Source organism: Pseudomonas sp. GW821-FHT07G06 (genome assembly GCF_058986625.1).
Genome location: NZ_JBYSVW010000007.1, coordinates 229,496 through 285,699 on the forward strand (window position 1 = coordinate 229,496; position 56,204 = coordinate 285,699).

At 61.9% G+C, this 56,204-nt stretch carries 44 protein-coding genes and 2 pseudogenes (1 of these 46 cut by a window edge); 22 read left to right on the forward strand and 24 right to left on the reverse strand.

Features of this window, described 5'->3' with window-relative positions:
• The 7 genes and pseudogenes from AC3WJW_RS14340 to acs all read left to right on the forward strand — a co-directional run.
• Positions 1-910: the 3' portion of a 2-aminoethylphosphonate--pyruvate transaminase gene (locus AC3WJW_RS14340; protein ID WP_218486302.1), read on the forward strand. The gene continues 257 nt to the left of window position 1, outside the view; the window shows 910 of its 1,167 coding nt (coding positions 258-1,167); its start codon lies beyond the left edge, outside the window; its stop codon occupies positions 908-910.
• Positions 911-1,182: 272 nt separating this feature from the next.
• On the forward strand, positions 1,183-2,523 hold the full coding sequence (locus AC3WJW_RS14345; protein WP_493726456.1) for an MFS transporter: 1,341 nt from the start codon (positions 1,183-1,185) through the stop codon (positions 2,521-2,523).
• A gap of 39 nt (positions 2,524-2,562) precedes the next feature.
• Complete coding sequence (gene phnX, locus AC3WJW_RS14350; protein WP_015095080.1) at positions 2,563-3,390, forward strand: phosphonoacetaldehyde hydrolase; 828 nt, start codon at positions 2,563-2,565, stop codon at positions 3,388-3,390.
• A 75-nt stretch (positions 3,391-3,465) separates the two neighbouring features.
• Complete coding sequence (exaC, locus tag AC3WJW_RS14355) at positions 3,466-4,986, forward strand: acetaldehyde dehydrogenase ExaC (RefSeq protein WP_493726457.1); 1,521 nt, start codon at positions 3,466-3,468, stop codon at positions 4,984-4,986.
• A 195-nt stretch (positions 4,987-5,181) separates the two neighbouring features.
• Positions 5,182-6,207: pseudogene (locus AC3WJW_RS14360) on the forward strand (HAMP domain-containing protein); the annotation flags it as partial.
• A gap of 108 nt (positions 6,208-6,315) precedes the next feature.
• Positions 6,316-7,065 carry a methyl-accepting chemotaxis protein gene (locus AC3WJW_RS14365; RefSeq protein ID WP_493726515.1) on the forward strand — a complete coding sequence of 250 codons (750 nt, stop codon included), beginning with the start codon at positions 6,316-6,318 and terminating at the stop codon, positions 7,063-7,065.
• A gap of 78 nt (positions 7,066-7,143) precedes the next feature.
• The gene (acs, locus tag AC3WJW_RS14370) at positions 7,144-9,099 is read left to right on the forward strand and encodes an acetate--CoA ligase (protein WP_008004234.1); all 1,956 of its coding nucleotides are present in this window, start codon (positions 7,144-7,146) and stop codon (positions 9,097-9,099) included.
• 109 nt (positions 9,100-9,208) lie between these two features.
• Here acs and AC3WJW_RS14375 read toward each other — a convergent pair whose 3' ends face one another.
• From AC3WJW_RS14375 to AC3WJW_RS14390, 4 genes are all read right to left on the reverse strand, one after another.
• A complete protein-coding gene (locus AC3WJW_RS14375) occupies positions 9,209-11,653 on the reverse strand; it encodes an efflux RND transporter permease subunit (protein WP_493726516.1) in 2,445 nt (814 codons plus the stop codon).
• 27 nt (positions 11,654-11,680) lie between these two features.
• The gene (locus AC3WJW_RS14380; RefSeq protein ID WP_493726458.1) at positions 11,681-12,757 is read right to left on the reverse strand and encodes a WD40/YVTN/BNR-like repeat-containing protein; all 1,077 of its coding nucleotides are present in this window, start codon (positions 12,755-12,757) and stop codon (positions 11,681-11,683) included.
• A 126-nt stretch (positions 12,758-12,883) separates the two neighbouring features.
• Positions 12,884-14,248 carry a DUF1329 domain-containing protein gene (locus tag AC3WJW_RS14385; protein ID WP_493726459.1) on the reverse strand — a complete coding sequence of 455 codons (1,365 nt, stop codon included), beginning with the start codon at positions 14,246-14,248 and terminating at the stop codon, positions 12,884-12,886.
• Between the two features lie 31 nt (positions 14,249-14,279).
• The gene (locus AC3WJW_RS14390; RefSeq protein WP_493726460.1) at positions 14,280-16,109 is read right to left on the reverse strand and encodes a DUF1302 domain-containing protein; all 1,830 of its coding nucleotides are present in this window, start codon (positions 16,107-16,109) and stop codon (positions 14,280-14,282) included.
• Between the two features lie 373 nt (positions 16,110-16,482).
• Between AC3WJW_RS14390 and AC3WJW_RS14395 the strand changes: the two genes are divergently transcribed.
• Positions 16,483-16,926: an REP-associated tyrosine transposase gene (locus tag AC3WJW_RS14395; protein ID WP_493726461.1), complete on the forward strand. Its 444-nt coding sequence runs from the start codon at positions 16,483-16,485 to the stop codon at positions 16,924-16,926.
• A gap of 90 nt (positions 16,927-17,016) precedes the next feature.
• Here AC3WJW_RS14395 and AC3WJW_RS14400 read toward each other — a convergent pair whose 3' ends face one another.
• On the reverse strand, positions 17,017-18,066 hold the full coding sequence (locus AC3WJW_RS14400; RefSeq protein WP_493726462.1) for an AraC family transcriptional regulator: 1,050 nt from the start codon (positions 18,064-18,066) through the stop codon (positions 17,017-17,019).
• Positions 18,067-18,277: 211 nt separating this feature from the next.
• On the opposite strand from AC3WJW_RS14400, the gene AC3WJW_RS14405 reads away from it, so the two are divergent.
• From AC3WJW_RS14405 to AC3WJW_RS14415, 3 genes are all read left to right on the forward strand, one after another.
• The gene (locus AC3WJW_RS14405; protein ID WP_493726463.1) at positions 18,278-19,939 is read left to right on the forward strand and encodes a GMC family oxidoreductase; all 1,662 of its coding nucleotides are present in this window, start codon (positions 18,278-18,280) and stop codon (positions 19,937-19,939) included.
• On the forward strand, positions 19,908-20,267 hold the full coding sequence (locus AC3WJW_RS14410; protein ID WP_493726464.1) for a hypothetical protein: 360 nt from the start codon (positions 19,908-19,910) through the stop codon (positions 20,265-20,267). The genes AC3WJW_RS14405 and AC3WJW_RS14410 overlap by 32 nt, the downstream gene beginning before the upstream one ends.
• Positions 20,268-20,399: 132 nt before the next feature.
• Positions 20,400-21,527, forward strand: a complete 1,128-nt coding sequence (locus tag AC3WJW_RS14415) for a CaiB/BaiF CoA transferase family protein (protein WP_493726465.1) — start codon at positions 20,400-20,402, stop codon at positions 21,525-21,527.
• A gap of 173 nt (positions 21,528-21,700) precedes the next feature.
• On the opposite strand, the gene AC3WJW_RS14420 is transcribed toward AC3WJW_RS14415, so the two are convergent.
• From AC3WJW_RS14420 to AC3WJW_RS14435, 4 genes are all read right to left on the reverse strand, one after another.
• Positions 21,701-22,252: a DUF2889 domain-containing protein gene (locus AC3WJW_RS14420; RefSeq protein WP_493726466.1), complete on the reverse strand. Its 552-nt coding sequence runs from the start codon at positions 22,250-22,252 to the stop codon at positions 21,701-21,703.
• 3 nt (positions 22,253-22,255) lie between these two features.
• Positions 22,256-24,028 (reverse strand): arylsulfatase, encoded by a 1,773-nt coding sequence (locus AC3WJW_RS14425; protein WP_493726467.1) that lies wholly within the window; start codon positions 24,026-24,028, stop codon positions 22,256-22,258.
• 109 nt (positions 24,029-24,137) lie between these two features.
• Complete coding sequence (locus AC3WJW_RS14430; protein WP_493726468.1) at positions 24,138-25,601, reverse strand: coniferyl aldehyde dehydrogenase; 1,464 nt, start codon at positions 25,599-25,601, stop codon at positions 24,138-24,140.
• Between the two features lie 10 nt (positions 25,602-25,611).
• Positions 25,612-27,663, reverse strand: coding sequence for an alkyl/aryl-sulfatase (locus AC3WJW_RS14435; RefSeq protein WP_493726469.1), 2,052 nt, complete (start codon positions 27,661-27,663; stop codon positions 25,612-25,614).
• Positions 27,664-27,980: 317 nt separating this feature from the next.
• Between AC3WJW_RS14435 and AC3WJW_RS14440 the strand changes: the two genes are divergently transcribed.
• The 5 genes from AC3WJW_RS14440 (at position 27,981) to AC3WJW_RS14460 (ending at position 33,688) form a co-directional block, all read left to right on the forward strand.
• Entirely contained in the window at positions 27,981-28,766 is a 786-nt protein-coding gene (locus AC3WJW_RS14440) for an enoyl-CoA hydratase/isomerase family protein (protein WP_116583356.1), read from the forward strand.
• A gap of 30 nt (positions 28,767-28,796) precedes the next feature.
• Positions 28,797-30,044 (forward strand): thiolase family protein, encoded by a 1,248-nt coding sequence (locus tag AC3WJW_RS14445; RefSeq protein WP_493726470.1) that lies wholly within the window; start codon positions 28,797-28,799, stop codon positions 30,042-30,044.
• 11 nt (positions 30,045-30,055) lie between these two features.
• A complete protein-coding gene (locus AC3WJW_RS14450) occupies positions 30,056-31,213 on the forward strand; it encodes an acyl-CoA dehydrogenase family protein (RefSeq protein WP_116583354.1) in 1,158 nt (385 codons plus the stop codon).
• 72 nt (positions 31,214-31,285) lie between these two features.
• A complete protein-coding gene (locus AC3WJW_RS14455) occupies positions 31,286-32,062 on the forward strand; it encodes an SDR family NAD(P)-dependent oxidoreductase (RefSeq protein WP_116583353.1) in 777 nt (258 codons plus the stop codon).
• A gap of 39 nt (positions 32,063-32,101) precedes the next feature.
• Positions 32,102-33,688 (forward strand): class I adenylate-forming enzyme family protein, encoded by a 1,587-nt coding sequence (locus AC3WJW_RS14460; protein ID WP_493726471.1) that lies wholly within the window; start codon positions 32,102-32,104, stop codon positions 33,686-33,688.
• Positions 33,689-34,078: 390 nt separating this feature from the next.
• Here the strand turns inward: AC3WJW_RS14460 and AC3WJW_RS14465 are convergent, their stop codons facing one another.
• From AC3WJW_RS14465 to AC3WJW_RS14490, 6 genes are all read right to left on the reverse strand, one after another.
• Positions 34,079-34,852 carry a hypothetical protein gene (locus tag AC3WJW_RS14465; RefSeq protein WP_493726472.1) on the reverse strand — a complete coding sequence of 258 codons (774 nt, stop codon included), beginning with the start codon at positions 34,850-34,852 and terminating at the stop codon, positions 34,079-34,081.
• Positions 34,853-34,868: 16 nt separating this feature from the next.
• On the reverse strand, positions 34,869-35,738 hold the full coding sequence (locus AC3WJW_RS14470; RefSeq protein ID WP_493726473.1) for a DUF2092 domain-containing protein: 870 nt from the start codon (positions 35,736-35,738) through the stop codon (positions 34,869-34,871).
• Between the two features lie 140 nt (positions 35,739-35,878).
• Complete coding sequence (locus AC3WJW_RS14475; RefSeq protein ID WP_493726474.1) at positions 35,879-36,853, reverse strand: acetyltransferase; 975 nt, start codon at positions 36,851-36,853, stop codon at positions 35,879-35,881.
• Positions 36,854-36,865: 12 nt separating this feature from the next.
• Positions 36,866-37,654 carry an SDR family oxidoreductase gene (locus tag AC3WJW_RS14480; protein ID WP_493726475.1) on the reverse strand — a complete coding sequence of 263 codons (789 nt, stop codon included), beginning with the start codon at positions 37,652-37,654 and terminating at the stop codon, positions 36,866-36,868.
• Positions 37,655-37,690: 36 nt separating this feature from the next.
• Positions 37,691-38,860 carry a sulfotransferase family protein gene (locus tag AC3WJW_RS14485; RefSeq protein WP_493726476.1) on the reverse strand — a complete coding sequence of 390 codons (1,170 nt, stop codon included), beginning with the start codon at positions 38,858-38,860 and terminating at the stop codon, positions 37,691-37,693.
• Positions 38,857-39,984, reverse strand: a complete 1,128-nt coding sequence (locus AC3WJW_RS14490; protein ID WP_493726477.1) for a hypothetical protein — start codon at positions 39,982-39,984, stop codon at positions 38,857-38,859. Before AC3WJW_RS14490 ends, AC3WJW_RS14485 begins: the two co-directional genes overlap by 4 nt.
• A 208-nt stretch (positions 39,985-40,192) precedes the next feature.
• On the opposite strand from AC3WJW_RS14490, the gene AC3WJW_RS14495 reads away from it, so the two are divergent.
• The 4 genes from AC3WJW_RS14495 to AC3WJW_RS14510 all read left to right on the forward strand — a co-directional run bounded on the left by AC3WJW_RS14495 (position 40,193) and on the right by AC3WJW_RS14510 (position 44,890).
• Positions 40,193-40,663 (forward strand): SRPBCC domain-containing protein, encoded by a 471-nt coding sequence (locus tag AC3WJW_RS14495; RefSeq protein WP_428609492.1) that lies wholly within the window; start codon positions 40,193-40,195, stop codon positions 40,661-40,663.
• A 65-nt stretch (positions 40,664-40,728) separates the two neighbouring features.
• Positions 40,729-41,673 carry a sulfate adenylyltransferase subunit CysD gene (cysD, locus tag AC3WJW_RS14500; protein ID WP_493726478.1) on the forward strand — a complete coding sequence of 315 codons (945 nt, stop codon included), beginning with the start codon at positions 40,729-40,731 and terminating at the stop codon, positions 41,671-41,673.
• Entirely contained in the window at positions 41,673-43,565 is a 1,893-nt protein-coding gene (cysN, locus tag AC3WJW_RS14505) for a sulfate adenylyltransferase subunit CysN (protein ID WP_493726479.1), read from the forward strand. The genes cysD and cysN overlap by 1 nt, the downstream gene beginning before the upstream one ends.
• A 152-nt stretch (positions 43,566-43,717) precedes the next feature.
• Entirely contained in the window at positions 43,718-44,890 is a 1,173-nt protein-coding gene (locus AC3WJW_RS14510) for a helix-turn-helix transcriptional regulator (RefSeq protein ID WP_493726480.1), read from the forward strand.
• Positions 44,891-45,029: 139 nt separating this feature from the next.
• Here the strand turns inward: AC3WJW_RS14510 and AC3WJW_RS14515 are convergent.
• The 8 genes and pseudogenes from AC3WJW_RS14515 to AC3WJW_RS14550 all read right to left on the reverse strand — a co-directional run.
• Positions 45,030-45,136, reverse strand: a pseudogene (locus AC3WJW_RS14515) (hypothetical protein); the annotation flags it as partial.
• A 150-nt stretch (positions 45,137-45,286) separates the two neighbouring features.
• Entirely contained in the window at positions 45,287-46,762 is a 1,476-nt protein-coding gene (locus AC3WJW_RS14520) for an amidohydrolase family protein (protein WP_493726481.1), read from the reverse strand.
• Entirely contained in the window at positions 46,759-47,958 is a 1,200-nt protein-coding gene (locus AC3WJW_RS14525; RefSeq protein WP_493726482.1) for an amidohydrolase family protein, read from the reverse strand. Before AC3WJW_RS14525 ends, AC3WJW_RS14520 begins: the two co-directional genes overlap by 4 nt.
• Before the next feature lie 78 nt (positions 47,959-48,036).
• A complete protein-coding gene (locus AC3WJW_RS14530) occupies positions 48,037-48,804 on the reverse strand; it encodes an ABC transporter ATP-binding protein (RefSeq protein WP_493726483.1) in 768 nt (255 codons plus the stop codon).
• Between the two features lie 24 nt (positions 48,805-48,828).
• On the reverse strand, positions 48,829-49,542 hold the full coding sequence (locus AC3WJW_RS14535; RefSeq protein WP_493726484.1) for an ABC transporter permease: 714 nt from the start codon (positions 49,540-49,542) through the stop codon (positions 48,829-48,831).
• Positions 49,539-50,228: an ABC transporter permease gene (locus AC3WJW_RS14540; RefSeq protein WP_493726517.1), complete on the reverse strand. Its 690-nt coding sequence runs from the start codon at positions 50,226-50,228 to the stop codon at positions 49,539-49,541. Before AC3WJW_RS14540 ends, AC3WJW_RS14535 begins: the two co-directional genes overlap by 4 nt.
• 100 nt (positions 50,229-50,328) lie before the next feature.
• On the reverse strand, positions 50,329-51,099 hold the full coding sequence (locus AC3WJW_RS14545) for an ABC transporter substrate-binding protein (RefSeq protein WP_493726485.1): 771 nt from the start codon (positions 51,097-51,099) through the stop codon (positions 50,329-50,331).
• 81 nt (positions 51,100-51,180) lie between these two features.
• The gene (locus AC3WJW_RS14550; RefSeq protein ID WP_493726486.1) at positions 51,181-52,416 is read right to left on the reverse strand and encodes a cyanate transporter; all 1,236 of its coding nucleotides are present in this window, start codon (positions 52,414-52,416) and stop codon (positions 51,181-51,183) included.
• A 118-nt stretch (positions 52,417-52,534) separates the two neighbouring features.
• Between AC3WJW_RS14550 and AC3WJW_RS14555 the strand changes: the two genes are divergently transcribed.
• Together AC3WJW_RS14555 and AC3WJW_RS14560 are read left to right on the forward strand one after the other, a co-directional pair.
• On the forward strand, positions 52,535-53,404 hold the full coding sequence (locus tag AC3WJW_RS14555; RefSeq protein ID WP_493726487.1) for a LysR family transcriptional regulator: 870 nt from the start codon (positions 52,535-52,537) through the stop codon (positions 53,402-53,404).
• Between the two features lie 163 nt (positions 53,405-53,567).
• Positions 53,568-54,635 (forward strand): alpha/beta fold hydrolase, encoded by a 1,068-nt coding sequence (locus AC3WJW_RS14560; protein WP_493726488.1) that lies wholly within the window; start codon positions 53,568-53,570, stop codon positions 54,633-54,635.
• Positions 54,636-55,016: 381 nt separating this feature from the next.
• Here the strand turns inward: AC3WJW_RS14560 and AC3WJW_RS14565 are convergent, their stop codons facing one another.
• Positions 55,017-55,748: a hypothetical protein gene (locus AC3WJW_RS14565; protein WP_493726489.1), complete on the reverse strand. Its 732-nt coding sequence runs from the start codon at positions 55,746-55,748 to the stop codon at positions 55,017-55,019.
• Positions 55,749-56,204 lie beyond the last annotated feature (456 nt).

Below are 56,204 nucleotides of genomic sequence, written 5' to 3' on the forward strand. Positions count from 1 at the left end.
CGCGTTGGCCACCGCCATCCCGCGTGACGGCAAAGCCCTGGTGCTGATGAACGGCGCCTATGGTCAGCGCGCCACCAAGACCCTGGAGTACCTCGGTCGCGCGTTCATTACCCTGGACAAGGGCGATTACCTGCCGCCCCAGCCCGAAGAAGTGGACGCCCTGCTCAAGGCCAACCCTGACGTCACCAACGTCTTCGTCGTCCATTGCGAAACCAGCTCCGGCATCCTCAACCCGCTGCGTGAAATCGCCGATGTCGTGAAGGCCCACGGCAAGAGCCTGATCATCGATGCCATGAGCTCCTTCGGTGCCGTGCCGCTGACGGTGAAGGACATAGCCTTCGACGTGGTGGTGTCCTCCGCCAACAAGTGTATCGAGGGTATCCCGGGCTTCGGTTTCGTGATCATCCGCCGTTCCGTGCTGGAAGCCGCCAAAGGTCGCGCCAACTCGCTGTCCCTCGATCTCTTCGAGCAATGGGCCTACATGGAGCGCACCGGCCAATGGCGCTTCACGCCGCCGACCCACAGTGTGGTGGCGTTCCACAAGGCGCTGGAACAGCACAGCGACGAAGGTGGTGTGCACGGCCGGTTGGCGCGCTACACCCGCAACCGCGACGTGCTGGTTGCCGGCATGCGTGAACTGGGCTTCAAGACACTGCTGGAAGACCGTTGGCTGTCGCCGATCATCACCACGTTCTTCAGCCCTGAACATCCCAACTTCGATTTCACGCGCTTCTACGAAGAACTCAAGGCCCGCCAGTTCATCATCTACCCCGGCAAGTTGACCGTTGCCGAGAGTTTCCGCATCGGCTGCATCGGCCAGATCGACGAATACATCGTCCACCAGTTGCTCCGTGCAATCGCGGACAGCCTGGTTGCCATGGACGTGGACATGTTCAAGCCCGCGGCCTGATCGCCCCCTTTAAAGGTCTCTGCCGATTCGAGCGAAGGTGCAATGGGTAGCACCTTTGGGCAGGGATCTTTTTTTAAACCATGGATTCGATGACGTACCGCTCGGCAGCGCCGGGCAGGAGTCAGCGATCGCGTAATTCATGAATCGAAGCCTGATGCCATTCGCACGTTCATCTGTTGATGTCGTGCGAATGGACAGACTTGTGCACCGAAAACAAAAACAAAAACCGACCAATTTGCGCTGTCTGGCACCACATACGGGATCAGTACACCATGAACAACACGACAAGCCCCCTCGCCACCGGCTGGAAATCCCTCCAGCGTTGGCGCGTGCAGATTTTCCTCATCACCTGGGTGGCGTATGCCGCCTTCTACTTCACCCGCAAAGCGTTTTCCGTGGCCAAGCTGGGTATCGGCGAAGACCCGAACTTCATGCTCGAAAAGGCCGTGATGGCCAACCTCGATGCCCTGTACCTGACGGCCTATGCCGTGGGCCAGTTCCTGTGGGGCAACTTCTCCGACCGTTTCGGACCAAGGGTGGTGGTCCTCAGCGGCCTGGTCATTTCGGCGGCGGCGGCGCTCCTGATGGGGACCTACGCCACGCTACCGATCTTCGTCTCCTGCATGCTGGTGCAGGGCTTCGCCCAATCTACCGGTTGGTCGGGCCTGTGCAAGAACGTCGGGAGTTTCTTCAGTACCAGTGAGCGTGGCCGCGTACTCGGTTACTGGAGCACCTCGTACGCCTTTGGCGGTCTGGTGGCCACGCCGTTTGCCGGCTGGTGGGCTTATCAGGCCTATCACGACTGGCGCATCGCGTTCATCAGCAGTGCCGTTGTCGTGCTGGTGGTGGCGGTGTTGTTCTATTTCCTGCAACGCAACCGTCCGGAAGACGTAGGCCTGCCTGCTGTCGAAATCGAGATCGAACCGGTCAGCAACGTCGTGGTTCCCCGCGAAAGCATGTGGGCCGGCATACGGACCGTGATGAAAAATCGCACCGTGCTGGTGCTCGGCCTTGCCTATTTCATGCTCAAGCCGGCGCGCTACGCCATTCTGCTGTGGGGCCCGGTGATCATCTACGAACGCATGCCCGAGATCGGCAAGGTAGCGTCCGCCATCGTCCCCACCTCGTTTGAACTGGCAGGCCTGGTAGGCCCCATCCTCATCGGTATCGCCTCAGACAAATACTTCGGCGCTCGTCGCATACCGGCCTGCGTGCTCAGCCTGGTGGTCCTCACTGTCTGCCTGGGACTGTTCGTTCCCGCCATGCAAAGCGGCAGTCTGTACATGGTGGTCGGCCTGCTGTTCATGATGGGCCTGACGCTGTACGGGCCGGACTCGATGATCAGCGGCTCGGCGGCCATCGACTTCGGCAGCAAGGACGGGGCTGCCTCCGCCGCGGGCTTCGTCAACGGCTGTGGTTCGGTCGGTGCGGTCCTTGGCGGCCTGCTGCCGGGTTACTTCGACACCATCACCGTGTTCCTGGTGTTCACCGGCGCCGCACTCCTGGCCAGCCTGATGCTGGTGCCCTTCTGGAACAGCCGGCCGAAAACACTGGAAAACCCGCTGCTGGTATCGACCCCGGTACAACCGGTCATTGTCGGCACCACGCCTTGAATTCGTACTACCCACTCACCTTTCCCTGGAGCAATCATCATGCAATACAAGCAACCTTCCCAACTGCAAGCCGTGGTTCTGGACTGGGCGGGCACCGTCGTTGATTTCGGTTCCTTTGCCCCCACGCAGATTTTTGTCGAAGCCTTCGCCGAGTTTGGCGTAGCGGTCTCCCTGGCGGAAGCCCGGGGTCCGATGGGCATGGGCAAGTGGGACCACATCCGCACGTTGTGCAACGAGCCGCAGATCGCCGAACGTTACCAGGCCGCCTTCGGACGCCTGCCGACGGATGACGATGTCACCGCCCTGTATGAGCGCTTCATGCCCTTGCAGATCGAGAAGATCGCCCTGCACTCGGCGCTGATTCCGGGTGCACTGGATACCATCGATGCCTTGCGCGACAAGGGTCTGAAAATCGGGTCGTGCTCGGGTTACCCGGCCGTGGTCATGGAGAAAGTCGTCGAGCTGGCGCGCAAGAACGGCTACGTCGCCGACCACGTCGTGGCCACTGACGAAGTACCCAATGGCCGCCCGCATCCGGCCCAGGCCCTGGCCAACGTGATCGCGTTGGGCATCAGCGATGTGGCCGCTTGCGTCAAGGTCGACGACACCTGGCCAGGCATCCTTGAAGGCCGCAGTGCCGGCATGTGGACGGTCGCATTGACCTGCTCCGGCAACGCACTGGGGCTGACCTATGACCAGTTCAGGGACTTGCCTTCGGACAAGCTGGCCGAAGAGCGCGCCCGCATCACCCGGATGTTCGAAGGTTCGCGCCCGCACTACCTGATCGACACCATCGTCGATCTACCGGCCGTCATTGAAGACATCAATGCGCGCCTGGCTCGTGGCGAAACCCCTCAGGGTTCCTGACCCTGCACGGCTTGTGCACCTGACAGTGACCGTCCTGTGGGCGGTCACACCCCAAAACAACAAGAGAACCCGATCATGAACTACGCCCACCCAGGCACTGCCGGTGCCATCGTTTCCTTCAAGTCCCGCTACGGCAACTACATCGGCGGTGAGTTCGTCGCGCCGGTCAAAGGTCAGTACTTCACCACCACCTCGCCGGTGAATGGCCAACCGATTGCCGAATTCCCCCGCTCCACGGCCGAAGACATCGACAAGGCCCTGGACGCTGCCCACGCCGCTGCCGATGCCTGGGGCAAGACCTCGGTGCAGGACCGCTCCCTGGCGCTGCTGAAAATCGCCGACCGCATCGAGCAGAACCTTGAAGTGCTGGCCGTCACTGAAACCTGGGACAACGGCAAGGCCGTGCGTGAAACGCTGAACGCCGACATCCCGCTGGCCGTGGACCACTTCCGCTACTACGCCGGTTGCATCCGCGCCCAGGAAGGCAGCTCCGCTGAAATCAACGAACACACCGCGGCCTATCACTTCCATGAGCCGTTGGGCGTGGTCGGCCAGATCATCCCGTGGAACTTCCCGATTCTGATGGCCGCGTGGAAACTCGCCCCGGCGCTGGCTGCCGGTAACTGCGTGGTGCTCAAGCCTGCCGAGCAGACCCCGCTGGGCATCACCGTGCTGGTCGAACTGATCGGCGACCTGCTGCCACCGGGCGTACTGAACATCGTGCAAGGCTTCGGCAAAGAAGCCGGCGAAGCCCTGGCCACCAGCAAACGCATCGCCAAGATCGCCTTCACCGGCTCGACCCCGGTCGGCTCGCACATCATGAAATGCGCGGCGGAAAACATCATTCCGTCCACCGTGGAGCTGGGCGGCAAGTCGCCAAACATCTTCTTCGAAGACATCATGAAGGCCGAACCATCCTTCATCGAGAAAGCCGCCGAAGGCCTGGTGCTGGCGTTCTTCAACCAGGGCGAAGTCTGCACCTGCCCTTCCCGTGCGCTGGTGCAGGAGTCGATCTACGACGAATTCATGCTAGTGGTGATGAAGAAGGTCCTGCAAATCAAACGCGGCGACCCGCTGGACACCGACACCATGGTCGGCGCCCAGGCGTCCGAGCAGCAATTCGACAAGATCCTTTCGTACCTGGAAATTGCCAAGGGCGAAGGGGCCGAACTGCTGACCGGCGGCAAGGTGGAAAAACTCGAGGGCAACCTGGCGAGCGGGTATTACATCCAGCCGACGCTGCTCAAGGGCACCAACAAGATGCGTGTGTTCCAGGAAGAAATCTTTGGCCCGGTGGTCGGCATCACCACCTTCAAGGACGAAGCCGAAGCCCTGGCCATCGCCAACGACACCGAGTTCGGCCTCGGCGCCGGCCTCTGGACCCGCGACATCAACCGCGCCTACCGCATGGGCCGCGCCATCAAGGCCGGTCGAGTGTGGACCAACTGCTACCACCTGTACCCGGCGCACGCTGCGTTCGGCGGCTACAAGAAGTCCGGCGTCGGCCGTGAAACCCACAAGATGATGCTCGACCACTATCAGCAGACCAAAAACCTGCTGGTGAGCTACGACATCAATCCGCTGGGCTTCTTCTAAAACCGAGGGCGACACTGATCTCCGTGTCGCCCTTTCTACCGCCTTCGCGAGCAGGCTCGCTCCCACAGTGGATCCGGGCTGGCTTCTCAATAGTGAATTCACCCCATAACCCTGTGGGAGCGAGCCTGCTCGCGAAGGCGTCCTCACTGACCTGAGACTTTTCTGTTCCCCTTGATCGCCCCTTTGGAGCCCTCGATGAAAATCCGTTACAAGGTGAGCCTTGTGGCTGCTTGTGTGCTGTTGGTGACCACCAGTCTTCTATCGCTGGTTCAGGTAGAGCAGATCCGTAGCATTTTGCGTCACCAGGTCGAGGCGAGCATTGCCGAATCGAGCAATGCAGTGGCACGTCAGATCGAGAACTGGCTGAACGGCAAGCTTCATCTGATGGACCTGGCCTCCCAGGCGATCGATCGCCAATACAGTGTGCAAGCGACCCAACGTATCATCGATTCACCCATTCTGAAAGACGAATTCAAGCTGGTGTTCGGCGCCCTTGAGTCAGATGGAAAGCCCATCAAGAACTCGGCGGCGTGGAATCCGAAACCCGACTATGACGGTCGCACCCGTCCCTGGTATGCGACGGGAAAGACCGGCAGCCAAGCCGTCCTGACCGAACCCTACAAGGACTCCACCACGGGTGAAATCCTGATCTCGGCCGTCGCCCGGATCAGCGACGCGGGACAGTTGCTCGGGGTGTTTGGCGGTGACATCCGCCTGACCACGGTGGCCGATGCCATCAATACCCTGGATTTCGGCGGGGCCGGTTATGCGTTCCTGCTCAGTAAAAGCGGCAACATCATTTCTCACCCGGACGCCGAACTGAACGGCAAGCCCTACAGTCAGCTTTTTGCCGGGAGCGCCCTGCCCCTCGACGCTCAGCTACAAGAGGTGCGCAGCGACGGGAAATCCCTGCTGGTGTCGTTCATTCCGCTCTCCAATCTCAAGGGGATGGATTGGTACATCGGCGTGGTCCTGGACCAGGACATCGTCATGGCCGCGGCGCATACCCTGAGTTGGCGAGCCGTGATCGGTACCGGCCTGGGCGTGCTGCTCAGCCTGTTGGTGTTGGGGCTGCTGGTCAGGCGACTGCTGCGGCCGCTGGAACAACTGAAGGACTCGCTGGCAGACATTAATCGCGGTGAAGGCGACCTGACCCGCCAGCTGCCCGTGGTCGGCAATGATGAAATTGCGCTGGTCGCCGGGGAATTCAACCAGTTCCTGCACAACCTCAAGGCGCTCATCGGCGACGTGAAAAACAGCTCGCAACAGGTCCGCGAGAGCACCACCGCAACCTCATGCGAGGCGGATCAGGCCGCCAACCGCGTCCAGGTGCAATTGCAGGAACTGGATCAACTGGCCACCGCCATGACCGAGATGGCCTCGACCGCCGAAGATGTCGCGCGCAACGCGCAAACCGCTGCCGAAGCGGCGATTGCCGCTAACGAAGAAACCGCCGACGGCGTCGCTCTGGTTTCCCGGTCTACCGGGGCCATCAAGCGCTTGGCCGAGGAGATGGACGCCACCGGTCATGCGATCAATGACTTGTCCACCCTCAGTCAACGCATTGAATCGATTGTGGCGGTCATCACCAGCATCGCCGACCAGACCAATCTGCTCGCCCTCAATGCCGCCATCGAGGCGGCCCGTGCCGGTGAGTCGGGACGCGGGTTTGCGGTCGTGGCCGATGAGGTGCGCTCCCTGGCCTCGCGCACCCAGCAATCCACCCAGGAAATACGCGAGATGATCGACCAGCTGCAGACCGGGGTAAAACATGCCCAGGCACGCATGCAGCAGAGCCGCGACACAGCCAGCAGGACGGCCGGGGATGCCAACGCCGCCAATGACACCCTCGAACGCATACGCGAGGCCATTTACCGCATCAATGACATGAACCTGCAGATTGCCGCGGCCGCTGAAGAACAAAGCGCCACGACCGAGGAAATCAACCGCAACACCACCAATATCCGCGACATCAGTATTGAAGTATCCGGCAGCGCGGACAAGCAGGCTCGCCAATGCTCAGCCATGGTGGAGCACGTCGGCCAGCAAGACAAACTACTCAGTCGCTTCCGGATCTGAATGTTGCATTTGCCCGAATGCTTGAGCTGCAAACCCGTAACAGATCACAAAAACAACTATTCCACCGAGGTAAGAAAGATGAGTGCGGCTTCCCTGTATCCCGTTCGTCCCGAGGTTCTGGCCAACACCCTGACCGACGAGGCGACCTACAAGGCCATGTACCAGCAGTCGGTCGTCAACCCGGACGGCTTCTGGCGCGAGCAAGCCAAGCGCCTCGACTGGATCAAGCCTTTCACCACGGTGAAGCAGACCTCCTTCGACGACCACCATGTCGACATCAAGTGGTTCGCCGACGGCACCCTGAACGTGTCCTACAACTGCCTCGACCGTCATCTGGCCGAGCGCGGCGACCAGGTCGCGATCATCTGGGAGGGCGATGACCCTGCCGAGAGCCGCAACATCACTTACCGCGAGCTGCACGAGCAGGTCTGCAAGTTCGCCAACGCCCTGCGCGGCCAGGACGTGCACCGCGGCGACGTGGTGACCATCTACATGCCGATGATCCCCGAAGCCGTGGTCGCCATGCTGGCCTGCACCCGGATCGGCGCGATTCACTCGGTGGTGTTCGGCGGCTTCTCGCCGGAAGCCCTGGCCGGTCGCATCATCGACTGCCGCTCGAAAGTGGTGATCACCGCCGACGAAGGCATTCGTGCCGGCAAGAAGATCCCGCTCAAGGCCAACGTCGACGACGCGCTGACCAACCCGGAAACCAGCAGCATCCAGAAAGTCATCGTGTGCAAGCGCACCGGTGGCGACATCAAGTGGAACCAGCATCGCGACATCTGGTTCGAGGACCTGATGAAGGTGGCCGGCACCGTGTGTGCGCCGAAAGAGATGGGTGCCGAAGAGGCGCTGTTCATCCTTTACACCTCGGGCTCCACCGGCAAGCCGAAGGGCGTGCAGCACACCACCGGCGGCTACCTGCTGTACGCGGCCATGACCCACGAACGCGTGTTCGACTACCGCCCGGGCGAAATCTACTGGTGCACCGCCGACGTCGGCTGGGTCACCGGCCACAGCTACATCGTCTACGGCCCGCTGGCCAACGGCGCGACCACCCTGCTGTTCGAAGGCGTGCCGAACTACCCGGACATCACCCGGGTGGCGAAGATCGTCGACAAACATAAGGTCAACATCCTCTACACCGCGCCGACCGCAATCCGCGCCATGATGGCCTCGGGCACCGCCGCGGTAGAAGGCGCCGATGGCAGCAGCCTGCGCCTGTTGGGTTCGGTGGGCGAGCCGATCAACCCGGAAGCCTGGGACTGGTACTACAAGAACGTCGGCAAGTCCCGCTGCCCGATCGTCGACACCTGGTGGCAGACCGAAACCGGCGGCAACATGATGAGCCCGCTGCCGGGCGCCCATGCCCTCAAGCCGGGTTCGGCGGCGCGTCCGTTCTTCGGCGTGGTGCCGGCCCTGGTGGACAACCTGGGCAACATCATCGAAGGCGAGGCCGAGGGCAACCTGGTGATTCTCGATTCGTGGCCGGGCCAGGCGCGGACGCTGTATGGCGATCATGACCGCTTCGTCGACACCTACTTCAAGACCTTCCGTGGCATGTACTTCACCGGTGACGGCGCCCGTCGCGATGCCGATGGCTACTACTGGATCACCGGGCGCGTGGACGACGTGCTCAACGTCTCCGGCCACCGCATGGGCACCGCCGAGATCGAAAGCGCGATGGTCGCGCACCCGAAAGTCGCCGAAGCGGCGGTGGTCGGTGTGCCGCACGACATCAAGGGCCAGGGCATTTATGTGTATGTCACCCTGAAAAACGGCGAGGAGCCGAACGAGCAACTGCGCCTGGAGCTGAAGAACTGGGTGCGCAAGGAGATCGGGCCGATTGCGTCGCCGGATGTGATCCAGTGGGCGCCGGGGCTGCCGAAGACCCGTTCGGGCAAGATCATGCGGCGGATTCTGCGCAAGATTGCTACCGCTGAATATGATGGGTTGGGGGATATTTCCACCCTGGCGGATCCGAGTGTGGTGCAGCATTTGATTGATACGCACAAGACGATGAATGTTGCTTAAGTAGCGTTCGGCGTCATCCAAAACCCCGCCCGGTATTGCGCCTGGCGGGGTTTTTTTGTGGGTAAAAGTCAAAAGATCGCAGCCTTCGGCAGCTCCTACAGGGACTGCGCTAAGTCCGGTTACTGGTTTTCACGTTTTTCAAGAGAAAATGCGAAAGCGCAGGAATAAGGATCAACGCCCCGACCATGTTCCAGATGAACATGAACGTCAGCAGGATGCCCATGTCGGCCTGGAACTTGATCGGCGACCAGGCCCAGGTGATCACGCCAGCGGCCAGGGTGATGCCGACCAGCGCCACCACTTTACCGGTGAACGCCACGGCATTGCGGTAGGCGTCGGTCAGCGACAACCCGGCCCGTTGCTGCGCCAGTTGCACACTGAGCAGGTACAGCGCGTAGTCCACGCCGATCCCTACGCCGAGTGCGATCACCGGCAGCGTGGCCACTTTCACCCCCATGCCGAGCCAGACCATCAGCGCCTCGCAAAGAATCGACGTGAGCATCAACGGCACCACGGCCACCACCACCGCGCGCCAGCTGCGGAAGGTGATGAAGCACAGCACGATGACCGCGCCATACACGTACAACAACATGGTCCGGTTGGCCTCGCGCACGACGATGTTGGTCGCCGCTTCGATCCCGGCACTGCCGGCGGCGAGCATGAACTGGCGCTCGCCGTTGCTGTGCTCGCGGGCAAAGGTTTGCGCCACTTGCACCACACGGTCGAGGGTCTCGGCCTTGTGGTCCGACAGATACGCCACGATCGGCATCATCGAGCAATCGTTGTTGAACAGGTCCGGACTGCTGACCGAGGCCTGCTGCGCGCCGTAGTTCAGCACGTTCTGGTTGCGGGCGATGGTCTGCCACTTGGGGTTGCCCTCGTAGGAACCTGCAGTGATCTGCCGCACGGCATTGACCAGCGACACGGTGGTTTGCACTCCGGGTTGCTGCTGCAACAACCAGCCCAGCCGATCGGCTTCCACCAGGCTTTCGTACTTCAGGCAGCCTTCGCCAGGCGTCTTGAGCATGATCGCGAACTGGTCGCTGGACAGCGAATAGTTGGCGGTGATGTAGGCGTTGTCGCGGTTGTAGCGCGAGTCGGCGCGCAGTTCCGGCGCACCGGGGTCAAGGTCGCCGATCTTCAAATGATGGCTGACGACAATCCCGCCCACGGCCAACAGGCCCGCGATGGTCACGGCAACGGTGGCCCAGCGACGCTCGGTGAACCTGTCGAGAAAACTCCACAGTGCGCCCATGCCTTTGCCGCGCTGCTCTTTGTTCTCGGCGCGCAAGCTGCGTTCGGCGGCCTTGCGACTGACGCCCCAGTAAGACAGCAGCACCGGCAGCAGCACCAGGTTGGTGAAGATCAGCACCGCGACACCAATGCTGGCGGTGATCGCCAGGTCCTGGATCACGGGAATGTCGATCAGCATCAACACCGCAAAACCCACGGCATCCGCCAGCAAAGCGGTAAGCCCGGCAAGGAACAAGCGGCGGAAGGTATAACGCGCGGCCACCCATTGGTGAGTGCCGCGTCCGACATCCTGCATGATCCCGTTCATCTTCTGCGCGCCGTGGGACACGCCGATGGCGAACACCAGGAACGGCACCAGGATCGAAAACGGGTCCAGGGCAAAGCCGAACAGTGCGACCAGCCCCAATTGCCAGACGACGGCGATCACCGAGCACAGAATCACCAGTGCCGTGCTGCGCACACACCGGGTGAAGTAGAAGATGATGGCGGTGGCGATCAGCGCGGCGGCGCCGAAGTACAGCATGACCTGCATGAGTCCATCGAGCAGATCGCCAACCAGTTTGGCGAAACCGATCACGCGGATCTTCAGCGGGCCTTTGCCCTCCTCGCCCGCCACGCGCACGCTGCCTTCGAACTCGTACTTGTCGCGCAGCTTCTCTTCAAGGGTTTTCGAGAACTGGTGGTAGTCGATGGCCTGCCCGCTGACCGGGTCTTTCTCCAGCAGCGGCACGAAGATCATGCTCGACTTGAAGTTGTTGCCGATCAGGCTGCCGACGATCCCCGAACGGGCGATGTTCTGGCGCAGTTGCTGCACGCTCTGCGCCGAACCGTCGTAGGAGTCGGGCATCACCGGGCCGCCCTGGAAGCCGGCTTCGGTGACTTCGGTCCAGCGCACCGCCGGGGTCCACAGGGACTTCATCCATGCACGGTCGACGCCCGGTGTGACGAACAGTTCGTCGTTGATTTCCTTCAACGCGTCCAGATAGTGCGGGTCGAAAATATCTCCGTTGCTGCTCTCCACCACCACCCGTACCGCATTGCCCAGACCGCGCAGGGCCTGGCGGTTTTCCAGGTAGTTTTTGATGAAGGGCTGGCTCTGCGGGATCATCTTTTCGAAGCTGGCATTGAGCGTCAGCCGCGTGGTCGCGAAATAGCTCAGCGCAACCGTCACCAGCACGCAGGCCAGCACCACCCACAGGCGGTTGTTGAAGATCAGCCGTTCCAGGGCGTTACCGGAGCGGGCATCGAAGCCCTTGAGCTCGCGGACCACCGGCATTGTTTCGAGTTCGTAATGACCCATCATATTGTTCTCTTTGTAATGCCGGGCTTATTCGAGGGGCAACTGGCGCAGGCCACGGGTGCCGGCGAGCACCAGGGAACCACCACTGGCCACTTGGGCGGCGGCGACCGGGGCCAGTGTGGTGGTGGGCTGCAATTGAAAACTGGCACCGTCGTCGCTGCTGACCAGCACGTGGCCGGCCTGGCTGACCAGCAGGATGCGGCCATCGGCGGTGACGCTGCTGGCGGTGATACTGAGGGGCAGGCCGAGGTCGATCCTGCTCCAGCTCGCCCCGTCATCGGTGCTGCGAAAGACGTTGCCGCGCAGGCCGTACACCAGCGCGACACCGGGTTTACCGGTGACGCCGAAGAAGCTGCCGTTGTACGGCGTCGACAGCGCCTTGAAACGACCGCTCGCGCGATCCAGCTTCATGACCAGGCCTTGTTCGCCGACGATGAACAACTCGTCACCTACCGGACGCACCGCGTAAAGGTTCAGCGCTCCCGGGTTGTCGGTGCGCTCCAGCAACGGCGTCCAGCGCAAGCCGCCGTCATCGGTACGGAAAATCAGGTTGAACGCGCCGACGATGTAGCCGACGCGCTCGTTTTCAAACCAGACATCCAGGAAGGGTTTGTCGGCGCCCTCCTCGACCATGCGTTGCGCGTCGCCGACCCGTGCTTGCAGGCCCGCGTCATCCGGATGGCCGTCAAGTTGCCGCTGGTAATACGCGAGCATGATCGGGCCAGCCTGGCGCCCATCCAGTTGCCGGCGCCAGGTTTCCCCGCCATCGCTGCTGTGCAGGACCACGCCATCGTGCCCCACGGCCCAGCCGAGTTGCGGCGTGGGAAAGTGCACGGCCAGCAGATCGCAACTGACCGGCACCTGGGCCTGCAGCCAATGCTGGCCGGCGTCATCGGAATACAGAATGTGCCCGCGCTGGCCCACGGCGACCAGTCGCTCACCGGCGCGGGCCAACCCCGTCACCATGGAACCCGCCGCCAACTCGCTGCGCAGCGCTGGCGTTTCCAGCACATCGGCAAATTCACTGGCGATCACCGGGCGGGTGAACGGAACGGCCATGGCCGCCGACAAGGCAGCGAGAAGGAACCATTTGATCATTGTCATTATTGTTATCTCGGATGCACCCACAGTCCTGTAGGAGCTGCCGCAGGCTGCGATCTTTTGATGTTGTTTTTGAAGAACAAAGTCAAAAGATCGCAGCCTTCGGCAGCTCCTACAGGGGTTGTGGGGTTAGCGGATACCGGTACCGGCCAGCGACTCGGCGGACCACTGGGCCTTGGACAGTGGATCGATGTACTTCAGGCCACCGTAAGGACCGTAGAAACCGTTGACGTTATAGGCACCGGAAACCAGGTCGTAGAGCATGTGGTTGATGGTGTCCGGGGCCTGCACGTCGTAGCTGTAGGTCAGGTGCGAGAAACCGCCGCGGTAGAGCTGGCCACGGGCGTCGTACTCGTCGGACGCCAAAGCGATCCAGCTGTCTTCGTCGAGGTAGAACGTGCGTTTGCTGTAGATGTGGCGCTTGCCCGGCTTGAGCGTGGCTTCGACCACCCACACCCGGTGCAGCTCCCAGCGCAGCAAGTCCGGGTTCACATGATTGGCCTTCATCACATCGGCCGCGTCTTTGTGATAGCTCAGCTTGTAGGTGTTGTACGGCACATAGAGTTCTTTCTTGCCGACCAGCTTGAAATCGTAGCGGTCCATCGCGCCGTTGAACAGGAACGCGTCATCGTAGGTCGCTGCGCCGACAGTGCCGGGGTTCGGCGTGTCGTAGGCCAGGTCCGGAGCCAGTTTCACCCGACGTTGCCCCGGCAGGTATTGCCAGGCGCGACGCGGTTGTTGCATCGGGTTGACCGAGTCCATGAGCAACAGCGCTTCCCCGGCGCGGCGGGCCGGGCCGGTGTACGTCAGCTTGATCTTGTAGAAGGTTTCATCGGCACTGACTGGCCCCACGGACCGGTTCGGCGCGTAGAGCGGGTATTCGATGTTGAACACGCCCGTGGAGCTCAAGGACGCGGTGCCGGAGGAGTCGACGTTCCACGAGTCGTACTTGTTGGTCATGGCCACGCCTTGATAGCGCAACAAGTGGTTCCACATCGCTTCGTTACCGTCAGCCGGCATCGGGAACGGCACGCCGGGCAGGACGTTTTCCAGCGACAGGCCACCATTGGTGGTCTTGGCGGTCACGGCGTTTTTCGCGGTGTTCTTCAGCACGGCGTCAGGCAGCGTGACGCTACGGTGAGTCGGGTAAACGTCGAGGCGATAGCTCGGGTAGCGCGTGAGCAACGCCTGGGCCGTCGCGGTGAGTTTGTCTTTTTGCTCGGCGAGGTTCTTGCCGGTAATCACCAGGCGCGGTTTCTCACTGCCGAACGGGTCGGGACGAAACGAATCACCGGTTTTGAAATCAGCCGGAATCGCGGTCAGGCCACCGGTGTATGCCGGAATGCTGCCATCGGCGTTGGCGGTCTTGTCCGCGCCGACCGAGGTCAGGCTGGTGCCGAGCTTCGCGGCCTGATCGGCGCTGACCGCCGCGTGGGCGGAACCTGCGACGGCCAGCGCGAGGGCGGTGGCCAATACTGATTTGACGAAATTCATGGATGTCTCCTGTTGACTCACAACTCAAGGATCAGAGGGTGGTTTTGAAAGTGAAAGTGACCATGCCGCGATCCTTGAGCTGGGCCACGGTACCGGCAAACGCAGTGGTCTGGCCGGGAACGCAGTTGTATTGGCCGTTGGCGCCGGGCGCGGCACCATCGCCCTGTGCCCCGGCGCTGCCGGCAGAGCCACAGGTATCGAAATCGCCGAAGTTATCGACGTACTTGAGGTCAAAGCGGTACTGGCTGCGCACGTCCATGCCGACGCCGACCGAGTAGCTGCCGGTGCCTTTGTTGCCGCCCAGTTGCACGGAGGACTGGCCCGCGAGGCCGACGTTGTAGCTGACCGGCATGGACATATCGATGCCGGGGAATACCTGATACCAGGTAGGGTTGAAGTTCATCCCGAGGATGTAGTTGTCCCTGGAGACCTTGTCGACGCCGTGATACCAGTCCTCGCCTTTGAACAGTTGCTTGTTCTCGGTCACGTCGAGCCAGCGGCTATAGCCGAGTTCGACCAGCAACGAAGAGGAATCCCACAGCGGGGTATCGCCGAACGTGGTCAGGCCGTTGAGCACCGCGTGCACGGTGTTGCCGCGTGCCACGCCGTTTTCGCCGTCGAAGCTGCTGATGAAACCCGGCGCCTGCGCCGCGCCCAAGGTCGGGTTGACGGTGGCCGGAACGCTCGACAGCGGCATGTTGTGGCGATAGTTGAGGTCGAAGCCGACGCTCACACCCGCGACGCTTTTCGACAGGCTGAAGCCGTAGACATCGATGTCGTCGACGTAGAACTGGTTGTAGCTGCCGACGTTGCCCGAAATCAGCTGAGCCGGGCCGACCGCCACCGGTTGCAGCACCAGGTTGGGCAGGATGTCCGACGTCTTGCGGTAGTAGACACCCATCGTGCCGTCGAGCCACGCCGGACTCCACTTGGCCATCAGGCCGAAGTCACCGCTGTGGTCAGGGGTGTACGTGTGGCCATTGGTCAGGCGCAGGAACTGGTTGGCGCCCAAGGGGCCAGGTGTCCCGAACAGAGGGTTCTTTGCGGCGATCAGCGACAGGTTGTGGCCGCCGTTCTGGATACCGTCGTTGAAACCCAGATAGGTGCCGGATTCCGGCAGCCGTGCAGCGTCCCAGTCCAGGAAGTATTGGGCTGCCAGGGTCAGCTCCGGGTTGACCGTGAAACTGGTGGACAACTGGTTGCGCGGAATGAACAGCTCTTTGGCTTCGGTGCCCGGCACGGCAAGCGCCTTGGACAAGTCCAGACCCGACTGGCCGTAGCTGTTGCCGTGGGCGAAGGCCAGCACGCTCTCACCCCAATACAGGGTGTGCTTGCCCGCCTTGCCGCTCAACAGCGATTCGTCGCCGATCTCGGTGCTGCCGAACACGAAGGCGTCGAGGATTTCCGAGGACGGTCCGTTGTAATAACGGTCGGCGTAACCGCTCAGGTGGCGCGAGTCCGGCCGGCCGTTGTCGAGTTGATTGGTGGCCGCGTTGTCACTGCCGACATTGTCGTAGGCATGGTCATACCAGCTGTTGGCACTGACCCGAAAGCCCATCTGTTTCTTGTACACCACGTCCAGCTCCGACAGCACATCGAGGCGCTGGGCGACCGGGCTGCCGGAAGAAAAGTTGCGGTTACCGTCGTTGTTGTTCCAGGCGTTGGCCAGCTTGCTGTTCGCGGCTTCAACCCTCTGGGCGTAGTTGAACTTGACGGTGTTGTCGAAACGAACCGAAACGTCCTCATTCCCCGTATCAAACTCGAACGCCTGCACAGGCGTCATTCCCAACCCGGCGAGAACCGCCGATGCCAGCAGCCCGCGCCGCAGATTTGGGTGGCCGATCTTATTGTTGTTATTCATCTAGCGTGCTCGCCTTCTCTGTGGGTTCAAGAAAAGTCATTCAAGAAAATGCCGAAACGGCGGTGCGCCCTGCTTCAGGGATTGCTAGCCGAATCGGTCGAGTCTGTTGTATCGCGAGGGGTGGGTGGGTCGCCGGTCAATTGGGCCAAATCATCGGTCAACACAACGTGGGGGGCGACAAAGCGCCCCTTTTGGCTTTTGTAGGAGCTGCCGAAGGCTGCGATCTTTTGATCTTGATTTTTTAAGATCAAAAGATCGCAGCCTTCGGCAGCTCCTACAGGGGCCTCGTAACACGTCGAAAGAACCTGATCGATTCGATGGGTGCGACAGCGGCTAACGTTTACCCGACAACACCGTAATGGAGGGCAATGGAATGCCTGTCGCTGCAAACGGATGTCATCTGCGCAAGGGTAGGGTTTCTGAGTCGGGTCGTATTTATTTGCTGACGGCCGTCACCTGTCAGCGACAACCGGTCTTTGCCGATTGGCGGGTGGGACGGCTTCTGGTCGAACAATTGCGAAGTGCAGAAGAAGCAGCAATGGTCACTTCGATGGCTTGGGTGATCATGCCCGATCACCTGCATTGGCTGGTGGAGCTGCAACGAGGCACGTTGGCCGAGCTGATGTGCCGTATCAAATCCCGTAGCAGTCGCTCGATTGAACGAGGCCGGTTATGGCAGCGAGGGTATTACGATCGGGCTCTGCGGCGGGATGAGGATTTGAAGGATGCTGCGCGTTACATCGTCATGAATCCGATACGTGCGGGGTTGGTGAAGCGTGTAGGCGATTACCCGTTGTGGGATGCCATTTGGGTTTAGAAAAGCAAAGTCAAAAGATCGCAGCCTTCGGCAGCTCCTACAGGGAATATGTAGGAGCTGCCGAAGGCTGCGATCTTTTGATCTTGATCTTCACCCCTGCTGCCGAAAATCCGTCGGTGACAATCCGGTCCAGCGTTTGAACGCGCGGGTGAAGTTGCTGGTGTCGCTGAAGCCCAGCAAAAAGGTGATCTCCGTGACCGGCCGCGAAGCCTGGCTCAGGTAACTGCAGGCCAGCTCCTTGCGCGTGTCATCGAGCAGTTGCTGGAAATGGGTGCCACGTTGGGACAGTTTCAACTGCAGCTTGGTCGGGCTCATGCACAAGGCGCTGGCGACTTTGTCCCGCGTGCAGTCGCCGTCCGGGAGGAACTCGATGATCTTCTGGGTCACGCCCGTAATCACGTCACTTTTATCCAGGCGCGCCAGATAACTGATGATGATGTTGTCGTTGACCTGCGCCAGTTCCGGGCAGGAACCGCTGAGCACCTGCATCACGTCAGCTTTGTCGAACACCAGCAGGCCTGAGGCCTGACCGAACAACACCGGTGACCTGAACAAGGTTTCATACGGCGCGGCCCCCTCGTGGGGCATCGGCCGGCACAACTCCACGCGTACCGGTTTGAACTCCTGCTTGTAGAGCAGGCGCATGGTTCGAATCAGAAAGCCGAAAAACGCATCTTCTGTCTCGCCGCTGAGTTCCAGCAGGTGATCGAATCGCATCAGGACGTGCGAGTCGTCCTGACTGAGACTGGCCTTGGCGACCTGGGACACCAGGCGGAAGTAGCGCTCCAGCCGTCGGCAGAAGTCCATCAGCGTGCCACTGGCCGCCAACGAGTACCCCAAGGCATGCAAGTGCGTCAGATGAATATGCTTGGCCACGGTCAACCCGAAATAAGGGTTGTGGGTCACGTCCACGCAGGCTTGATACAGACGCGTCATCGTTGCCGCAGGCAAGCGGGTCATCGGATCGGTAGCAACGCCCAGTGGGATGCCCATGGCGGCAAAAATCCGCTTGCTGTCCACGCCACTGGCCTCCAGTGCCTGCGCGATAGCCACGGTATAACTGCTGATGGTGGTGGGCTGTAGCGCCTCTTCGAACAACGAGATTTCGTCGCCTGGCGCCTGCGTTTTCGAACCTGACATGTGCCTGCCTTATGGGTATGCGAACGCCGATACTCGCCCCCGATCATGCATCGGTCAATGATCCATCAGGGACCTGGCCTCGATGTTCCGATGCTTGGCGCGATAGTCACCTGCCCCGCTGACCTGCGAATTCATTCAATTGACCAGTGACGACCCGGCCAGGTGCCCACAATGCGCTCAAGTTATGCCTCGAATAAAGAGAAGAATACGCATGAACCTGAACACAGAATTCGATTACATCGTGGTCGGCGCGGGTGCTGCGGGCTGTGTAGTCGCCAGTCGGCTGTCAGAGGACCCGAGTATTTCGGTGTGCCTGCTCGAGGCCGGCGGCCCTGACACCAACCCGCTGGTGCACATGCCGGCCGGTGTCGCGGCGATGGTGCCGAGCTCGATCAACAACTGGCAGTATCAGACCGTGCCGCAACCGGGCTTGAACGGCCGTATCGGGTATCAGCCACGGGGCAAGACCCTGGGCGGCAGCTCTTCGATCAACGCCATGGCGTATCACCGCGGCCACCCCGAAGACTTCGATCGCTGGGCGGCGTTGGGCAACCCCGGATGGAGCTACCAGGAGGTGCTGCCGTTCTTCAAGCGCGCCGAGCATAACGAACACTTCAAGGACGCGCTGCACGGGCAGAACGGCCCGCTCAACGTGCGCTTCCACGCCTCGCCCAACCCGTTCGGCGAAACCTTCGTCGAGGCCGGTGTGGAGGCTGGCTATCCAGCGTGCCCGGACCAGAACGGCGCGAACATGGAAGGTTTCGGCCGCGTTCAAGTGATGCAAAAGGACGGGCAGCGTTGCAGTGCGGCCAAAGCCTACCTGACGCCTAACCGTCACCGGACGAACCTGCGCATCGAAACCCACGCCCACGCCACGGGAATCATTTTCGACGGCAAACGCGCCGTCGGCATTGAGTTCGTGCAAAACGGCGTAAAGCGCTCCTTGCGCACGCGCCATGAGCTGATCCTGAGTTCCGGCGCGTTCAACTCCCCGCAGCTGTTGCTGCTGTCCGGGGTTGGCCCGACCAGCGACTTGCTGAAACTCGACATCCCCGTGGTTCACGAGCTGCCGGGCGTGGGCCAGAACCTAGTGGATCACATCGATTACGTGCACTCCTACCGCGTCAAATCGCGTCACTTGATCGGCCTGTCACTGGCGGGCATCTGGGACGTGACCAAAGCCGTATTCCGCTACTGGCGCAAACGCTCTGGTCCCCTGACGACCAACTTTGCCGAGGCCTGTGCGTTCGTCAAAACCTCTGCGGCATTGCGTCAGGCCGATATCGAACTGGCCCTGACCGTTGCCATGTTTGCCGACCACGGCCGCACGCTGTATCGCGGTCACGGCCTCAGCGTGCATGCCTGCCTGTTGCACCCAAAAAGCATCGGGCAACTGAAACTGGCGAGTACCGACCCGATGGTGCCGCCGCTGATCGACCCGGCCTTCCTGACCCATCCGGACGACATCAAAACCCTGATCCAGGGCTATCGGGTGATTGAAAAAGTCATGGGGACAGCAGCCTTCAAGGCCTTCAACCCTCAAGACGTGCTCGGCGCGCCGATGACCACCGACGCTGAAATCGAGCAAGTCCTGCGCGACCGCTCCGACACCCTCTATCACCCGGTGGGCACTTGCAAAATGGGCAGCGATGACATGGCGGTGGTCGACGCTCGATTGAAAGTCCACGGTCTGCAGGGCCTGCGGGTGGTCGATGCTTCGATCATGCCGACTATCATTGGTTGTAGCACCACAGCCGCCACCGTGATGATCGGCGAAAAAGCCGCCGACTTCATCCGCGAGGATCGCGCAGCCCGCGCCGCTGTGTCATTGGAGGACGATCATGCATCCGGCACGCTCAATCACCCCGCATAAGTTACTGACGGTTTGCGCCGTGGTGGAAATCGCCACGGGGCTGGCCTTTGTGCTCACTCCCGGTCTGGCCAGCCAGCTGTTGTTAGGGATTGTCGGCACCGAGGACACCCATCTGTTTGCGCGGTTCTTCGGCCTGGCCCTGATTGCGCTCGGTATTGCCTGTTGGCCTCGGCCGGTCAGCATTGCCGCGGTTCGCTCGATGCTGTTCTACAACGGGGTTGTTGCGTTGTACCTGGCGTATGTCGGGGTGTTTGTCAGCAGTGGGTTGTTGTTGTGGCCCGCCGTTGCGTTTCACGCCGTGATGGCCGCGTTGTTGCTCCGTCGTTAACGTCAAAAGATCGCAGCCTGCGGCAGCTCCTACAGGGGATCGGAGTACACCTGTAGGAGCTGCCGAAGGCTGCGATCTTTTGATCTTCCCCCCCCCCCAAAAAAATCTATGTAAACCCAGAGGAGTACTCGCATGGGAGTATTGGACGGCGTTCGTATCGTCGAAATCGCCGGCATCGGCCCGGGACCGTTTTGCGGCATGTTGCTGGCCGACATGGGCGCCGAAGTGATTCTGGTGGAACGCGCCGGTACCAAAGGCGCTGACATGCTGGACCTGGGCAAGCACGCCATCGTCAATCGCGGCAAACAGTCGATCGCCCTGGACCTGAAGGATCCGGCGGCCGTCGAAGCGGTGTTGCGTTTGATCGAAGGTGCCGACGCCCTGATCGAAGGCATGCGTCCGGGCGTGATGGAACGCTTGGGCCTGGGCCCTGACCAGTGTCTGACGCGCAATCCACGTCTGGTCTACGGACGCATGACGGGCTGGGGCCAGCATGGCCCATTGGCCCAGGCCGCCGGGCACGACCTCAACTACATCGCCTTGTCCGGCGCCCTGTGGTTCAGCGGTGAAGCCGGTCAACCACCGATGGCGCCCCCTACCCTGGTGGGCGATCTGGGCGGCGGCGCGCTGTACCTGGCGATGGGCATCCTCGCCGGCATCATCAATGCCGGTACCAATGGCGTCGGTCAGGTGGTGGACGCGGCGATTGTCGATGGCAGCGCCAACCTGATGAACCTGCTGCTGTCGGCACACTCCGCCGGTCAACAGCCACTGGAGCGCGGTTGCGGGCTGCTCGATGGTGCGCACTGGGCACGCACTTACGCCTGCGCCGATGGCCTGTTCGTCAGCGTGCAGGCCCTCGAACCGCAGTTCAACGCGCTGCTGTTCAACAAGCTTGGCCTGGGCGATGACGCGGACTTCAAGAACCCCTACGATCCACGATTGTGGGGCGCCTTGCGTGAACGCCTGGCCGCCGTGTTTGCCAGCCAGCCACGCCAGCACTGGGTCGAATTGCTCGAGGGCAGCGACGCCTGCTTCGCCCCGGTGCTGACACCAGCCGAAGCGCTGAGCCATCCGCACATGGCCGAGCGCGGTGTGTACTCGCGTCGGGACGGCGTGTTGCAGGCTGCACCGGCGCCGCGCTTTTCGACGACACCCTCCTCGGCCGGTTCGGTTCCCAAGCGTGGCGAACACACCGCGTTGATCTTGCGAAAAGCAGGCTTGAGCGATGCACAGGTTGAACACCTGATCACCACCTGATCACCACGGTCCCTGTACCTGATCACCACGGCCCCTGTGCCTGATCACCTCGGACTCTTTACCTGATGACCACGGACCCTGTAGGAGCTGCCGCAGGCTGCGATCTTTTGATTTTGCTTTAAAAACAAGATCAAAAGATCGCAGCCTTCGGCAGCTCCTACAGGGGGAATTGGTTAGTTCTTCAGGAATATGGCAACGGGGCTGTCCTCGCGCAAGGCGTGACATGTGTTGATCAATCGGCCGGTAGCGTTGCGGTAAGCCTCTGCGTCTGCCGCCGTACGCGGCGCAACCATCGCCCGGGCCATGGGAATGGTCTGAAACGCCGTCGTGGCGATCGGCAGCAGCAACTCGGTCAAGTGCACGCAACCGCCGATCCCGCCAAACAGCGCTTTGATCCGCCGCGAAAACCCCGGGCCAATGCGCTCGCCGAGCAGTTTTTCATAGCCCGGCATTGCGCCACGGCATTGGCTGGTGGGCACATCGGGCATGGCCACGTGCACCTCTCGCACAACAAAGTCATCGTCCAGGGTCAGGCGCATGAACATGCCGTGATACGTCTGCCCTGCCGCCACCGTCCGCCCTTCAGCGAGGGTCACGGGATGGGTCTTGCTGTCGTTCAATCGACCTTCGATGTCCCACAGCCCGTCGGCCCGCAGAAAGCCCTGGCACTCGACCTTGCGCCGGTGGATCAACCGGCGCCCCCACTCGTCCACTTCGTCGATCATCACTCAGACACCCTGCTTGCGGCGCCGACGCCAGACCAGCACGCCCACCAGCAACAAGATCACCGCCACAAGCGGCGGCGCCACGGCCTTGAGCTTGGGAATGACCACATGCTTGAGCGCATACATCTGCCCCTGGTGCATGTAGTCATAACCGACCGGCATCGGCAGTACGCCGTTGGCGCGGGCGTACTCGGCATAGTCGGCCTGCATGCGCTGGAAGCGCTCCGGCACCTGCGCCTGCAGGTCGATCGTCTCACCGGGATCGGTGACGATGTTGTAGAGGTGCCATTGTTCGTTGCCCACCGGCTTCAGGCTCTTGACCAGTTTGTAGTCCCCCTTGAACAGGGCTGCGCTGCCGGACAGTTCATAGCCGATGGCCTGATCCTGCGGATGCACGCGCTCGGCCGTACCTTGCAGCACCGGCACCAGACTGCTGCCGATCAGGGGTTCTACGGCTCGCCCCTGGTATTCGCCGTGATGCGCCGGCACACCGGCCACTTCCAGCAAGGTCGGGACGATGTCGGTGACGTGGGTGAAGGATTTGGCGATGAGGTTGGCCTGGATACCGGGCACGCCGGCGACGATCATCGGCGTGCGCAAACCGCCCTCGCCGGCAAAGAACTTGTAACCGCTGAACGGCGAGGCCGCCGCGCTGGCCCAACTCGGGCCGATGCTGGTGAACGCACCCTTGCTGCCCAGGCGATCGAGCTCACGGGTGTAGTTCATTTCCAGCCACAAGCGGATCGCCGGAATCGCGTACGGATCGGTCGGCTCACTGCCGTTATCGGAGAGGAACACGAACACCGTGTTGTCGTACTCGCCGCTGGCTTTCAGGTGCGCGATGAAACGGCCGATTTCCTGGTCCATGGTTTCCGCCATGGCGGCATAGACCTCCATGCGCCGCGCTTCGTAGCGTTTTTCATGGGCGTCCAGGGCATTCCAGTCGGCGGTGCTGGCCATGGTCTGCAGGCCCGCACCGGCGGGAATCAGGCCCAGTTCCACCGCACGGTCACGCCGGGCCTGGCGCAAGGCGGTCCAGCCCTGGTCATAACGGCCCCGGTACTTGTCGATCATGTCCTTGGGGGCCTGGACGGGAACGTGATTGGCCTGAAACCCCAGATAGGCGAAAAACGGTTTGCCGCCCTGTCGATCGGCGGCGATGTAGTCCATGGCCTTGTCGACGATAAAGGTCGAGGAGTAATAGTCCTTCGGCAGGTGCGCCGGCCGGCCGTTTTCGAACCAGGCCGCCTTGTCGTACAACGGCGCGTAGGGCCGCTCTTCCCAGTTGTCCGAGCCGCTGTCGGCCTGGATGAACGAGCGCTCGAAACCGCGTTTGTCGGGCAAGGTGTCCGGGGTCTTGCCCAGATGCCATTTGCCGGTGATGTAGGTGTTGTAACCGCTGTCCTTGAGCAGGCTGGCGACGGTGATGGCGTTGTCGTTGAGCACGCCGCTGTAGCCGGGTTTGCCCAGGTGTTCGTCGGGCATGGTCTCCGGCATGTTGCCGACGCCGTTGCGGTGGTTGTCGACGCCGGTCAGCAGCATCGAGCGCGTCGGCGAACAGGAAGCCGTGACATGGAAGTCGGAAAAGCGCACGCCTTCACGGGCCAGGGTGTCGATGTTCGGCGTGGCGATTTCGCTGCCGAAGGCGCCGACATCGCTGTAGCCCCAATCGTCGGCCACCAGTACCACGATGTTCGGGCGTTTGGGGGTGGCATGACATTGGCCGGCGAACGCTATGCAACACATGGCCAGGGCGAGCGGTTTCATCGGGAACATTTACGGGGTCCTTTGTGTTTTGAAGATCAAAAGATCGCAGCCTTCGGCAGCTCCTACAGGGGATCGCATTTCAAGGTAGGAGCTGCCGCAGGCTGCGATCTTTTGATTTTCAGGGTTTCAACAGAGCGCCGATGACCCGGCGAAACACCTTGCCATAAGGCGGCCGCAGCACCCCCATGACATCCCAACGCGGCGGCGTGAACACCGCACGCTCCAGGCTGAATGCCTTGAAGCCATACCCGCCGCGATACCGGCCAAACCCCGAGTGACCACAGCCACCAAACGGCAAATCGGTCTGGAACAGGTGCTGCATGACTTCATTGATGCAAGCGCCGCCCGAATGGGTGCGTTCCAGCACATGCCGGGCTTCAGCGCGGTCGTTGCCGAAGTAATACAGCGCCAGGGGTCGCGGATGCCCGTTGATGTAGTCGAGCACCTCGTCGATGTGGCGATAGCCGCGAATCGGCAGTAGTGGACCGAAGACTTCTTCTTGCATCGCCAGTGTCGTGTCCGGCGGATCAACCAGCAGGGTCGGCGCGATCTTGCGCGATGCGCTCAAGTCCTCATCGGCCGGGTTGACCTCGATCATCCGCACGCAATGTTCACGGGCGTCTTGCAGGCAGGCCTGCATCCGCCGGTATTGCCCCGGCGTCGCCATGGCCGTGTAGTCGGGATTGTCCAGCAGCGTCGGGAACATGCGCCGCAGTTCGACCTGCATGCAGCTCAACAGGCGCTCACAGTCATCCTCGTGCACAAACACATAGTCGGGTGCGATACAGGCCTGTCCACTGCTGACCCCCTTCCCGCCCCAGATCCGTCTGGCGGCGTTTTCCAGGTCGGCGCCGCGGCCAATAACGGTTGGCGACTTTCCGCCCAGTTCAAGGGTCAGCGGCGTCAGGTGTTGCGCCGCAGCGCGCATCACCAAACGCCCAACCCTTGGGCTGCCGGTGAACACCAGATGATCCAGCGGCATGGCGGAAAATGCCGCGCCCAGTTCAGCGCCGCCGATAAAGCCTGCCACTTCGCTGTCATCGAACTGCTCGGCCAGCAGCTCGATTAACAAACCCGCCGTTACCGGTGACTGGTCGGAGAACAGGATGATCGCGCGGTTCCCCGCCGCCAGGGCCTCGGCCAGCGGCCCCAGCGCGATGGCAATCGGGAAATTCCACGGCGAAATGATGCCGATGGTCCCCAGTGGCTGATAGTGAATTTCCGCCTTCGCGCCCAGCCAGCCACCTCCCAGCTCCGCTTTGCGACGCTCCGGTCGCATCCAGCGGCGAACATGGTCACGGGCATATTTGAGGCCGCGGATCGGCAACAGCACATCGGCCATCAGCGATTGATCATGGCTGCGCCAGGTGAAATCCCGGGCCAGCGCCTCGCACAGCCGCTGTTGATGATTGACCAACAGCGTGATGACCCGGTTGATGCGCTCGATCCGCAGCTCGGCCGACGGCGGGCCCTCGACCCGGGAGGCCGCCTGTTGTCGGGCCAGGACCGCGCGGACCCCGTCGATCGCAGCGTTGGCGGGCGTGGCGGCAGAAGTGTCGATGTCGTCCATCGCAGGGTGCATGGTGCAGCTCCTATCGTGCTGGCGCATTGGGCCCGACCAGCTCAAAGTCCGGTGAGAATTTGTCCAGCGAACCGAGCACGTCATAGACCGCCAGTTTGCTGCCATCGATCTTCAGGTCGCCTTTGAATACCGCTTCGATCGGCGACACTTTCTCCGCCAGGATGGCGTTGAGGGTTTCGCGCGTCAGGGTCAAGGTGGCATCGGCCTGCTCGGCGTTGTAATCGGCGATATAGGTCAACGCCGAGTTCTCCAGATTGAGCATGTAACGCTTGCCCGAGGTGCCGATGTCGGTGAAGTTCCAGTTGAGGACGATGTGTTTGCCCTCGACATCCGGGGCCTTCAGGCGAACGCCCAGGTAATCGAAAATGTTCTCGATGGTCAGCGCCCGAAGCATGTCGGGGCTGGCTGTGCGCAGCGGCGAAGCGAGTTTCTTGCCGCCGCTGCGGTGCTCCATGGCCGCCGCCAGATAGCTGTTGCGCTCGACCGCCGACTCGGCCTGGTAACCCAATTGCTCGAGGGCATCGGCTGCCAGCTCTCGGGCTGCACTGTTGGCGGGTTCGGCATAGGTCAAATGACTCATGACCTGCGCCACCCAGCGGTACTGACCGTTGGCAAAATCGCTGCGCGCACGGGCCAGCACGGCGTCGGCGCCGCCGCCATACTCGACGAATTTCTTGCCGTAATCACCGTCGGACAACGCGTCCAGATTGGCCGGGTTGGCGTCATACCAGCCCATGTATTGCTGATACACCGCCTTGGCGTTGCGCTGCACTGACCCGTAGAAACCATGGGTGAAGGTTTCGCTGGCCAGGCTCGCCGGGACGTGATCGCGCAGGTACTCGGCAATCTCCACCGGTTTGTAACCCTTGTTGATCAAGCGCAGGGACTGGTCGTGCAGCCACTTGTACATGTCCCGTTGCTTGGACAAATAGTTGACCACACGCTCGTGACCAAACACCGGCCAGCCATGCTGCCCCACCAGGATGTCGGCGCCGGGCGCGAACTGGTGCAGGGATTGATTGAGGTATTTCGACCACGCCAGGCCATCACGGATGGTCGCGCCGCGTAACGTCAACAACTGATGCTGGGTCGGCAGTGCCAGTTCACCGGTATCGATCACCTTGAACTGCGGGAAATAGTGGATGAATTCGGCGGGCGCTTCGGTGCCGGGGGCGAGCATGTTGACGATCTCGACGCCGTCGATGGTCAGCGTTTGCACCGGCTGGCTGAGTTCCAGGGTCGGCGGGATCATCGTGATGGTGCCGTTGGACAACGCCTTGGCGCCGCCAAGGTCGATCTGGCCCTGGGCGCTGCGCGGCAACGTGGTGCCGAACTGGTATTCGGCGCGGCGGCTCATGGCGTTGCCGGCCATCACGTTCTCGGCCACCGAGGTTTCCATGAAGCCTGCCGGGGCAATGATCTGCACCTTACCCGACTTCACGTCTTCTTCGTCGACGATGCCGCGAATACCCGCGAAGTGATCGACATGGCTGTGGTTGTAGAACACCGCCACCACCGGTTTGCGCGGCCGGTGCTGGTAATACAGCTCCAGTGACGCGTGCGCCACTTCGGTGGCCAGGTTGCAGTCGATGATGATCAGGCCGGTCTTGCCTTCAATGATGGTCATGTTGGTCAGGTCAAGACCGCGCACCTGATAGAAACCGTCGGTGACCTTGAACAGCCCGTTGGCCATGCTTTTGCGGGCTTGCTGCCACAGGCTCGGATTGACCGTCGCCGGCGCATTCGGGCTGTCGAGAAATTCGTAGCCTTTGAGGCTGTACACCACGTGCCCATCGGCCGCGGTGGTTTCGGCGTCCGGCAGGCTGGCAATGAAGCCACGCTGGATGTCGGCCTCCACCTGCGGATCGACGGCGGGCATGGTGTGCGCCGTGGTTGCATTGACGGCGATGGTCGCCGCCGTCGCGGCTTTCTGGCCTCCCTGCCCTGCGCTGTTTTCGACCGCTGGCAAGTGAACGCCGGTTTGCCCCCGCGACCATTGCAGCGCCCCGACAATGCTGGCGGCCAACACTGACACCGTCAGCACTACGCGGATTTTCTTCATCGCACGGTCTCTCTGTAATTGTTGTTCGAATACCGTTTCGATGGTGCAAGCAAGTGCGCCTGACCTGCCGGTCTTCTCGATCAATTCATCTGTCTTCACAGGCGTGCCCCTGTAGGAGCTGCCGAAGGCTGCGATCTTTTAAAAGCAAGATCAAAAGATCGCAGCCTTCGGCAGCTCCTACAGGGATCTACGGTGTTTGGGGCATTCCCGGGGGACAAGCGCTTTCGTTGCAATGACCTGCGACCGCACCGCGCGCATTCCTACTATCGGCCCATCCACTACGCCAAATGCGCGACTAACAATAAAAGGGTGTTGTCATGAGTGAAGATGTCTTGCTGTATGAAATCGTCGGCCCGGTGGCGCGCCTGACGCTGAATCGGCCAAGGGCCATGAACGCGCTGAACCTGGCGACACTGGCCGAACTCGAGCGTTGCCTGAATGACATCGCCCGCAACGACGAGCTTCGGGTGGTCATCCTCACGGGTAGCGGTCCGGCCTTCTGCGCCGGTGCCGATCTGAAAGAAGTGTTGGCCGGCGCCTGCCTGCCCGCCGGCGAAGCCGACTTCCTCGACCGCGCCAATCAGGTCTTCGGTCAGTTGCGCAACTTCCCCAAACCGGTGATCGCCGCGCTCAACGGCGTGACCATGGCCGGTGGCCTGGAACTGGCCATGTGCGCCGACATCGTGGTCGCCGCGCAAACCGCGACCCTCGCCGATGCCCACGCCAACTTCGGCGTCTACCCCGGTGCCGGCGGCGCGGCGGTGTTGCCACGCCTGATTCCGTTGAACGTGGCGATGTACCTGCTGCTGACCGGCAAATCGCTCTCGGCCACGGAAATGAAAGGCTATGGCCTGGTCTGCGAAGTCCACGCCGATGAACAACTGGCCGACGCCACCCTCAGCCTGGCCAACCAGATCGCCAGGAAGAGCCCGATTGCCCTGCGCCGCATGAAAGAAGTCGCGCGCACATCGGCTGACAAGTCCCGTGACGACGCCTTGCTGCATGAGCAAGTGATGTTGCGCCAGCACCTGCGCACCGCCGACTTCCAGGAAGGCCTGCAGGCCTTCGGTGAAAAACGCGCACCGAACTTCAAGGGCCGCTAGGCCGTTCCCTGCAATTTTCAGGATCAGACAATGAACGATATCTACGTAGTGGGCGTCGGCATGACGCCGTTTGGCCGCTTGCTGGAGCGCAGCGTCTACGACATGGTCGACGAAGCCGTGGGCCTGGCGTTGAAAGATGCCGGCGCCAGCAGCACCGACGTCGGCTCGGTGTACTACAGCACCATGACCAACGGCCTGTTGCAGGGCCAGACCGGCATTCCCGGCCCGATCGCCATGCGCCGCATCGGCATCGAAGGCGTGCCGGTGTTCTCGGTCGAAAACGCCTGTGCATCCGGCTCGTCAGCATTCAACCTGGCCACGCTGGCCTTGCGCGCCGGTCAATGCGACATCGCCCTGGCGGTCGGCGCCGAGAAAATGAACATCCCGGACAAGGCCAAGATGTTCGCCGTGTTCGACGGCGGCTGGGACGTGTCCACGGTCGAGCAGAACAAGCACACCCTGCTGGCCATGGGCGAAGGCATCGTGCCGCCGCCGGGCACCGTGTCCGAACGCCCCTACAGCGTGTTCATGGACGTGTATGCCGCCATCGCGCGCAATCACATGCTGCGTTATGGCACCACCCAACGGCAGATCGCCGCGGTGGCCGCAAAGAACCACCAGCACTCGGTGCACAACCCGCTCTCGCAGTTCCAGCAAGCCTTCAGCATCGACGAAGTGCTGGCTTCACCTGCGATCTGCTATCCGCTGACCACGCTGATGTGCTCGCCGATCAGCGACGGCGCCGCGGCTGTCCTGCTGTGCAACGCCGACGGCCTTAAGCGCTTGAAGAATGCCGGCGACCGCGCCGTTCGCGTACTCGCCAGCGTGGTGCAGACCGGCAGCAACCGCGGCCTGGATGAACCGGAAAAAATCATCGCCCACCTGGCCGCGAAAAAAGCCTACGACCAGGCCGGCGTCAGCCCTGGCGACGTCAGCGTTGCGGAAGTGCATGACGCCTCGGCCATCGGCGAAATCCTCAACGCCGAATCGCTGATGCTGGTGCCGTTCGGCCAGGGTGGCCCGGCCGCTGAACGCGGTGATTTCACCGTCGGCGGCCGCCTGCCGATCAACCCGTCCGGCGGCCTCGAATCCAAGGGCCACCCGATTGGTGCCACCGGTCTGGGGCAGATCCACGAACTGGTCACGCAACTGCGCGGTGAAGCCGGCAAGCGCCAGGTCGAAGGTGCGCGCATCGCCATCCAGGAAAACGGCGGCGGACTGTTCGGCATCGAAGAAGCCGTGGTCGCCGTCAACATTCTCGCCAATAACAACATTTAAGGAGAGCCCCCATGGGACACGTCATGCGCACCCCGGAACAACTCGAAGCCGTCGAGAGTTTCCGGCGCTTCCTGGCCGACAAGATCGACCCGGTGTTCAACAAGGAATACCGCGACAAATTCATCCCTCGGGAAAAGATGTCCGAGATCATGCGCCAGCTCACCGAGTTCGGCATGATCAGCGGCGCCGTCAGTGAAGAACACGGCGGCCTGGGCCTGGACTGGCCAACCCTGATCATGCTTTTCGAAGAAGTCGCCGCCTGTTCGGTGGACCTGTCGACGCCCGTGGTGATCAACTCCTTCGGCGCGCAGATGCTCGAGAAACTGGCCCCGGACCACCTGCGCGAGCGTTACTTGCCGGGGCTGATCAGCGGTGAGCTGTTCGTCAGCGTCGGCATTTCGGAACCGGACGTCGGCTCCAATGTGCTGGAGATCAAGACCCGCGCCCGCCGCGACGGTGACGACTTCATCATCAACGGTGAAAAGACCTGGATCAGCAACGGCTCTTATTCCGACTTCCTGATCTGCACCTGCCGCACCGGCGATGACCCGCGCAAGGGCCTGACCCACTTCCTGCTGGATCGCAAAGAACATCCGTACGAAGTGCAAGACATCCACAAGATCGCCTGGAACAGCCAGTCCACCGCGCAGATTTTCCTCAACGACGTGCGGGTTCCGGCCAGCAACATCATCGGCAAGGAAGGCGAAGCGCTGAAAAACACCCTGTCGTTCTTCGAGCGCTCGCGGGTGTTCGTCGCCGCTCAAGGCCTGGGCATTGGTCGTCGCGCGCTGGAAGAAGCCGTGCGTTACGCCAAGGAGCGCAAGCAGCACGGCAAAGTGATCGCCGGCCACCAGTTGATCTCGGCGATGCTTGCGGAAATGGCCACCCACGTCGATGCCGCCCGCCTGCTGACCTACCGTGCCGCCGAGATGATCGGCGCCGGCATCCCGGCGGAAATGGAAGCGGCCATGGCCAAGTACTTCGCCTGCGAAGCCGCCGTGACCATCGCCCGTCAGGCCGTGCAGATCCACGGCGGCGCCGGCGTCACCACCGACTTCCTGGTGGAAAAACTCGCCCGTGAAGCCATCGTCGTGCCGATTCCCGAAGGCACTTCGCAGATCCAGCAACTGATCATTGGCCGCGCCCTGACCGGGGTCAATGCGTTCTGATCAGCCGCCCGTTCCATTTCCAACAATAACAACCCGGCTCCTTCGAGCCGGGCAGCGAACAAGGACACCTTCATGCGCATTCAAGACAAAGTCATCGTGATCACCGGCGGCGCTTCGGGCCTGGGCCTGGCCACCGCGCATTACATGGCCGGTGAAAAAGCCGCCCGCGTGGCGATCTTCGACCTGAACATCGAAGCCGGCGAACAGGCTGTGGCCGAGATTGGCGCCGACCGCGCCATGTTCGTGCAGACCGATGTCAGCGATGAGACCTCGGTGCAGAACGCGGTGAATGCCGTGATCGGCAAATTCGGCGCCATCCATGTGTGCATCAACGGTGCCGCCGTACCGAACGGTTTCAAGGTGCTGGGCAAGGAAGGCAAGGCTGCGCCGCTGGCGAAATTCGCCCTGGCCACGGCGATCAACCTCAATGGCGTGTTCAACGTGATGTCCAAGTGCGCCGAGCACATGGCCAACAACGAAGCCGAAGCCGGCGAAGAGCGCGGTGTGGTGATCAATGTGTCGTCGGGGGCCGCCTATGAAGGCCAGGTCGGCCAGTGCGCGTATGCGGCGACCAAGGCCGGTGTGATCGGCATGAACATGCCCGCCGCTCGTGAACTGGGCGCCATTGGCGTGCGGGTCAACGCCATCGCTCCGGGCCTGTTCCTGACCAGCATGGTCGCCGGCCTCGACGAGAAGGTGCTCAACTCGCTGAAAGAACAGATGGAGTCGCCCAAGCGCCTGGGTGACATGCGTGAGTTCGCGCATTGCTGCGCCTTCCTGATCGAGAACGCCTACGTCAACGGCGAGACCATCCGTCTCGATGCCGCGTCGCGCATGCGCGCCCGCTAAACGCGTCGCGGTCTTCCTGAGCCACTGGAGCAATCCACCATGAAAATGAATTTCAGCCGAATCATGCGCTTGCTCGCGCTGCGTCATCGCGACCGGGAGGCGATCGTCAACGTCGAGCGCAACCGGCGTTTCACCTACGAGCAGTATCACCTGCTGACCAACCGTATCGCCGACGTCCTGCGCTCCAGGCTGCAAGTGCGCGCGGGCGAGCGCTTCATGCTGATCCTGGAAAACGACAACCTCAGCCTGATGATGTTTCCCAGCACCTTCAAGCAGGAAGGCACGGTGGTCATGACCAACCTGCGCGACCCGCTCGACGAGCATGCGCGGCAGATCGACCTGGTCCGGCCGCGGGTGGTGTTTATCGAAACCCGCCTGCTGGACAGCTACTACAGCACGCTGCGCAGCCGCGATTGCGAGATCGTGGTGATGGACCCGCCGACGCCTGAGCAAGCCGCCCTCCCCGGTGTGTTCAGCTTCTGGCCGTTGGTGGAAGCGGCATCGGATCTCGACTACGACCTGAGCCTCGACAGCGACCAGCACATCTGCATGTTGCGTTTCACCGGTGGCACCACCGGCAAAGGCAAGTGTGCGATGTACTCAATCGACAACTGGATGGCCTGCCGCGACGCGGCGTTCATCAACACCGATCTGGGCTTGTCCGGCAACACACGGTTGCTGCACGTTTCACCGTTGTCCCACGGCACCATCATGTTGTTCTTCCCCACGGTTTATGGCGGTGGCACCAACATCACCCTGAATCAGCTGGACATGGAAAACTGGCGGCAGATCGTCGAAAGCGAACGCGTCACCCATTCGTTCCTGGTGCCGACCGTGCTGTATCGCCTGTTGGAAATGCAGCGCGCCAATCCGAAGGATTTCTCTTCGCTGACCACACTGATCTACGGCGCCGCGCCCATGAGCCCGGACAAGCTTGGCGAACTGGTGGAGTGCTTCGGGCAGATTTTTGTCCAGGGCTACGCCGCCACCGAGTCGCCGATGATGATTGCCGCGCTAGACAAGGCTGCGCATCAACCCGGCAATGCCGCCGCCCTGCGACATCTGTCCTCGGCTGGGCGGCCTACTCCCGGTGTCGAGGTGTTCATCACCGATGCGGATGGCCTGCCGTTGCCGATTGGCGCAACCGGTGAAATCCGCATCCGCTGCAGAGCCATCATCAAGGGTTACTACGAAAACCCTGAAGCCACGGCCGCGGAATTTGACGACGGTGCCTGGAAGTCCGGCGATCTCGGGTACATCGATGCTGGCGGCTACCTGTACATCGTCGACCGGCTCAAGGACATGATCATCAGCGGCGGTTTCAACGTCTACGCGGTGGAAGTCGAGGCCGCGCTGGCGGCGCATCCATCGGTGCTGATGGCCGCCGTGGTCGGCATCCCGCACCCGGAATGGGGTGAAGCGGTGCATGCCGAAGTGATCCTGCGTCAGGGGCAAACGGTCACGCCAGAAGAGTTGATCGCACAGACGCGCGCTCGATTGGGTGGCTACAAAGCGCCGAAATCCCTGGTGTTCGTGGATGAACTGCCCACTTCCGTGGTGGGCAAGGTATTGCGCCGACAGGTTCGCGAAAAGTACTGGCAGGGAGCTTCACGCAAAATCAGTTGAAGTGCACACGGCCACTGTAGGAGCTGGCGAAGCCTGCGATCTTTTGCTGTTTCGAAATTACTCAAGATCAAAAGATCGCAGCCTCCGGCAGCTCCTACAGAAATACCCGACACCTTGTGGGCGCTGGCGCGGCCTGCGATCTTTTGCGGTTTCGGAATTGGTTGAGATCAAAAGATCGCAGCCTGCGGCAGCTCCTACAGAAACACCCGACACCTTGTGGGCGCTGGCGCAGCCTGCGATCTTTTGCGGTTTCGGAATTGCTTAAGATCAAAAGATCGCAGCCTGTAGGAGCTGCCGTAGGCTGCGATCTTTTGGCGGTGTCGGAATCGATTAAGATCAAAAGATCGCAGCCTGCGGCAGCTCCTACAGATGCATGCGATCTTCCGGGGATCAAGGCATCGGTACGACGGTGTAATAAACGCCGTTGGCGCCAAAGGACGGTCGCAACCAGGCGTTGCCGCACTGGTAATACGTGGTATTGGAGAAGCTTATCAAGCCACAGCCTGGGGGCAGTGAGGCGTACGTCGCGCCCATGGGCATTGTCGGTGGGGCGGAGGCCACCATGCCGGCGTTATAGCTGGCGTTCTGGTCGGCGACCGTCGCTGCTGCTTCGCCGACGACCACGCCGGCCGCAGCGGCAGCGGCCGGATTGACGCCCTCGTTATAGCCACAGTTGTAGCAGCCACTGCTGGCAATCACCGCGGTTGGCGGATGGTAGTAAGCAGTCCCGTAAGGCACGGCATGGTAGGCGGTTGTGCCATAAACGGGGGGGAGGTAAGCCGTTGTGCCATAGCCATCCGCGTGATAACCGGCGGCGGTGGCGCCATTTTCACCTTGCGCATGCCAGGCACCTTCGCCACCCGACGCCGTTCCACCTTCCGCGCCCGTGCCGTGCCAGGAGCCCTCGCCACCGGACGCCGAGCCGCCGCGATAGCCGGTGCCGCTCCAGCTCCCATCGCCTCCGGAAGCCGAGCCGCCGCGATTGGTTTCGCCACTCCAACTGCCGCTCCCGCCCGAGGCCGAGCCGTATTCACCCGAATGACTCCATGAGCCCCCTCCTCCGTAAGTGCGCCCGAAGCCGGAAGCGTGGGACCAGGCCGCTGCCTGATCGCAGGTGAGCAGCGCGACAAGCAGGCCGGCGAATTTCAAGGTAGATCTGTTCATGGGTCAGTCTCCTTGTTCAGGGTTTCGCCACGGGCTCTTTTACCCCCTGCGGGGCACGAAGATCGGGCGGTGGGGCAAACTGAATGCGGTGGGCCGTTTCGATGTGATCAGGCCTGAAAAAATCGGCAGACATCGTCGACTGGAGCTTCCAGTCACTGAAATCGACTTGATGCCGGGATCGTGTCGGATCATCGAGAAACACGGCGCGCAACCGGCGTGGCAGCTTGTCCTGCACGCCGATCCACGCCTGGACGAACACGCTGTCGCTGGTGTAGGCGATCACATCGGTGGTGGTATCACCGACCACCGTGCTTTGGCCGACGTAAAACGCCACACGCAGGTCCCTGGACAAATCCTTGTAGGGATCGGCGACGATCACGTCGGTAAACGGAAAATAGATCGCGGCACGCTGGTACGCGGCCTCCAGGGTCGCATCAATGGTAGGAGGCGCGTCCGCCTGGGCCAGCAAGTCGCCTTTGCGTTCGAAGGCATAGGCTTTTTTGCCGTCGTAGTAAAACTCGGTGGCCGGACCGTCGCCGGACGTCAACACACGAAGGCGGTCCGGTCGTTGCACGTTGACCAGGTCCACCGTGCCATAGGCCAGGGGAGGCCCCAGCCGGCTGGGCTTTTCGTAGGTCGTGACGGCTTTGAAACTCATGCCCTGAGTGCCCGCGAGCCTGGCACTCATTGCCTTTAGAACCTCCAGCGCCTTGGGTTCCAGTTGCTCCGCAGGCGGATTGGTAGAGGGAGTTTGTGCGGCGTACAGCGGTATCGCGAACAGACCTATGGCTAGACCGAAACAGAACAACCGGACAGGCGTTTGGAAGGTAGGCATCGCTTGTTCTCCACGGAAACCTGCAGGTCGATCACGCGTCGTCAGAGTCATTAGAAAAGCTCAGTTACCGGGTGATTGCCATGCCTTCGGGAAAATAGTTTGAACAAATCCACTCAGAAACCCGCGCAAAGGCTACAGCGCGTCAATCTGCTGGTGAAATCCGGCATCCATGCCGGACTGCCTCTGCAATCTCAGCAACATCCGGACGAATAAACGGCAAGCAAGCGCTCTGCAAACGCGGACAGGTCCGACTCGACCAAACGGTTGATGCCGGCTGCACGCTTGCGTCCACCTCCCGTCGGGAACTGACGGCAGAACACATCCGCCGTCTGTTCGCTGCCGTCAGGTACACGAAGGCTGAACCCCCATTCACCATTGGCCTTGGCACTGAGCAGACCGATGGCCAGGTGCGGAGCCTGTGCCGCCAATTGATTGGCCAGCACACCGCTGACCCGTCGCGCCCATGGCTGCGGCGGCAAGCGATAGAGCCGCGCGCCGTTGCCCTCACGCCACGGCATCAGGTCAGCGGCAGCCGCCATGTCGGCGGCATGCCCCTCTTTCAGGGTGATGAAACTCGCGCTTTCGCGGACGAAGTCCATTGGATCGCGGTACGGCAACAGTTCGCCAGCCAGGGCCAACGGATCGAAATGCAGGTCCTCCAGGCTGTCGCCGTAGGCGTTGTAGTTCAACAACTGACCCAGTTCTTCCAGCGCCACCACCTCCTCCGTATTCAACCCGTGTCGTTCGGCCAGTGCACGCGCCGGACCGGCCAGGCCATCACCAAAGGCGGCGACCACCGCCCAGCGGTGCTCCCGTCCCGAGAGGTAGTTGTCCACCAGGATGCTGGTACACACGTGGGCCGCCGTATCGATAAATGACTCGAATGCCGGATGTCGAGGCAGGTCACCCGCATAGTGGTGATCGAAATAGCGCACCCGGGCACCGGCGTCGAGTAACCGCCGGGTATCCTCGCGATTCTGCTCGTGGGCCACGTCCAGCACAGTGACCCGCTCGCCATGAGCGGCCGTGACCCGGCGCAGCAGTTCGATATCGCGCTTGACCCCACTGATCAAGCGCACCTCGCGCTCCAGTTCCCCGGCCAGTCGCAATTGCTGCAGTGCACAGAGGCCATCCGCATCGCCATTAAAGGCGCAGTGTTCAATCATCTGTCATGTTCCTCAGCACATCATTTCGCCGCCGTTGGCATCCAGTTGCGCGCCATTGATTGCACTGGCGTAATCCGATGCAAGGAACAGCGCGGCGCGTGCGCACTCGTCATCGGTGCGCATGCGCCCACCCGGGATCCCGGCACTGAGTTCGGCACGCACCTGTTCTTCACTGACGCCCCGGGCGGCGGCGGTCTGGCGGACCAGGGCCTGGACCGGCTCGCCCCACATCCAGCCGCATGCCAGGCCGTTGACCCGCAGACCATGCACCGCCTGCTCGGTCGCCAGGTAGCGCACTGTCGCGGCCAGTGCGCTTTTCGAGGCGGCATAGGCGGCACCGCCCTGGTAAGGCTTGCGGACCCCCAGGGTATTGATCATGACAATGGCGCCGGCGCCCTGGGTGCGCATGGGCGCCAGCACGGCGCGGCTCATGTTCAGCGAGCCCAGCAGATTGACCTCCAGGGCCTCGCGCAATGGGCCGTTGTCGCCCTCCTCCACGGACTGGAAGCCACCGTGGGAGAAGGCGCTGTTGATCAGCGCATCGATACGCCCGAATTGCTCCAGCGTGTTTGCGGCGAAGCGCTGACAGGCTTCGACATCGGTAATGTCCGTGGGCACACACAACACCTCGCAGGTGTGGGTGAGCGCCAAAATACGTTGTTGCGCCTCGAGCAGCCGCGCCTTGTCCCGTGCCCCTATGGCAACGGCGCGCGCACCTTCGCGTGCGGCCTCCATGGCCAACTTGATACCCAGCCCGGGGCCGACACCCGAGACCATCACGACCTTGTCTTTCAACAGCATGGGAGATTCCTCTTGTTGTTATGAGCTGCATGGGTTTCAGGCTTGAATATGCCGGGTCCGATACTCGGCATAGTCTCGTTGCAAAATCTCTTCGCTGAGGCCGAACTGGCTGGGGCTGTAGTGATGAACCGCGCGCTTTTCACGCCCGTTTGCCTGCAGCCATTGCGCCATGGCGGACCGGGTCTGCGGCGTCAGCTGGAGGCCGGCAAACTGATAGATCCTTTCGACGACAGCCTGCGGCTCAGCCACCGTGTCTTCGAAGTGCACATCAAGGAAACGCTCCGGGGGCATACGCTCGCGGACGGCCATCGCATGGCGCAACGCACGTGCCATACGGCGGTTCCACTGCTCTCCTACGGCCTCGGCATCGGCCTTGTCGCTGTAGAGCAACCAGAGGGTATGGATGAAGCTGGCCAACGACGGAATGGTCCTGGCGGGTTCGCGATGGGTGAGGACGACCTGTGCTTTTGGAAATACCTCGAACAGCAGCTCCAGGGTATGCAGATGCTGCGGGCTTTTGAGCAGCCAGCGACGGCCAGGCTCGATGCCGCGACGTGCTTGCTGCCATTGCAGGAACTGCAGGGTTCGCTTGAGGTACCGATAGACCTGCGTCTGGTCCTGAGCGTCAAGCCAGGCGGTATAGCTCGGCACATTGACGTAGGAATCCATGGCGCACAGGAACGAGTGTTCCATCAACATGAACTCTTCATCGGGCTGCTCGGCGTCCAGCGGGTGGATGGCCAGCAACTGCGGGAGGAACTCGATCATTCCCGCGACTTCATCCCGTGCCCGGGCGATGCGCTTGAGTGGCTGCTCCAGTGTTTCACCGGGCAAGGGTGCGGGGTAACGGGTTTCCCACCACAACGCCTTGCTGAACTGCGGGTCCACCGCCAGTGTGCGCTGCAGCAGTGTAGTGCCGGTGCGCGGCAGGCCGACGATCACCAAGGGGTCATCGATGGGTTGCTCAAGGATCTCCGGGTGACGCCGCAAGTGGTCCTCCATGACCAGGCGGTTGACCAGTTGCCCCAGCAGTTTTTCCCGCAATAAGCCCTGCCCGGCGGGCGACAGGCACGCTTCGTTCTTCAGGGCGTCGGCCAATACCCGCAGGCCCTGGCGAAAATCGCCGGGACCGAAGTCGTCGAGTCCCCCGGAACGGGCGCGGGCTTCGGCCAGCAAGGCTTCCAGGGCGAAATCATCGGCGCTCATCGCACAATCTCCTTCAACGCATCGAGCTTGACCACGCGAGTGGTCGGGTGCACGGGATGCTGCGCCCCCACCCAGCGCAAGCACAGGGTGCCGTGGGGATGGCTGGCGGTTTCCAGCCAATTCTCAAGGCCCGGATCAACGCCGCAGAGCACCATGCGCAAGCGGCCATCGGCGTCCAGGCGCGCTGAATGCTTGTTCAGGCAGATACGGTGGTAGCGGTAGTCCAGCGACTCCATCCAGTAGTTGTTGATCTGCACATTCCAGAAGTCGCAGTCAGGCACCTGATCGACCTCGATCAGCAAGGCCTCGTCCTCGGCCAGGGCCCAGTAGGAGTGGTAATAGAAAATGTTCGGGTCGCCTCCCACAGACTGACACAGCGCCTGGTCGGCGGCTGGCAGTTGATTGGGATGGGCCTGGTAACCCTGGGCCCAATCGGCAAACAATCGGGCGGTGTTCTCGACGAAACTGCCCACCCGCTGCAGGCTTTGCTGCAAGCGTGGCGCCGTCAACGGCTCGGGTGCCTGCCCGGCATTCAGGCGCTCTATTCGCAGTTGGGCCGGTTGCTCACTGCTACGGTCAAGAAACGTCTGGCGCACGATCAGGGCATTGCTCTGCGGCTCCAGCCGCAGCCAGTTGCCTCCAGCCGGCTGGCGCTGGCTGAGGATGATTTCGAAGTGGCCCTCGGCATCCAGCGCCAGTGACCCGGCATCGAGGAAGCCGGTCTGGGTCATCTTGCCATCCGTCTCATACCCCCCTTTCTGGGAGCCGAAGCTGAGGTAGGCAACGCTGCCGCGGTGACCGCTGACCCGGTACTCATGCTCGCCGTTCAGGCGCGCATAGCTGTACAGGTTATCCGGGTTGTCGGCGCCGATTTTGGCGGTTTCATGGGACGGGGTGATGAAGCCCGGAAAGTCCGGATCAGCGAACTCCAGGTGCATTTCCAGGGCAATGCGCAGTAACCGGGTGAGATAACGAAAGCCTTCGGCACGGGTCTGCACATCGGCCGGCGCTTCGCGGCGCAGTATCTGCTCGCCGCTGCGGCGCAATTGCTCGCAAAAGAGGTTCCAGCTCTCACCGCTGAGCACCTCCTGATCGATCCTGTCTGTAACCATGTCTGTAACCATGCCGCTCTCCTCTGCCGGCGGACATCCCGCCGCTGCCAGTGACCTTAGGGAGTTCCCGCTTGCCGGCTCTTCGTCCGAGCGGACTAAGCGCCCGCCTAGTCCGCTCGGACGAGGAGCCGGGCATCCCGAGCGGGGAGGATCGCGCCTGAGCCCATGGCTTACTCCCGTCGCGATGCGTGGCGCGGAGTCACTCTCAGAGGAGTCACCCATGACCGCAGAGAAAAATCTGGTTCGTTCCGTCATCGTGGACATCGCCGCGCCCGCCGAACGGGTCTGGTCGGTACTGATCGACCTGGCGCGTTATCCGCAGTGGAACCCCTATACCGTCAAGGTCGAGTCGAGTCTGGTACTTGGGGAGCCGGTCAACCTGTTCCTGCCCCATCCGGGGCAGCCGGGTGAGTTGCTGCACGTGATCGAATACCTGGCGGACTTCGAACCCCACCGGCTGCTCGCCTGGGAGATGTATGCCAGCGCCGACAATCCGGACGCTGCCCGCCGCGAACAGCACATCGAGCGCACCGGTCCGGCCAGTTGCCGTTACCACACCACCGACCAGTTCCTCGGCGCGACCGCCGACCAGGTCATGGCCAATCATGGTCCCTGGGTGCAACAGGGCTTCGATGCCGTAGCCCGCGCCCTCAAGGTGCGTGCCGAGACGCTGTACGCGTCCGTCGCGTGACCTTCAGCCGCTGTCGCGTTCTTCGTCCGAGCAGACGAAGAAGCGCCAGCGGCGCTTTCCCTACCTTGGAGGTCCGCCGGAGCCAAACCCGGCAGAAATCGAGGAGGTATCCGATGTTGACTCATCTGCAATGGCTGGAAGCGGAAAGCATCCAGATCATCCGCGAAGTGGTCGCCGAGTGTGAAAACCCGGTGATGCTCTATTCCATCGGCAAGGACAGCGCCGTGATGCTGCACCTGGCGATGAAGGCGTTTGCCCCGGGCAAACCGCCCTTCCCCTTGCTGCATGTGGACACCACCTGGAAGTTTCGCGAAATGATCACGTTCCGCGACCAGACGGCATCGCGCCTGGGGCTGGAACTGCTGGTGCACGTCAATCCCGAGGGCGTGGAAAAGGCCATCGACCCTTTTACCCACGGCTCGGCCCTGCATACCGACGTGTGGAAGACCCAAGGACTGAAGCAGGCCCTGGACCACTATGGATTCGACGCCGCTTTCGGCGGTGCCCGTCGTGATGAAGAAAAGTCGCGGGCCAAGGAACGGGTGTTCTCGCTGCGCTCCGAGCAGCATCGCTGGGACCCGAAACAGCAGCGCCCCGAGCTCTGGCGCTTGTACAACACACGCAAACGCAAAGGCGAAAGCCTGCGGGTATTCCCGTTGTCGAACTGGACCGAGCTGGATATCTGGCAATACATCTACCTCGAACAGATCCCCATCGTGCCGCTGTATTTCGCCAAGGAGCGCCCGGTGGTTCAGCGTGACGGCACGCTGATCATGGTCGACGACGAGCGCCTGCCGCTGCGAGCGGGAGAAACGCCGCAAATGCGCAAGGTGCGTTTCCGTACGCTTGGCTGCTACCCGCTGACCGGCGCCATCGACAGCGATGCCGACAACCTGCCGGCGATCATCAGCGAAATGCTGGTAAGCCGTACTTCGGAACGCCAGGGTCGGCTGATCGACAGCGATTCGGCCGGTTCCATGGAGAAAAAGAAGCAAGAGGGGTATTTCTGATGAGCGCGCTGACCGACACCTTCAATGGCGACCTGACGCCCTATCTGGAACAGCAACAGAACAAGCAACTGCTGCGTTTCATCACTTGTGGCAGCGTCGACGATGGCAAAAGCACCCTGATCGGCCGCCTGCTTTATGAGTCCAAGGTCCTGTTCGAGGACCAGCTTGGCCAACTCGAAGCCGACTCGAAAAAACTCGGCACCCAGGGCGACGAACTGGACTTCGCCCTGTTGGTCGACGGTTTGAGCGCCGAGCGTGAGCAAGGCATCACCATCGATGTCGCCTATCGGTTCTTCGCCACCGACAAGCGCAAGTTCATCGTCGCCGACACCCCCGGCCACGAGCAGTACACCCGCAACATGGTCACTGGCGCCTCGACCGCCGACCTCGCGGTGATCCTCATCGATGCCCGCCAGGGCATCCTCACCCAAACCCGCCGGCACAGTTACCTGGTGTCCCTGCTGGGCATCCGCAAGGTCGTGGTGGCCATCAACAAACTGGACCTGGTGGACTATTCCCAAGCGGTGTTCGAACGCATCGAATCCGACTATCGTGCGTTCGCCACGCAGATTGGCCTGCACGACATCCAGTGCATCCCGCTCTCTGCGCTGCGTGGCGACAACATGCTGGAAGCCAGCCCGAACACTCCCTGGTACCAGGGTCCGACCCTGCTCCAGCATCTGGAAAACGTCCCCCTTGAGCAGGCTCGACAGGTCGAGGCCGCATTCCGCCTGCCTGTGCAATGGGTGAACCGGCCGAACCTCGACTTTCGTGGCTACTGCGGCAACGTCGCCGCGGGCAGCGTCAGCGTGGGGGATCGTATCCGGGTGCTTCCGTCAGGTCATCAGAGCGAGATCACCGGGATCTTCGGTAGCGCCGGGGAACAGCCACAGGCCCTGTGCGGCCAGGCTGTCACACTGACGCTCAAGGATGAAATCGATATCAGCCGCGGCGACATGATTGTCCTGGCCGATGCACCGGCGGCGGTTGCCGACCAGTTCGAGGCGACGCTGGTGTGGATGGACGAAGAGCCGATGTTGCCCGGGCGTCCTTACCTGATGAAGATCGGCTGCCGGACCGTCAGCATGAGCTGCGCCAGCCTCAAGCACCGGGTCGATGTGAACAGCCTGGAACACCTGGCGGCCAAAACCCTGGAGCTGAACGGTATCGGTGTGTGCAATCTGCACCTGGACCGGCCGATCGCCTTCGATGCCTATGCCGACAACCGCGATACGGGTGGATTCATCATTATCGACCGCCTGAGCAACCGGACGGTCGGCGCCGGCATGCTGCACTTTGCCTTGCGCCGCGCACAGAACGTGCACTGGCAGGCCGTCGACGTCAACCGTGAGGCACATGCAACGCTCAAGGGACAGTCGCCGCGAATCCTGTGGTTCACCGGCTTGTCCGGCGCGGGCAAGTCGACCATCGCCAACCTGGTGGAGCGCAAGCTGCACACCCTCGGCCGGCACACTTACCTGCTCGATGGCGACAACGTCCGCCATGGCCTGAATCGCGACCTGGGCTTCACCGAAGCCGACCGGGTGGAGAATATCCGCCGGGTCTCGGAAGTGGCGAAGCTGATGCTCGATGCCGGTCTGATCACCCTGGTGTCGTTCATCTCGCCGTTCCGTGCCGAGCGCGAGATGGCACGTCGCCTGGCAGGAGACGGTAATTTCCTGGAAATTTTCGTCGATGCGCCACTGGCCCTGGCCGAACAGCGCGACCCCAAAGGTCTGTACCAGAAGGCCCGGCGTGGCGAGTTGAAAAACTTCACCGGGATCGACTCGCCTTATGAGCCGCCGGTAACTCCGGACATCCACATCGATACCCGTAACGAGTCGGCCGAAACCGCCGCCGAACGTATCGTCGAGGCACTGCTGGCACTGTAAAAGCCCATGAACTCAGCGCTATGCCGGGATGAACCGGTGTAGCGCTGCCTATCACATGGCCCGACAACCCGCCTAAGCCAAACGGACGATTTTCCCGCCATGGGCGCGATCAATACTCGAACGACAACAACAAGCAGCAGCGAGGCGTATCCATGACCCTCTCTCTTCCGGTCTGCACGGACCTGCAGCCCGATACCGAAATCCCGTCTGCAGAGCTCAGCCGCTGGCTTGCGCTGGTCTATCAAGGCCCTCTTGAGTCGACACCCTGGTCCGGCCTGCTGGAAACCTTGCGTCAGCGTTTCGACGCCAGCTTCTTCACCCTGGTGCTACGCAACCCCGACCATGAACGGCCCGGTTTGATCGTCAATGCATCGATTCATGGCCCCCTGCTGCCAGGCGAGCCGTTCTACAGCGAACAGTACTACGCAATCTGCCCCTTCATCGACTGGCCTGTCGAGCAGGTGGCCAGTGCCGATCAGGTACTGGGCGCCGATGCCTGGCTGGCCCACGACTTCTACCGCAACTATCTGCAACCCCTGGATCTGCGCCACGTCCTGGTCGCCAACATGCGCACGCCCACGGGCATGCACTGCGCCTTGTTCGCCTGCCGCAACCACGCCGGCCGCGACTTCGATGCGACGGAGATTGCCCTGATTCGCCTGCTCCTGCCGCACCTGCAACAAGCGGTGGACTTGCACTCGGCGGTAGAGCAACTGGACTCCGAACGCCAACTCTATGCCGCGACCATCGACCGGCTGATGGTGGGCACGGCGATCCTCGACGAAGACGGCAGAATGATGCGATGCAACCGCGCCGCCCAGCGACTGTTCGACAGCCGTGACGGCCTGGAATGCCGACACGACAAGCTCTGTGCCTTCACCAGCCAGCAGAACCGCAATGTCCAGCAAGCCATCCAGGCCGTATTGAAACAACGCCAGCGGGGTCTCGATGACATCGAAGTGTTGACCCTGACCCGGCCAAGCGGCGAGATGCCACTCAATTTACTGCTGCGCCCCATCCCCGTGAGCTATCAATCGCGCAACGGCGCACGCCGGCCAGCCGTAGCGGTGTTCATCCGCGACCCGGCGGACTCGCCGCAGGCATCGCGCAACCTGTTGCGCAGCCTGTTCCAGCTGACGCCGACCGAAACCGAAGTGGCCATGCTCGTGATGGACGGGCAAACCCTCGATGAAACAGCCCTGGCCCTCGGGGTTTCGCGCAACACGGTGCGTGCCCATCTGCGCGGAGTGTTCGCCAAGACCGGCGCCACCCGCCAGGCTCAACTGGTCAAGACACTGCTCAACAGTGTGGCGTCGCTTGGATAGTGATGGGCCAACTCGCAGGTTCCGTGAATCCTGAAATCGAATCGCCTCCTGTAGGAGCTGTCGAGTGCAACGAGGCTGCGATCTTTTAGAAAGCAAGATCAAAAGATCGCAGCCTGCGGCAGCTCCTACATTGGAACCCTTACAGGCTCGGCAGCAGCTTGGTCGTCACCAGCTCGTTCAGGCAACGCGAGACCAACAACCGGTCGCGGCGTTGATGTCCGGCGCAAAGAAGCGGTCCTCCTCATAGCGCTGTGATCGAGGGTGATTTTGACCGGTTGCTGATAGACATCACGCAGTTGGGCAAGGCTCAGTTGGCCTGGGATAACGTTCAGGGTGTGCATTTCATTCCTTCAACCGGGGGACATCGGCAGGTTCAAGACCTGATCGTTGGCCTGGTCAATTGCTGTCTGCCGCGCGATACCGGGCCGCCCGCCAGAGGTTTTTCGATTCTTCCGTCAGATGGCGCAGGCCGCTACGGTCCAGCATGCGTTCCGACTCCTCTTGCACCGCGGCCAGCACGGCAGCCTCGTCGACGGCGCGCACGACGTAGTCTTCCATCAGGATCCGGCCATCGACGATGGTGGTGCACACGTCCGCGCCGTTGGCGAAACAGGTGACACGGTGGACCGGCATGTTCATCGGCATCAGGTGCGGCTTGAACAGGTCGATCAGAATGATGTCGGCTTTCTTGCCGACTTCCAGCGAGCCGATCTCATGCTCCATCGACAGTGCCTTGGCGGCGTCGATAGTGACCATTTCCAGGACTTTGCCCTGTGGCAGGATGTCCGGGTCGCGGAAGTGCCGGCGGTGGTAATGCATGCACTGGAACATGTGGCGGAACATGTCGTAACCGCGGTCCGGGGCGGCGCCGTCGGAGCCGAGGGCGACGGTGACATTGGCCTCGATCAGTTCCGGTACCGGGCAGCGACCCAGGATCGACATGATCGCGCTCGGGTTGTGCACGATCCTGGTCTGGGTCTCCCGGCACAGGGCGATGTCTTCCTCGGTCAGATCAATGCAGTGCGACATGAAGGAGGTCGGGCCGAGCAGGCCCAGTTCGCGGTGGGCCAGCGCCAGCGTACCGGCGCGGTGGCCGTCCTGGGTGAACGTCAGGCCATAGCGCCGGGCCAGGGCCAGGTAATCCTGTGCCTGCTGGCGGAACAGCGGTGCCAGCTGCCGGTGGTCGGGCTCGTATTGTGGCGCGTACACCGGCAACGTGATGGCGACGCGCACCCGGCCGTCACCCAGACCGTCACAGCTCCTGGCAATTTCTTCGCAGGTCTCGAACATCGTCTCGAAACTGACGTCGCGCCGAGTGGGCGGTTCGGTCGACCAGTCCAGGTAGGTGCGCGGCGCCGGCGGCCGTGACGGCCCGACAGCCACCACCGAGCGCGTGCCGATTTCGGCGATGGCCCGGGCGTGGCGTTGCGCGTACACCGGGTCGTCGACCCGCATGATCGAGTCGCCTCCGCCCAGGAGCGACACACCAGTGGTGGTGCCGCATTTGAGCCGCTCCAGCGCCGACAACCGCGCATCGACCTCCCAGAATCCGACGCCGGAGGCCGAGGTGTAGATGGTCTGGCAAGCGTCCATCCAGGCATCGCCCTCCGCGCCGCCGATGGTTTTCAGCATGGCGTGGCCGGCATGGGCGTGACTGTCGATCAAGCCGGGGAGTACCGCCTTGTTGCGTGCATCGATGACTTTTTCAGCCGTGTAGCGAGCCCGCAGTTCATCCGTGCGCCCCACCGCGACGATGCGGTTGCCGAGCACGGCCACGGCGCCGTCGTTGATGACGCGCCGTTGCTCGTCCACGGTGATGACCACGCCGTGCTCGATCAGCAGGTCTACTTTGTCGAAATTATTCTGAGTCACAGGCGGCTCCGCAGCAGGCTGCCATTTTTCGCCACAACGATGCCGCGGCTGATCACCGTCCGCGCCAGCGGACGCGCCACGACGGCTTCACTCAGTGTCTGCGCAGGCAGCAACAGCAAGTTGGCCGCCTGCCCCGTCGCCAATCCGTGATCAGTTCGCCCTAGTGCCCGGGCGCCATTGCCGGCAGCGGCTTCGAACGCCGTGCAGATTTCAGGGTCGGTTCTCATGCCACAGCGCAAGGCGAGCAGCATCGCGCGTTCGAGCATGTCGCCATTGCCCATCGGGGTCCATGCGTCCCGAATGCCATCCGAACCGAGGCACACATTCACCCCCGCCGAGAGCAGTTCGGTAAAGGGCGGTATGGCGATATCGGAGGGCGCCGTGGTCATGAGTGAAATCCGGTTGGCCGCCAGGCGTTCGGCCAACGGCAGCACCTGGGCCCAGTTTTTCATGCCCAGGCAAAAGGCATGGCTGATCATGACGCGCCCCTGACGCTGATAGCGCTCGGTGAAATCAATGATCCGGGCAATCTGCCAGAGCCCCAGCTCACCACCGTCATGCAGGTGGATATCGATACCGCGATCAAACCTGTCGGCGAGTTCGAACAGGATCGAGAGGTGCGCGATGGGATCGTTGTCTATGCCGCAGGGGTCCAGCCCCCCTACTACCTCGACGCCCAGTTCCAGGGCCTCGCGCATCAAGGCCTCGACCCCGGGGCGGTTGACCAGGCCAACCTGAGGGAAGGTGACGAACTCGATATCGACCAGGTCGGCGTAGCGCTCGCGCAGCGCCAGCATGGCTTGCACATGCTCGATGCCCAGTTCGGGATCGGCGTCTACATGACAGCGCAACAGCAACGAGCCGCGAGCGATGCATTGCTCCAGCAACGCACCTGCCCGCTCTGCAATGGGTGATTCGAGCTCGCGCAGAATCTGCCGCTCATTGGCGATGCGCGCTTTGAGCGTCGGGCCTGCACTGTGCGGCCGCCATGGCTGCCCCCACAGGGTCTTATCCAGATGGATGTGGCTTTCCACCAGCGACGGAACGAGCAACTGACCTTGCCCGTCAAGGTCAGGTTCAGCGACTGGATTGCCTCTGGCAGGCTGACGGTCGCCGATACGACCCTCAACAATCTGTATGTCTTCAATTTCGCCGCCATAGGGGCGGACATTACGCAACCAGAACGATTGGATCATTGGAACCTCATCACTTTCGAACCAGCCCCTGTCGCCGGATAGCCAACAGGGACGCTGTTTACCGGGTCACCACAAGCGCTACTTCAAGTTGCCGGCAAGGAACTGCTTGAGGCGCTCGCTTTTGGTGTGCTTGAACAGTTGCTCCGGGTTGCCTTCTTCCTCGATTCTGCCCTGGTGCAGGAAGATCACGTGGTTGGACACTTCGCGGGCAAAGGCCATTTCATGGGTCACCACCACCATGGTCCGGCCCTCTTCGGCCAGGGCCTGCATCACCTTCAGCACCTCGCCGACCAGCTCGGGGTCGAGCGCCGAGGTCGGCTCGTCGAACAGCATCACTTCCGGCTCCATCGCCAGGGCACGGGCGATCGCCACACGCTGCTGCTGGCCGCCGGACAGGTGCGACGGGTACTTTGCCTCCATACTGGCCGGCAGGCCGACCTTGGCCAGGTACTTGCGTGCGCGGGCCACCGCCTCATCGCGGCCGAGGCCCAGCGCATGCATCGGCGCCTCGATGACGTTTTCCAGCACCGACATGTGCGCCCACAGGTTGAAGTGCTGAAACACCATGGCCAGCTTGGTGCGCATGCTTTGCAGCTGTTTCTGGTTGGCCACGCGCAGCCCACCGTACTTGTCCTTCTCAGTGCGGATTTCCTCGGCGTTCACCGTGATTCGCCCGGCGCACGGTTGCTCGAGGAAGTTGATGCAACGCAGGAAGGTACTCTTGCCGGAACCCGAGGAGCCGATGATGCTGATCACATCGCCGGCCTTGGCCTTGATCGACACGCCCTTGAGCACTTCGTGGTTGCCATAGTTCTTGTACAGATCGTCTACGGTCAGTTTGTACATGTTTTTGCCCTGCGTAGGCGGCCTTCAGGCGGCCTGGGGTTTCAGGAAGGCCAGCCAGCGGGTTTCACCGCGACGAAATAGCCAGACAAGCGACAGCGCAATCACCGCGTACAACAGTGCAGCGATGAAGAAAGCCTCGAACGACGCATAGGTCGCCGAGTTGACGTCGCGGGCGACCTTCAGCAGGTCGGGCACCGTGGCGGTAAAGGCCACCGAGGTCGAATGCAGCATCATGATCACCTCGTTGCTGTAGTACGGCAGTGCGCGACGCAGCGCCGAGGGCAGGATGATGCGGCGGTACAGGGTGAACCTGGACATGCCGAAGGCGCGGGCCGCCTCGACCTCGCCGTAGGGCACCGACCTGATCGCGCCGGCGAAGACTTCCGTGGTGTAGGCGCAGGTATTGAGTGCGAACGCCAGCACCGTGCAGTTGAAGCCTTCGCGAAAGAACATGTCGAGGAACTCGTGCTCGCGCACCACGCTCAGGCTGTAGACACCGGTGTAGATGATCAACAGTTGTATATAGAGCGGCGTGCCGCGAAACACATAGGTGTAAAACCAGACCGGAAGCCGCACCAACCGGTTGCTTGACACCCGGGCCACGGCCAGCGGCACCGACAGCACGAATCCGATCGCGATCGACAGCACCAGCAGCCACAAGGTGATTGCCAGGCCGGAAAGGTTGGCGCCGTCCGACCACAAATACGCTTGCCAGTATTCCTGGATGATATCGATCACAGTTGAGCCTCCCGAACGCCGACCGAGTAATGATGCTTAAGCCACATCAAGACGCCGTTCGAGACCGTGGTAATGACCAGGTAAATCAGTGCACCGATCACGGTGAAATAAAACAGCTGCATGGAGCTCTTCCCGGCATCCTGGGTGGCCCTGACGATATCGGACAGGCCGATGATGGACACCAGCGCGGTCGCCTTGATCATGACCTGCCAGTTATTGGCAATTCCAGGCAAGGCAAAACGCATCATTTGCGGGAACAGAATCCGGTAAAACGCCTGCCATGGGCTCAGGCCATAGGCCATGGCTGCCTCTGTCTGGCCGCGCGGAACCGCCTGGAAAGCACCGCGAAAGGTTTCAGTAAAGTAGGCGCCGTAGATAAACCCCAGCGTCGCAACACCGGCAAGAAAAGGATCAATATCGATCTGATCCATTCCCAGCCCTTCGGTGACCTGATTGAGGACGATCTGAATGCTGTAGAACAGCAACAGCATGGTCACCAGATCCGGAACACTGCGTATCAGCGTGGTATAGAGGGTGGCGACATTGCGCAGCCACCGATTGCCTGACAACTTGGCACTGGCGCCTGCCAAACCAATCAGTACGGCGGTCAGCAGCGATAATATGGCCAGCTTCAGTGTCATCCAGGTGCCACTTGCGATCAGCGGCCCATAGTCTACCAAGGACATTGCATTCTCCTTGAGTTCGATAGTCCAGTCGATGCTGCCTATCTTGTTCAGTTGTGTTGTTCTTGTTTTTGAATGCTGACTGCCCGCAACTTGCAATCAATCAGTTGTACACATCAAAGGAGAAGTATTTATCGGAGATCGTCTGGTAAGTGCCGTCCTTGATGATCTCGGCCAGCGCACCATTGATCTGCTCGCGAAGTTCATTGTCTTCCTTGCGCAAACCAATGCCCGCACCCACGCCGAGGGTTTTCGGGTCACGCAACTCCGGGCCGGCAAAGGCGAAATCACGTCCGTTCGCGGTTTTCAGAAAGCCCAGGTCGGCCTGGACCGACGACTGCAGCGCTGCATCCAGTCGGCCGGCCATCAGATCCTGGTAAACCATGTCCTGGTTCTGGTAGGTCATGACAGTGACGCCCCTGGGCGCCCAATAAGCCCGGGCATAGGTTTCCGACGTCGAGCCCTGCTCGATCCCTACCCGCTTGCCTTGAAGGGATTCGGGCGTTGGCAGGAGATCCGAGCCCTTTTTCGCAAGGAGACGCGGCAGGACATTACTGATCTTGTCGGAGAAGGCGATTTGCGCCTGGCGTTTCTCGGTCACGCTCATGGAGGAAAGGATGCCGTCGAACTTCTTGGCTTTCAGCGCCGGGATGATGCCGTCGAAGGCGTTCTCGACCCATACGCATTTGACCTTGAGTTTTTCGCAGATCGCATTGCCCAGATCGATATCGAAACCTACCAGCGTGCCATCGGGCGCCTTCGACTCGAACGGGGCGTAAGTGGGGTCAACGCCGAAGCGAATGACTTGCAAGTCTTTCGCATATACGCCGCTGGCGGCCAGGGCAAGAACAACTGAAACGGCTAACTTCTTCATATCAATCTCCGTAGGCACAGTGGTACTGGGGGTTTAAAAGTGGCCAGTTCTGTTTGGGGTTTTTGTTTTGTTTAACCTCGGTCACAACGCTTGCATGCTCTGTCGGTAACTCGCCGGGGAGAACCTGAACGTCAGCACCGCCATCGCAGCGAGCACCGCGATGTGCAGCCACCATCCGGTGGTGAAACTGGCACCGGAGTCACGCAGCCAGCCGATCAACCAGGGAGCAGTCGATGCGAGCACAAACCCGATGCCTTGTACGAAAGCCGCCAAGGTCCCGGCCGCCTGTGCTCCGGGCAAGTGGTCGAGGCTGACAATCAGGCTGAGCGAAAAGAACCCGCCAAGGCCGAAGCCAGCCAGTGCGACCCACAACCACGGCGCCGCGTTTGGTGCCAGCGCGAAGCCGGCGAAACCCACGGCCTGCAGCACAATCGTCAGCCACAGGGCCGCGCGCCGGTCAATGCTGCGGCGGGCGAGCATCGGCATCGCGAACGCCGCCGTCGCCTGGAACATCGCCAGCCACGCGAGCAAGTTCCCCGAGGCCTGCAGGCTCATGTTCTGCTGTTGGTAGAAGGACGGCAGCCAGGCCACCAGGCTTGAGTAGCCGCTGTTGGTGAGTCCGAAGTAGGCGGCCAACTGCCACGCGCGGCGATTCTTGAAGAAGCTGAATGTTTTCACCGGTGCAGGTCCGCCAGCGGCTATCGGCGCACTGCGTGGCGCGCACACCAGCCAGAGCAAGAGCACGGCAAGCGCTGGCAACGCCCAGACGGAAAGCCCCAACCTCCAGCCGCCATACGCATGCAGCCAGGTGCTGGCCAGCGAGCCGAGAGCACCGCCGCCGACCAATGCCGCCGAGTAGAGCCCCATCACCATCGCAATCCGTTCAGGAAACCAGCGCTTGGCGACACCCGGTATCAAAGCCTGGATCACCGCCACGCCGGTGCCGGCTATACCGGCGCCGATGATCAACTGCGCCCCGTCCTTGACCACGGCGCGCGACGCGCAACCGAGCATCAAGAGCAACAAGGCGCCGGCCAGCGCCCGCCTTTCGCCGAAACGACGTGCGACACCAATGCCGATGAAGGCGATCAGGCCCATCAGCACGAAGGGCAAGGTGGTCAGCATCGCGGCGGCGCGAAAGTCGAGGCCGATGTCGGCGCGCACCAGGTCGAGCACCGGCCCGACCGAAGTCAGAAATGGCCGCAGGTTCAAGCCCAGCAACACCAGCAGCACCAGTGCGACCAGGGACACCTCACCAGCGCGCGGCACGTGCGTAGCGATGCAAGCCGATCCACGGTCTGTCACGTCAGTGGTCATCACATTTACCCTGGTCTTTCTGGTCAAAAAATCCGCATCAGCGGCTGTTCTTGAAGATTAAGAGCAGGTGCTATTATTCGGAAATGAAATGTTCGAATGACAATTAGTGGGAAATCAAATGACTTCAACGCTGATCGATCCGGTGCTGCTCAAGAGTTTCGTCGCCGTGGTAGAGAGCGGCAGCTTCACCCGTGCCGGTGAGCGCGTGCACCTGAGCCAGTCGACCATCAGCCAACAGTTGAAGCGGCTCGAGGAGCAGCTTGGCTGCGAGCTGCTCAACCGCAACGGGCGCTATGTCGGCACCACCGAGGACGGCGAGCGCCTGCTCGGCTATGCGCGCCGGCTACTGGGGCTGATGGAAGAGGTCGTGGAGGAGTTTCGCAAAGGCCACGCCCAGGGCGAGTTGCACATCGGCGTGCCGGAGGACTTCGCCTCGGACCTGCTGACCCCGACACTGGGCGCCTTCGCACGCGCGCACCCGTCGATAAGGCTTGAGATCAGCAGTGGGCTGAGCAATACGCTATGGCAACAGTTCTGTGCAGGCGACTACGACCTGGTGCTGGTCAAACAGCGCCCGGGACAGGTGGTGGGGCACGCCGCCTGGCCCGAACCGCTCGCCTGGTTCGACAGCCTCGGCGAGCCAACGTACGAGCGCGACCCACTGCCACTGGTGGTGTTTCCGGTCGGCGGTTTGTATCGCGATGAGATGATCCACGCGCTCGAGAGCGCCGGCCGGCGCTGGAGCATCGGCTACAGCAGCGCGAGCCTCGCGAGCGTGCGCTCGGCAGTCGCCGATGGTCTTGGCGTCAGCGTGCTCCCAGCGCGCCTTGCACTGCCCGGCCACCGCCGGTTGGGCGCGGCCGAGTCCTTTCCCGAACTGGCGCCACTGGAGATCGCCCTACACCTGCGCCCCGACGCACCACGCCGGGTGATCGACCTGGCCGAACAACTGACAAGGCTGTGTGCGCAGGTCACGGGCCACGCATGACGCCGCTGTGTATCACACTGTGTCAACGCGACTTCCCGATACACAGACTTTCATTCGGCCGGCGATTGGACACAGGCCGGATACGTTGCCGCGTTTCAATGCAAGCAAGGTTTGCAGGGGCTCAGACCGATCCCCTGACCATGGCTGGTAATGGAGACATCCCATGAAGATGGCACTGCGCAACAGCAACACCGGCAAGACTCGCCGCCACCTGGTCGGCCCGTCGATCCTCGCACTCACCCTGTTCGGTGTGCTCGGCGCAGCCCATGCGCAAACGGCCGCCACCGCACAGCCGGCTGCGACCCCTGCCCAAACCACTCAGGCGGCGCCCTCGCCGTTCGGCCCGCTCAAACATGTCAACGCCGGGCTGCTGGACGTCGCGTACGCCGAAACCGGTCCGGCCAACGGACCGGTGGTGATCCTGCTGCACGGCTGGCCGTACGACATTCACAGCTATGACGACGTCGCGCCGCTGCTCGTCGCCAAGGGCTACCGGGTACTGATGCCCTATGCGCGCGGCTATGGCGATACGCATTTCCTCTCCGACCAGACCCTGCGCAATGGCCAGCCGGCTGCGCTGGCCAGCGATGTCATCGACTTCATGGATGCGCTGAAGATCAAGCAAGCGGTGCTCGGTGGTTATGACTGGGGTGCGCGTTCGGCCGACATTGTCTCGGCGCTGTGGCCAGAGCGGGTCAAGGCGCTGGTCTCGGTCAGCGGTTATCTGATCGGCAACCAGGCGGCCGGCAAGAACCCGCTGCCCCCCAAGGCGGAACTGCAGTGGTGGTATCAGTTCTACTTCGCCACCGACCGCGGTCGCGCCGGTTACGCGAAAAACACCCACGACTTCGCCAAGCTGATCTGGCAATTGGCTTCGCCGAAATGGGCGTTCGATGACGCCACGTTCGACCGCAGCGCCAAGGCGCTGGACAACCCGGACCATGTCGACATCACCGTGTTCAACTACCGCTGGCGCCTGGGCCTGGTCCAGGGTGAAAGCCGTTACGAAGCGCTGGAGCAGAAGCTGGCCACGGCGCCGTCCATCAGCGTGCCGACCATCACCCTTGAAGGCGATGCCAACGGCGCACCGCACCCGGCCCCCGAAGACTACGCCAAGCGCTTCACCGGCAAATACGAATTCCGGCTGATCAACGGCGGCATCGGCCACAACCTGCCGCAGGAAGATCCACAGGCGTTCGCCAAGGCTGTGATCGATGCGGATCACCTTTGACATTGCGGTCTTCTGTAGGAGCTGGCTTGCCAGCGATGGTCGTTAACGATAACGCGGGTGAGCTGGATGAACGCGGTGCACTGGAGTCCATCGCCAGCAGGCTGGCTCCTACAGTTTCAGCGTGGGCACGGCCCCTTGTGGGAGCTGGCTTGCCTGCGATGGTCGTTAACGATAACGCGTGGGATCTGGATGAACGCGGCGCACTGGAGTCCATCGCCAGCAAGCTGGCTCCTACAGTAGTTTCAGCGTAGGCATGGCCCCTTGTGGGAGCTGGCTTGCCAGCGATGGTCGTTAACGATAACGCGGGGGATCTGAATGAACGCGGCGCGCTTGAGTCCATCGCCAGCAGGCTGGCTCCTACAGTTCCCTGCCATTCGTTTGCTACGAGTAATGGATCTCACTCAAGTCGATCGACACCAGCAACGCCTCCTTGTTGACCTGCCCATCGGCCTTGCGCCGATAGGCTCGTCGCTTGCCCGGCATGTGCAAGCCGTCGGCCTGGACGTAGTCATAAACCAGTTGGGCAGCGGGCATGCCACCGCTCACGTCGACGTTGTAGTCGTGGCGGCGTAGCAGAAAGTCATCGCCGAAGTAGAAGTCCTGGATAGCGCTGTGGGTTGCGATGCTGTCGGGGAAGTGCACCCGCAAATGCCGCCAACGCTCGGCGCCCTCTTGCAAGGGATCGATTTCCTCGCAGGTTACGCCCGGCAAGGTGAACAGGAAGGGCATGGTCAGGTAGGACCACATCGCATAGCCGTTGAAGTAGGCCCGGTGCAACGGGTCCCAGGCCGTGTGTTCCCCATGGCCCTTGAAGGATGCCCGGGGTGCCTGGCGCTCGGCAATCACCTTGCCCGCGGTATTCTCGATGGCGATTCGGTTCGGCGTATAGGCCGTGAATTGCCCCGGTGCACCGAAGGGTGTCACCGAGGCTCTTTGTTCATGCAGCCACACGGTCATCTGGCGTGGCGCGCTGTCCTGGGTCAACCCTTTCATGCCCCAGAGCGAGCCGCCGGTGACCAGCGTGGCGCAGACCTTATTGAAACTGTTCCAGCGCGCCAGGCCGCCATGAGCGGTCAGTATCCGGTCCAGCAGTTCGCGATCCTGGGCAGGCATGATTGCGTCCCCTCCTCGTCCGTTGGCTTTTGCATCACTATCAGAATAATGGATAGCCGGCCGCGTGCCGGACCGGCCGATGGACAGCCGGATTGAGACGAGCGCATCGTTGGTCCGGCGTTGTCGGCGATTGACCAGTCTGTAGGAGCGAGCTTGCTCGCGATGGTCTCGAGAGCGCCGCGTTTACCCAGAAAACAAGCGTTATCGTTAACGACCATCGCTGGCAAGCCAGCTCCCACAGAAGACCGCGTCTGTAGGAGCGAGCCTGCTCGCGATGATCTCGAGAGCGCCACGTTTAGCCAGTAGAAACGCATTATCGTTAACGACCATCGCTGGCAAGCCAGCTCCCACAGAAGACCGCGTCCGTAGGAGCGAGCCTGCTCGCGATGGTCTCGAGAGCGCCGCGTTTACCCAGAAAACAAGCGTTATCGTTAACGACCATCGCTGGCAAGCCAG

What these genes read in the sequence shown, in the direction of transcription:
- phnX (WP_015095080.1), top strand. Translation starts at nt 2,563, where the DNA reads ATGCAATACAAGCAACCTTCCCAACTGCAAGCCGTGGTTCTGGACTGG.
- AC3WJW_RS14445 (WP_493726470.1), top strand. Translation starts at nt 28,797, where the DNA reads ATGAACGATATCTACGTAGTGGGCGTCGGCATGACGCCGTTTGGCCGC.
- AC3WJW_RS14385 (WP_493726459.1), bottom strand. Translation starts at nt 14,248, where the DNA reads ATGAATTTCGTCAAATCAGTATTGGCCACCGCCCTCGCGCTGGCCGTC.
- AC3WJW_RS14395 (WP_493726461.1), top strand. Translation starts at nt 16,483, where the DNA reads ATGCCTGTCGCTGCAAACGGATGTCATCTGCGCAAGGGTAGGGTTTCT.
- AC3WJW_RS14435 (WP_493726469.1), bottom strand. Translation starts at nt 27,663, where the DNA reads ATGAAGAAAATCCGCGTAGTGCTGACGGTGTCAGTGTTGGCCGCCAGC.
- AC3WJW_RS14430 (WP_493726468.1), bottom strand. Translation starts at nt 25,601, where the DNA reads ATGCACCCTGCGATGGACGACATCGACACTTCTGCCGCCACGCCCGCC.
- AC3WJW_RS14470 (WP_493726473.1), bottom strand. Translation starts at nt 35,738, where the DNA reads ATGACTCTGACGACGCGTGATCGACCTGCAGGTTTCCGTGGAGAACAA.
- AC3WJW_RS14375 (WP_493726516.1), bottom strand. Translation starts at nt 11,653, where the DNA reads ATGGGTCATTACGAACTCGAAACAATGCCGGTGGTCCGCGAGCTCAAG.
- AC3WJW_RS14510 (WP_493726480.1), top strand. Translation starts at nt 43,718, where the DNA reads ATGACCCTCTCTCTTCCGGTCTGCACGGACCTGCAGCCCGATACCGAA.
- AC3WJW_RS14495 (WP_428609492.1), top strand. Translation starts at nt 40,193, where the DNA reads ATGACCGCAGAGAAAAATCTGGTTCGTTCCGTCATCGTGGACATCGCC.
- AC3WJW_RS14405 (WP_493726463.1), top strand. Translation starts at nt 18,278, where the DNA reads ATGAACCTGAACACAGAATTCGATTACATCGTGGTCGGCGCGGGTGCT.
- AC3WJW_RS14485 (WP_493726476.1), bottom strand. Translation starts at nt 38,860, where the DNA reads ATGAGCGCCGATGATTTCGCCCTGGAAGCCTTGCTGGCCGAAGCCCGC.
- AC3WJW_RS14345 (WP_493726456.1), top strand. Translation starts at nt 1,183, where the DNA reads ATGAACAACACGACAAGCCCCCTCGCCACCGGCTGGAAATCCCTCCAG.
- AC3WJW_RS14455 (WP_116583353.1), top strand. Translation starts at nt 31,286, where the DNA reads ATGCGCATTCAAGACAAAGTCATCGTGATCACCGGCGGCGCTTCGGGC.
- AC3WJW_RS14550 (WP_493726486.1), bottom strand. Translation starts at nt 52,416, where the DNA reads ATGACCACTGACGTGACAGACCGTGGATCGGCTTGCATCGCTACGCAC.
- AC3WJW_RS14425 (WP_493726467.1), bottom strand. Translation starts at nt 24,028, where the DNA reads ATGTTCCCGATGAAACCGCTCGCCCTGGCCATGTGTTGCATAGCGTTC.
- AC3WJW_RS14390 (WP_493726460.1), bottom strand. Translation starts at nt 16,109, where the DNA reads ATGAATAACAACAATAAGATCGGCCACCCAAATCTGCGGCGCGGGCTG.
- AC3WJW_RS14565 (WP_493726489.1), bottom strand. Translation starts at nt 55,748, where the DNA reads ATGCCTGCCCAGGATCGCGAACTGCTGGACCGGATACTGACCGCTCAT.
- cysN (WP_493726479.1), top strand. Translation starts at nt 41,673, where the DNA reads ATGAGCGCGCTGACCGACACCTTCAATGGCGACCTGACGCCCTATCTG.
- AC3WJW_RS14440 (WP_116583356.1), top strand. Translation starts at nt 27,981, where the DNA reads ATGAGTGAAGATGTCTTGCTGTATGAAATCGTCGGCCCGGTGGCGCGC.
- AC3WJW_RS14380 (WP_493726458.1), bottom strand. Translation starts at nt 12,757, where the DNA reads ATGACAATGATCAAATGGTTCCTTCTCGCTGCCTTGTCGGCGGCCATG.
- AC3WJW_RS14490 (WP_493726477.1), bottom strand. Translation starts at nt 39,984, where the DNA reads ATGGTTACAGACATGGTTACAGACAGGATCGATCAGGAGGTGCTCAGC.
- acs (WP_008004234.1), top strand. Translation starts at nt 7,144, where the DNA reads ATGAGTGCGGCTTCCCTGTATCCCGTTCGTCCCGAGGTTCTGGCCAAC.
- AC3WJW_RS14410 (WP_493726464.1), top strand. Translation starts at nt 19,908, where the DNA reads ATGCATCCGGCACGCTCAATCACCCCGCATAAGTTACTGACGGTTTGC.
- AC3WJW_RS14420 (WP_493726466.1), bottom strand. Translation starts at nt 22,252, where the DNA reads ATGATCGACGAAGTGGACGAGTGGGGGCGCCGGTTGATCCACCGGCGC.
- AC3WJW_RS14540 (WP_493726517.1), bottom strand. Translation starts at nt 50,228, where the DNA reads ATGTCCTTGGTAGACTATGGGCCGCTGATCGCAAGTGGCACCTGGATG.
- exaC (WP_493726457.1), top strand. Translation starts at nt 3,466, where the DNA reads ATGAACTACGCCCACCCAGGCACTGCCGGTGCCATCGTTTCCTTCAAG.
- AC3WJW_RS14460 (WP_493726471.1), top strand. Translation starts at nt 32,102, where the DNA reads ATGAAAATGAATTTCAGCCGAATCATGCGCTTGCTCGCGCTGCGTCAT.
- AC3WJW_RS14530 (WP_493726483.1), bottom strand. Translation starts at nt 48,804, where the DNA reads ATGTACAAACTGACCGTAGACGATCTGTACAAGAACTATGGCAACCAC.
- AC3WJW_RS14450 (WP_116583354.1), top strand. Translation starts at nt 30,056, where the DNA reads ATGGGACACGTCATGCGCACCCCGGAACAACTCGAAGCCGTCGAGAGT.
- AC3WJW_RS14555 (WP_493726487.1), top strand. Translation starts at nt 52,535, where the DNA reads ATGACTTCAACGCTGATCGATCCGGTGCTGCTCAAGAGTTTCGTCGCC.
- AC3WJW_RS14480 (WP_493726475.1), bottom strand. Translation starts at nt 37,654, where the DNA reads ATGCTGTTGAAAGACAAGGTCGTGATGGTCTCGGGTGTCGGCCCCGGG.
- AC3WJW_RS14465 (WP_493726472.1), bottom strand. Translation starts at nt 34,852, where the DNA reads ATGAACAGATCTACCTTGAAATTCGCCGGCCTGCTTGTCGCGCTGCTC.
- AC3WJW_RS14545 (WP_493726485.1), bottom strand. Translation starts at nt 51,099, where the DNA reads ATGAAGAAGTTAGCCGTTTCAGTTGTTCTTGCCCTGGCCGCCAGCGGC.
- AC3WJW_RS14475 (WP_493726474.1), bottom strand. Translation starts at nt 36,853, where the DNA reads ATGATTGAACACTGCGCCTTTAATGGCGATGCGGATGGCCTCTGTGCA.
- AC3WJW_RS14525 (WP_493726482.1), bottom strand. Translation starts at nt 47,958, where the DNA reads ATGATCCAATCGTTCTGGTTGCGTAATGTCCGCCCCTATGGCGGCGAA.
- AC3WJW_RS14560 (WP_493726488.1), top strand. Translation starts at nt 53,568, where the DNA reads ATGAAGATGGCACTGCGCAACAGCAACACCGGCAAGACTCGCCGCCAC.
- AC3WJW_RS14400 (WP_493726462.1), bottom strand. Translation starts at nt 18,066, where the DNA reads ATGTCAGGTTCGAAAACGCAGGCGCCAGGCGACGAAATCTCGTTGTTC.
- AC3WJW_RS14415 (WP_493726465.1), top strand. Translation starts at nt 20,400, where the DNA reads ATGGGAGTATTGGACGGCGTTCGTATCGTCGAAATCGCCGGCATCGGC.